The organism is Microbispora siamensis, assembly GCF_016863095.1.
Classification (GTDB): domain Bacteria; phylum Actinomycetota; class Actinomycetes; order Streptosporangiales; family Streptosporangiaceae; genus Microbispora; species Microbispora siamensis.
The window spans coordinates 1-55,026 of record NZ_BOOF01000052.1; the positions used below are offsets into that span (position 1 = coordinate 1).

The window sequence follows — 55,026 nt, forward strand, 5'->3', positions numbered from 1 at the left end:
ACACAGGAAGGGGCCTTCGTCGTCGCGGGAGGCAGCCTTCGCCTCGGTGGCCGCGTCAGCCGCCGATGCCGGAGTTCTCGGCGGCGGTGACGATCGTGGTCGCGTCCTCCGGGAGGAGATATCCGGCGTTCACCGACGCCTGCGCGGCCGCCCGCACCTTGCTCACGTAGTCGGCGTGCGTCGGGTAGAGCCGGCTGAGCACCGGCTCGGCCGTACGCGGCAGGGACGGATCGGACGGGTCGCCCACGTCGTGGCGGTCCCACGGGTCGGCGTCGCCGTTCCACGGGTCCCGGGCGCCGTAGAGGCCGCAGAAGATGCCGCTGCCACTGGTGTCCCGCTCCCCCGTGAGCGTGCGGGTCGGCACCGCCACGTCGGGGAGCCGGATGCCGCCCACGGCCAGGCCCGTGCCCGGGTCGCGCAACTCGGGGTGCAGCGCGGCCCCGCTCGGCGGCCGGGGTCCGCCCCTCGCCCAGGCGGCCAGGTGACGCAGCGCGGCGTTCATGGAGTAGTGGCCGGGCCCGTCGTTGAACGGCGCCGACCCGGCGGCGCAGTCCGCCTGGGGCGCTGCGGAGCCCGCCGACTTCTGCACCGTCGGGTCACCGAGGTCGTACGCCCACTGGTCACCGTGCGCCGTACCGGCCAGCTCCCAGTGCACCACCCGGTCGGTGTCCGGCTGCCGGGCCACGAACGCCGTCGGGACGTCGGTCTCGGTGAGCACGACGAACGTCGGCACCGGCAGGTCCGTACGGATCCTGCTCGGGTTCGGCATCGTCAACACGTCGAGCAGGTTGCCGCTGATCGGTGAGCCGACCGCGCCGTTGCTGTGGATCATGAAGCCGTCGTACACCTTCGACACGGGCTGGACGGCGTTGACGTACGTCGTCATGAAGCCGGCCGACTGCGACTCGCCGTCCGCGAGCAGCGTCGTGACGTGCAGGCCGCCGAGCGGGTCCGGCCCGTTCGGGGTGCGCAGCGCCTGCCCCGCCTGGGAGAAGATGTCGTACGCGTAGGCGTCGCCGGGGTGGACGAGGCTGCCGTACCGCGCCGGGTCCCAGCCCTTGAGCCCGCGGATCTCGCCGAGGCCGCCGTTGACGCCGACATCCTGCGCCGAGACGCCGACCCACGCGTAGCCCTTGCGCAGCAGTTCGTCGCGTTCGAACCAGTAGTCCGGGGACAGATCGATCTGGCCGCTGACGTTGAGCCACTCGACCACGACCGTGCCGTTGAACCTCGCCGGGTCGGCGGGCCTGCGGACCAGGAGCCGGGTCTTGTACGCGGCGCGGCCGGACGCCCGGACGTTCCACCGGCCGTCGGAGGTCCAGATGCCGGACTTGGCGTAGGAGGTGGCGGTGCCCTCGATGAAGTACTCGCTCTCCGTGAAGCCGAACGAGCCGAGGTCCTCCGCCGCGGCGAGGAACGGGAAGCCGTGGTCGCCGGCGGGCGGGACGCTGACGGTGGGGCTCGCTGCCGCGGCCTGGGCGGCCGGCGGGGCGCCGAGGAGGGCGGCGGCGAGCGCCGCCCCCAGCGCCACGGCGGTGATCCGCCGCCGGGGGGACCGGACGGGTACGCGCACGGGTTACCTCCGTGGGACGAATGTCGGGGAGGCACAGTGTCACCCGCTCCGCCCGGCCGGGTAATCGGCGGAATCACCTGTGTTCCTACTGGCCCCGAGGCGCGCCGGTCTGCGTCTGCACCTGTGGGCCACCCGCGCCAACGGGCAACCGGCGCGGTTCCTCGACGGCCGGCTACAAGAACATTTCGAAGCGGAGCGAACTCCCTGTCGGGTCGAATGAGAACTATCGTGACCAGCATGGAAAATCCCCCGCAGCGTCGGGACTCCCCGACGTCTCACCTGCGCGCCTCGGACAGCAACAGGGACCAGGTCGCGGCCATGCTCGGGGAAGCCCTGAGCACGGGTCAGCTGAGCCACGAGGAGTACTCCGAGCGCCTGGACAGCCTCTACCAGGCCAAGACCGTGGGAGAGCTCGAGGTCCTCACCCACGACCTCCAGGTCGAGCGGCACCGTCCGGCCGCGAGCGCGGCGTCCTACACGCCGAACGCGAGCCCGGTCTCCTACGCGTCGAGCGCGAGCCCCGAGCCCGACAACATCATCGCCATCTTCAGCGGCAGCGACCGCAAGGGCCGCTGGCGGGTACGGCGGCAGACCAAGGCGCTGGCCGTCTTCGGCGGCGTGCGGTTCGACCTGACCGAGGCCGAGTTCGAGGCGAAAGAGGTCGAGATCACGGTCAATGCGATCTTCGGCGGTGCCGAGATCATCCTGCCGGAGGGGGTCGAGGTGCGTTGCCAGGGGGTCGGCGTCTTCGGCGGCTTCGACGTGCACAACAGCCCGGACGTCGACCCGTCGGCGCCGGTGGTCGTGATCAAGGGCCTCGCACTGTTCGGTGGAGTGAGTGGCAGAATCCGGCGTCGCCGCGACCGCTGAGTGTCCTGGGGGACGCCGCGCAAGAAGCTCCATAAAACCGGTGGACGACGCTGATATCGTCCCAAAACGTGACAATCCTCGGCGTCGACCAGTTCGTCGCAGCCGGGTTCGCCCAGGTGGAGGCGGTCCAGCGCGAGGCCGGCGACGCCGCCAGCGAACTGCCGTGGCAGCGAAACCGGGTTGTCGCCGGACGATCCGTCGGGGTGGACGCAGCCGGCGGTGTGGGTAGCCGGCTGGTGAGGCGTCACGAGAACGGCCCCGCGTCGTGACCTACCGGCACGCGACCGTCCGGGGCGACTATGCCGATCTGGCTAGCGGCGCGGTGCTGCACTCGGCTCCGGGGTTCCCCGCCTTCCCGGTCCGTCTGGCCAGCGAGATGTTCCAGCGCGCGATGGAACTACGGGGCGGTGAACTCGCCACGGTGTGGGATCCGTGCTGCGGCAGCGGCTACCTGCTGACCGTGATCGGGCTGCTGCATCGGACCCGGATCTCGGCCGTGCTGGCCTCGGACATCGATCCGGCCGCCGTCGGGATCGCGGAACGGAATCTGGGCCTGCTGACGCGAACCGGGCTGGCTGCTCGTGCCGCCCATCTCACCGAGCAGGCCGAGCGCTGGGGCCGCGCGTCCTACACGGCTGCGGCCGAGGCCGCACACCGGATCGCAACCGGGCTGAGCAGCGACGGCGGTGACCTGCCGCACGCCGTGCATCAGGCTGACGTGTTCGACGCCGACCGGCTCCGCCAGGTCCTCGGCGGACGCCGGCCGGACGTGGTGGTCACGGACGTGCCGTATGGCGAGCAGACGTCCTGGCACGGGCCCAACGGCGCCGACGGGGCCGTAGGCATGCTCAACACCCTGGGTACGGTGCTCAGCGAAAACGCGGTGATCGCGGTGGCGGTCCGCGGGCGCAAGGCACCGCGCGCCGACCGCCTGCGCACATGCGCGACTTTCAAGATCGGAACCAGAACGGTCACCCTGCTGCGGCCTCAACCATGACGCCGGCCCGTAACCAGTCCGACAAGGCGGGGATCACGGCCGCCGCGACTTTCACGACTCCCGCACGACGGCGTCGCCGCGATTCACCAAGATCGTGATTGGCATATTCGCCCCGGTTTCCCGCGGCGCATGGCCACAATCGCGAAGTGACCGATTCCAAATCCGTATCAGGCCTACCGGTGGCGTTGACCGTATGCGCCTACGCGGCGGCCGTACTCACGCTTACATGGATGACCGAAGAGGGTTATCTCGGCGATGCCATGTACGGAGTGCTGACCATGGTCCTGATGGCCTTTCCGCTCTCCCTTGTCGGGACTTCTCTGTACGGGACGCTGAAAGACGCAATCGTCGGACAGAGGCACGATGACCCGACCTACGGCTGGAACTACAACTACGCCTGGGATTACGTCCTGATGGCCTGGCCGGGGATCGTCATGGCCATCGCCCTGATGCTCCTGCTGAGGCGGCGGCGTACCCGTTCGGCGGGCCAGGTCGTTGGCTGGGCGCTGACGGTGGTCGTCACCTTGACCGGCGTGCTGATCACCTTTGACGGGTGGGCGCCCCGTCGGCCGTACGGCTGGCCGTTCCTCGTGTACGGACTGGTCATGGTCATTGGATTGATCGCTGCGCACAGGTCCGCCCCGAATACGGCTACCAACAGGGCGTAACGCGGGTGCCTGAGCCTCGACGAGAAAGCGATGATCATGGGTGAGAAGGCCGCCGTCGGCGGAGATTCGTCGGTGGAGATCCCGTATGGCTCTGACCTCCACCACTTGCGTGAAACGTCCACGGCCGGATGCCAGCGCGCTCGGCGTCGACCCAAACCAGAGCGTTGACGTCGTGTTCCAAGAGCCACCCGAGCATTGCGACCGCGTCCATCCAGGCAGCGTACGGCTCCGGTGGTGCATCGTAAGGTCGGCGAGCGGGCGAGGTACCCCGAGTGCCCTGTTGCTACGGGGACTTCGAGGAAGCGAGTGGCGGTTGCGAGATCACCTAATGGGGTGCCCTTCGGGGGAGTGGATCGCGGCCGGTGCTCACGCCTCTACCTCGGATCGAGTACGCGCGTCATCCAGATCGTGTTGCCGCGTTCGGCGTCCTCGGTGATGCGGTCGCTTCGGTGGAAATCGAGCTTCTCAAGGACGCGGAACGAGGGTGCGTTCCACTCCCGCACGGTCGCCCAGAGTCGTCGACGTCCTGTTCGCGTCGCGGCTTCGATGACCGCACGGGCGGCTTCTGTCGCGTAACCATGGCCGTGAGCTCGTTGTGCCAGCTCGTACGCGATCTCAGGTTCGTCGAAAGACCCCTGGCCGACAGTCAATCCGCAGTACCCGATGAACTCACCGGTGTCTCGCAGCTCGATCGGCAGCAGCCCCAGCCCCGGATCCGCCATCAGCGGATTCTTGAGGAGCCAGCCGCGCATGTCCTCGAGCGTCGGGCGTCCCTCGGCGTCGATCCGCCGTACCGCTCGTGGATCCCGCTCAAGCCATAACCCGCGGTACTCCTCGGCATCCGACGGCACCCACCGCCGCAACCGCAGCCGCTCGGTCACCAGCTCCGCCGGTAGATCCTTATAGGTTCCCACCCGACCAACCTAACCCGGTGCTGACCAAGACCGGACGAGACTGCAAGAGGCGGACGTTGAGCTGCTCAACGGTTGGTGGCGGACGTTGCCGCCAAGGAGCTGCCGGCTCTCGAGGCACAGGTGTGGCGGGTCGGACGGTCAGGCCGTCTCGGGTTGGCAAGCCTGTTACAGGTCAGCCCCAAGTCAGCGAAACCATGCTGGCCCGATGGACCTGATCGACGCTGTTGAGGCGCTCACCACGACCGTGGCCCCGGGTCGCCGCATGCCGGGAAAGATCGGTATGGGCATCCTCCTGATCTGCTGGCTCGCGCTCGGCGTGCTGCCGTTCGTGACCGCGGTGCCGGATTTCCGGCTCGCGACCGGGAAGATCGGCACTTCTGGCACCCTCACCGTCGTCTCCTGCGTCTCCCTCGGCCAGGGACGGTATGACTGCAGGGGCAGGTTCGTCCCCGACGGCGGTGGAGACGCGGTCATGGTGGCCGCATCGCCCGACTCAGAAGTGGGGGACGTGACGCGGGCCCAGCTCACCCCTGATGGGGATCAGGCGCTACCGTCCGGCACGAAGGGCGTCCTGCGGGCCATGACGCTCCCTGCCACCGGCCTCGGCGCGCTGGCCTTCCTGCCCTACGTCGTGCTGTACGTCTTCAGAGCCAGGCGGGGGCGCAAGACCGCCGTAATCGCGGGATCGGCGGTCACCGCCCTGTCCCTGATACTGATCGTGATCGGCATGGTCGCCGCGTACTCCTGACCGGTTTGGCCGGGCGACGGGGTCCGAGCGAGGAGGTCCTTTTGAGAGGCCCGTCACGCCGCCCCGGTACGCCCTCTGAGCTGGCGTAACCCGCTTACCGATGCGCCTCTTGCTGTCATCCCGGGCAGCATGGGGCATGGTCCCGCGTTACCCGCTTCTCAGGCGTGGCTCACTCGTCCGTGACGGCGGCTTTCACAGCCGGCGTCTCGGTTCACGTCGTCGCGCCCGGCTCGGTCAAGATTATGCAGACAAGCACAAGGCCCCTGACAGCGAAACCGCTGTTCAGGGGCCTGTCGTACGAGAGCCGCCTTGGGGAATCGAACCCCAGACCTTCTGTTTACAAGGCACTTACCGACGCTCAAGACACAAGGGGAAACGGAGTTTCCGCAGTTCAGCGGTTGTCGCCTCTGTTCACCTGTGGCTCTGTGTTGCACGCGCTTGGCGCAGGTCTGTCGCAGATGCGTCGCAACGCGAACGGCCCTCGGCGGCCTCTTCGCCGAGGGCCATTGTGCTGGTAGGAATCAGCCGAATTCCCCGTCCTTCACACCGCCGAGGAACGCCTGCCACTCGCCTGCGGTGAAGAACAGCTTCGGCCCGTCCGGGTTCTTGGAGTCGCGCACTGCCGCTCCCCCGCCGGGGAGGTCGGCCACCTCGACGCAGTTGTCTCCGTTACCGCTGCGTGCGCTCTTCCGCCAGTTGAGCTCGATCGTCGATGCCACCATTCGCCTCGCCTACTCGTCGTTGAGTTGGTGCGCCATCTCCTCCAGATACGTCACAGAGTCCTCCACGGATGCGGCACTGGCGACTACCTGCTCGTACAGATGCGAGTAGCACTGCACCTCTTCAGGCTTCTCCAGGTACACAGCCGCGGTGGCGGTCTCAAGGAAGACGAGCGGCGCTTCATCCTCGCCAGGGAACCACATCAACATGAAGGCTCCGAGCATCGCGGCGTGCGCGCCGGCCGCGTCCGGGAGGACCTGGATCGTGATGTGCGGCTGGGCCGCCAGCTCCGCAAGACGCAGCAGCTGTGCGCGCATAACGGCCGGGCCTCCGACGTTCTTGCGGAGTGCCGCCTCGTCGATGACCGCCCGGAACGTGGGTGGGTCAGCTCTCTGGAGGATCTCCTGCCGTGCCATGCGCGCGTCGACTCGGCGCTTGACTGCGGCCTCCTCCAGAACGCACCCTCCGCGAAAGATGGCGGCGGCATAGTCGGGGGTTTGCAGGAGGCCGGGGATGAGGATCATCTCGTAGGTATGGATGAGGCTCGCGCCGGCTTCGAAGTCCGGTAGGGCGGTCCGGAACACGTCGGAGTACTCAGCCCACCAGCCGCGGTGGCGGGACTCGTTGGCGAGCTGGACCATGGCGGCGCGTTCCGCCGGCTCGGTCACGCCGTAGAGATCGAGAAGGTCGACGACGTCCCGAGGGTTGGGCCGCTTCCAGGCGCCGCGTTCCATCCGCGAGACCTTGGATGGGTCCCATCCGAGTTGTCGTGCGACCTTAGTGGCATCGAGTCGGATCTGTTCCCGATAGTGCCGGAGCTTCGCCGAGAGGGTTCGGCGGCGCACGGTGGGGCTGTATGTCACAGAGACGCTCCCCCTCGCCTAAGGCTTTCCGGACACACCCGGACGTATCTACTCATACGAATTTGCCAATATGAACTTAACTCTTGCTCTTTCGCTTGACGGACATGAGTATGACGGTCAGAGAGTGATTACGGGAGGCGTATGCGCGTCATGGGGTCATGGAGCGTTGTCGGCCCATTCCTCACGACGGCGTACGAAGGTGCCCTTCCCGGAGATCGGCCGGATCCTGTTCTCTTGCGTGAGCAGGGCGAGGACTTTTCGGACAGTGCCTTCTGCCACCCCGAACTCCTCGGCCAACCGCTTAATGCTCGGGATCGGGTAGCGCTCCTTGTAGGTGCCCGCGTCGATGCGCGCCCGGAGCTCCTCAATAGACCTGCTCCCAGATGGTTCGGTCCGGCTCGAACCACTGGTCTTCCCTGATCATGGGCCCGACCCGTAGTGGATCATGACCAAGCATGCTCTGGCGGGCCAGGGCATATCAGGGTGTCCCTCTATACCCCCGCAAATTCAGACTTCCGCCCGCGCTCAGCGGGCGGACGGAGACGGGCACGGCGGCGAGCATTCCCTGGGCATGGGGTACCGCCGTCGTGCCCCCTTCAGCACTGCCACCCAGGACCCTTACCTACGATTCCGGACGGCACGATGCTCCATCCACAAGTTCCCCAGCGCCTGAGGTCATCGCCGACACAGTGAGCCCTTTTCATCCTGAGTAACGGCCCTCCTCGATGAGCTGCAGGACGAAGATTGCCTGCACGAGCGCGGTCGCACGATGTGGGCAACAGCGCAGCTCGGTCAGCACCCTCCAGGACTTCAAAGTCGCGACGGCACGCTCACCGATGGCTCGGATACGGGCATGTGAGCGGTTCACGTCCCGCTGTCCGCGAGACAACCAGGGACGATGGCGATGCCGCTTGAACGGCGTGCGGATCGTTCCGCTCGCTCCTTGATAGCCCTTGTCCGCGAAGGTCTTGACTCCCACGCCAGTCATGGCATCGATCAGGCCGACCGTCCGAGCGGCGGTCAGGTCATGGACGGCGCCCGGCAGCGCAGGTGAAGCCCACACCAGACGGCCCACGGGATCGGCCAGCAGTTGCACGTTCATCCCATGTTGTTTGTGTTTGCCGCTGTAGTACGGTCGCTCGTCGGCGAGGCGGTCGATGGGAATGAGGGTGCCGTCCAGGATGGTGTAGGCCAGCCTGGATGCGCGCTCGACGGCGGCGTGCACGTCGTCGGCCAGCGCGGCCAGCAGGTCGACGCCTTCGCGGATGTAGCGCCAGGCCGTGGTGGTGCCGATAGCGAAGCCGCAGCCAGACGTGCGTAGGTGTCGCCGTTGCGTAGGTGCGCCAGGACCAGCAGCGCTTGCTGAGCCGGGTCCAACCGCCGCCACCGGGAGCGGCGTTCGGCACGCTGCCTGCGGATGAGTTCGGCCAGACGGGTCAGGGTGTGGTTGGACAGTGGAATCGAGGCACGGTAAGACAGCAACGAGGCTCCCGGTTGGGGCATCGGATCTTGGTCGACTGCTGTCTTACCGGGAGCCTCTTCTCACGCCAACCCGCTCCTGCACGAACCCGGGACGACCTACACGATCAGGTTGGAGAGACATCAACGCCGACCTACCCCAGCGTCTACCGCTATTGACCTGCGCCGTCCGGCCGGAAAGCTCAGCGATCCGCCGCGAGATCGCTCGCCAGGAGCGCTCCCTTCCATCGATCCGGAACGAAGAGATTTGAGCCGCGACGTCACCATCGGCCTAGAGTTCAAACACGACATCGATTTCATGGAAGTCCTCGATCGGCTCGCCCGGATGGGTTGGGGATTGCTCCGCGAAGAAGACGCCATCTGGTATATGACCGACTACGACTGGAAGATCCTGCCGCTGGACGGCCTGGCTGAGGCGAAGCGCGACATGCGCACCTCCTATGACGCTGGGGAGGCGGTAGGCATAACCACCAGGCTGCCCGACGGGGAGACCTTCGCAAACGTGCTGTTCCACGAGGAAAGGACGTCGGTCTCCCTGATCCCCCTGCTGGATTACCGCACCATCGCCCACATGCCGGAGTTCGTCGATCTCGGCTGGTATCTCGAGAGGTTCCTGGCGCCATGCAGAGATCTGCCCATCGTACGAACGGAAGCCAGCGACCAGCGGTGACGATGCCGGACGGGCCGGCCCAGGGAGAAGGCTGACCCGCGGACCTTCATCGACGGGATCAGGTGCGCGGCGCCTGATCAGCTCGGCCAGACGGGGCCACGGTGTGATGAGGCAGCGGACCGGAAGCGTCTTCTTATCCCGCCCGCCCCGCGCCTACGCCTACCGCTACCGACCTGCATCATCAGGTTGGAAAAGGCTCAGTCGAGCCGGCGAGCGAGTTGCTCCAGCTGCTGCGCCAGATGTACCCGGCGTGGCGCATTGTTCCGGTTAGGAACGGCTGCATGGCGACGAGGGTCCGACCGTTGTCGGACGAGGAGAGGGCTGCCGGGCTCGGGGCCTCGTTCTTCAGAGGCGACGCCCACGAGCTCGCGCAGGTACTGCACGCTCAGATGGACATCGCTCACCAGCGGGGATCAAGGTAAGCGGGATGAAGGGCGGGGCGGCAGCGATCGGCCGTCGGCAGGATGTCGGGCTGCCCCCCGTGCGCCGCTGATGCCACCGGGAGGCGGTCCCCGCCACCCCTCATCGCAGGCTAACGATCACGTCTCGACGAATGAACGACGTAACCCGACGGAGGGCGCCATCCGTCCACGAACACGCCCGACTTCAACCACCCCGGAGTCCCGACGATGGCGTACCAGCAAGGACCACCCGGCCAACCGCCCTACGGCCCACCGCCGGGCCAGCCCCCCTACCCGCCGCAGCCGCCCGGGCCGCCGGGCTACGGCTATCAGTACCAGCCGCCGCCCCCTCCCCCGCCGCCCCGGCGGAAGCAAAACCCCGTGCTGTGGGTCGGCCTCGGTGTCGGCTTCTTCGTCTTGGTCCTGATCGGAGCTGTGGTCAAACCGCCGACGACACCGCAGCGGACCGCACTCCACCCGGCGCCCTCGCTCACGATCCCGACCACCGCAGAGACCACACCGACCGAGCCGAGCGAGGAGCCCACCGAGGAGCGGACAGAGCAGCCGGTCGCCGACGAGCCGACCAAGGCGGCCACGCAGGCACCGGCCGAGCAGCCCACGGAGCAGCCGGCAGAGCGACCAACCGAGCAGGCCGCCAAGCAGGCCGCCAAACCGCCCGCAGCGGGGAAGGCGGTCCTCCCCGACGTCGTCGGGATGAACCTCCAGGCCGCGCAGGACACCATGCAAGCCGCCGGGTTCTACGTCCTCGACGACCAGGACGACACCGGGCAACACCGCCTACAGGTGTTCGACCGGAACTGGGTGGTGACAAGGCAGGAACCCGCAGCGGGCACGAAGGTGCCGACCGACACCTTGGTCGTGCTCTGGGCGAAGAAGTACGGCGAATGAGGCTGGCGCGCGCGTTGGTTGCCTCAAGGGCGGCCACAGCCCTGCTGATGGTTGCCGGAGGCGCGGCCTGCTCCGGCCCCAGCGAACCCGCGCAAGATGGGCGGACCCGCCTCACCATAACCCAGCCAGCCACCTCCCCCACGCCCGCGGCCGGTCACACGGTCGTGTTCGAGGCGGAAGGCGCCGGCGGCGTGGACAAGGCAAGCCACGCGACCTACGGCGCAGGGCCCAAGACCGGTCAAGACGTCGACGTGCCACTGCCCTACTCGAAGACCCTCCACGTGACGGGAGACCTCGGTTTGGTCACTCTGTTCGTGCAAAACCCCGGCGCCGACGGCAGCGTGACGTGCCAGGTCAAGGTGGACGGGAAGGTCGTGGGGGAAGCGGAGACGGACAATCCGTACGGGGTGTGCCGTGTCCAGGTGGACTCGCTCGGCGAGTAAACCTCGCCCCGGGACCGGGCGCCTTCATGGGTAGACCCGTGCCAGGGTTGGACCGCTCCGCTTCGGCGGGGCGGCCCCTCTGGGTCACACGGCCGCCCGGGCGTTCAGCGAGATTCGCCACTCCCCTGGACACGTGTAAGCCCTGCATCCAGCCTGAGGGGTGTCGAGTCACTCAGGAGGTGCAGGGCCTATGCACGAACCTAGCACGACAGCCACATTCGGCGAACGAGTGCGCAAGTACCGCGAAGCCGCCGGCATGAGCCGCCCCGTCTTCGGCGAGTTATGCGGCAAATCCGGCGCCTGGGCCAAGGCCATCGAGACCGGAGGTATCGGAATGCCCGGCCTGCGCATGCTCATCCGCATGGCCGAACTACTGGGCGTCGGCCTCGGCGACCTGACTGGCCTGCAGAAACTGTCCGAGACCACGTACACGAAGGTGCGCCACGACAAGGCCGCCGAGATCGCCCGCCTCCTGGCCACCTACCCCATCATCAACCGCGACCGTGAGCCGGTGCCCGCCGTCGAGCTGGCCGCGAACGTCGCCCAGGCCTGGCAGGTGTGGCACGGCTCCGCCCATCAGCGGGACGCCATCGCCGTGATCCTCCCCCGCCTGCTGGAGGACGCCAGGCGTGCGGCAAAGCTCCACGAGGGCCGAGACCGGCGGCTGTCCCTGACCGCGCTCGCGCAGGTCTACCACCTGGCCCAGCTCTACCTGTCCTTCCAGCCGATGCCCGAGATGATCTACCTGACCGGCGATCGGGCGATGCACGCCGCGCAGGACGCCGACTCGCCCCACGCCATCGCCGCCGCCTGGTACGTCAACCACGTCTACCGGGACGCCGGAGAGCAGGCCGAGGGCCGCATCGAGCTGGCGCACCAGGCGTCCGCCCTGCTGTCCCCCGAGCGCAGCGAGACCGACCGGGCGCTGTTCGGACTGCTACAGCTCGCCATGGCCCTGTCGTACGCGCGGACCGGCCGCCAGGGCGACGCCGAACGGCACTGGGACGAGGCGAGCCGGGCCGCCGACTCCCTCGCCGGGCACCACCCGTGGCTGCTGTTCGGCCGCGGGATGGTCGACGCGTATGCGGTGACGATCTACAACGACCTGACGCACTCCTACGAGGCCACCCGGCACGTCAACCGGCTGGACCTGCACCATGCCGTCCCGTCACTCACCCGGTCGAGTTTCCACGTCATCGAGGCGGCCCGCGCCTACCACCTGCGCAAAGAACCGATCGCCGCGATGTCCCTGCTGCGGCAGGCGTACGAGATCAGCCCCGACACCAGCCGATACAACCTGTTCACTAGGTCGGCGGTGCTGCAGATGATGACCGGCTCCACCCCGGCCGTGCGGGACGACGCCCGCGCGCTCGCGCGGAAGCTGCGGCTTCCGGAGGCAGCCTGAGCCGGGTCTGGGCCCGGCCGTAATTGGGGGAGGATTCCTCACCCCCGAGATGGGGGGAGGAATCCTCCCCCTCGTCTGTCCGGGCCGGGCGCAGCCTACGAACTGTGCGTAATGACTCGACTACTTCGATCCCGCGTCCTGACCTGACGGCGGCCGCCGTCGAACCGCCGGCCGCGCAGGGGGCGGGCCGGTGAGCGTCTTCTTCCATCTCGCCCTGGCTCTGCCCGGCGTGCGCCGCCTTGCGCTCGGCGCCGTCCCCCGGCAGCGCGTCCCCGAGGAGACCGCACATCACTGCTTCACCAAGACTGGTGAAGACGGCAAGCAGATGGTGCTCGTCATCTTCGCCAACGCCAACCGGGCGCTGGAGACCATCACGGTGGGCGGCGAGGTCACGTCGGAGACCACCACGCCGCTCGGTCGGCAGCAGCTCGCGGTCTGGTACGCCCAGCGGTACGCGCAGCTGCTCGGCGACGGCTGGCAGCCGAGCTTCGTGAGTCCCCCGGCACAGGTGCCGTCTCACCCATGAGCCCCGGCCTCGTGGCGTGGCCGGCGCGGCAGCGTCACGAGGCCGGTACCACCCATCCATCCCTCACAGTGGAGGTCATCATGACCATCACGCTCGACGCCCCGGTCACCCACCCGCGGGCGCTCCTCCCTGCCCGGCTGTTCGACCGGCTCACCCGGCGCATCGCTGCCGAGCACCCCGAGCACGCCGACCAGGCCGAGCAGATCGTGGACCAAGCGCTCGCGTTCCTCGCGGCGTGCGCGGCCCGGCCCGACGAGCCGCTGTCGCCGTCGCCGAAGGTGGACATCGGGTGGCACACCTTCATCCTCTACACCGTGCAGTACGCGCAGTTCTGCGACCGCCTCGCCGGGCACTTCATCCACCACGTGCCCGACGATGACCCGGCCGCCGTGCGCGTGTCCGGCCCGGCCACCATCCGGCGCACCGTGGCCGTGATTCGGGAGCTGGGCCTGCCCGTGCTCGAGGAGCTGTGGAAAGACGCCGCGGACTGCAGCGGCTCAGGAACCGGTAAGTGCAGCCAGTGCCACGAAGGCTGCACCGACAGCACCAGCAACTAACCGATCGGCGAGGAGAGCGGCGTACAGTGCGGAGCATGGACTGGGAGCAGCTTCCCGGCGAGGTAAGGACGACGATCGCCGACCGGTTCGGCCCGATCGAGCACGTGACCTGCATGCCGGGCGGCCTCACGGCCAGCGCCTCCGTACGGCTGCATACCCTCGGTGGGGACCTGTTCGTCAAGGCCCTCCCGGAGGGTGCGCCGTCCGCGCCGCTCTACCAACGGGAACAGCACGTTAACCCGGTACTGCCTTCGGCGGTGCCCTCCCCGCGCATGCTGTGGGGCGGGCACCGCGCCGGGTGGCTGGTGCTGGTGTTCCAGCACATCGAGACCACCCGCCCGGTCGATCTCTCACCGAGGTCGCCGGATGTGCCGGCGCTCATCGAGACAGTGCAGGTCCTCGGCGAAACGCTGACGCCGAATCCCGGCGCCCAGGTGCCGCCCGTGGCGGACAACGTCGCGTTCCTGCTGGGCCGGGCTGACCGGCTGCTCGCCGACCCACCGGCCGACCTGCCGCTCTTGGACGAGTACGCGGCGGCGCGCCGCGGCCTGCGCCTGGAGGCGTTGGCCGGGGACACGCTGCTCCACGCGGATCTGCACGAGGGGAACCTGCTCACCGCACCTGGCCGGATGCACGTCATCGACTGGGGCCTGGCCTGCCATGGCGCGGCGTGGGTCGAGATCGCCCTGCTGATCCCCCGTCTGATCCTCGCGGGGCACACCCCAGAGCAGGCCGAGGACCTCGCCGCCCGGATCCCCGTGTGGAACGCCGCCCCCTTCGAGGCGGTGACCGGTCTGGCGGCCGTGTGGAGCCTGTTCCGGGAGTTCGTTGCCCGGTATGGGCCCGAGCACATTCGGGCCTCGCGAGCTGCCGCCGCTGCGGCGGGACGAGCGTGGATGGCCTACCGGGGCTCCTACAGCCGGATCTCATAGTCCAGGACGGCGCGGTCGCCCGGGATCACGATCGGATCCACCAAGCGCCGTCCGCGCTACTCCGCCGTCCCCGTCCGCACGGGCACGCCGTACACCAGCTCGTACTTGTCGACTGGGATCACAAGGTCCGCCGTCTCGACCGGCCGCTCGCTGGCAGACGGCGGGCAACAGCACGTGCCCTATACCGCAGGCACCGCCCGGTCAATGCCCCCGGAACGGATCCGCTGGTTGAGTGACTTCCCACAGCGGTGGAAGGAGGTGCCACCGAATTGCAAGTCCGAACATGAAAGTCGCTCGGATGTGTACCTCTCAGGACTAATCTTCTGGAAGTGGAAGGGCCTCCTACCTGCCCAAGGTGACGCCCGGAGCCGGTAGGAGGCCCGACCACCCCTTTACGAGGTGCGGTGAGAGTCGACCACGATCCAGATGATCCAGAGGATCAGCCGGAGCGCTACGAGTGCCGTCCGAAGCTTCCGCTCAGGGCCGCGCTCGTTCTCACTGTGACAGCGACACAACATCGCTGACCTCCCTTCCCGCACGGAGCGTTCGTCCGGCGGATCCGGTCCGGACGACCTCGGCGGGGAGGGGAAGCGGCCGCGGCCGGCCAAGCCGGTCCTGGTCGACCTCGCCGGCGGATGGCCGGGCCTGCCGGTCCCGCCGTGGCCGATGGCCGAGCCCGGGGTGCCGTTCGTGATCCCGCGCGGCCGCGGTATCCGCGTGTACAGCCCGGAGGTGGTACACCTCGCCTCCTGGACCCCGGTGCTCGAGGACCTCACTCCACACGGCCTACGGCATGGCCATCAGGTGTGGATGGACGACCTCGACCTCAGCGAGGCCTTGAAGGTCGAGCGGATGGGCCACAAGATCCGGGACATCCGCGGCGTCTACAAGCACGTCTCGCCTCAGGCCCGGGAGGCACTCCGCGCCGGGCTGCAGGAGCTGTGGAAGGCGTCGCTTCGGGAGCGCGCGGCACTGTGCCCGCACTCACCGGTGCCGCTCCTGGACGCGATGCTTGAGCCGTACCGCCGGACGGCCCGCGAAGATTTTTGGCGCAAAAATGTCGCAAACAACGTCAGAGCCCTATCCGGATGACTCCGGAATAGGGCTCTGACCTGCGAGCCGCCTTGGGGAATCGAACCCCAGACCTTCTGTTTACAAGGTCCCCAAACGATCTCCATGGCCGTTCAGGGTCGTTCGCCGTACTGCTCGATGGCCAGCCCGTCGTTCGGACTCGTTCGACCCAGTTCATGATCGTCCGTTTGGGTGGCTCCCAAGGTGGCTCCCAAAACCTGATCGGCGCCCCTACCTCGACCGGCCCGTACTCGGAGGAGTTGGTCCGTCGGGAAGTACGCCGCGTCTCTGCGCGGTGAGTCTTTCGGCAACGCATCGGGGCACCGGCACGGCGACGGTGTCTCGATACTCAGCGAATCACTCAGTCAGATAAACAAGGACAGACACCCGGTCTCCGGTGGGCCGGGGCTGAGGAACGAAGCCTTGGACCGGCGATCGCCCCCAACCCCGTGTGGCGCTCAGCCGCAGCAGGGCGATCGTAAGGGGTGGTGGAGAGCAATAGGAACCCCTGGTTCGGCGCCGGGCAGCTTTCTTCAGCAGGACGGACGGTGCAGGTGATGAGAGCAATGCAGAGGTGTTATCAGAGAGACCGACACGTAAGGTAGATTTGTGGCAGAATCCACAAGTTGATCGCCGATCGCCGCACGCATGCCAAGGAGTCGACCGTGCAACCGTCTCAGGTTCCCGTCCGTCGTTCCTGGATAGTTTTCGCGGTGATTTCTCTATGTGCGCTAGGTGCGATAGCGGTTCTTGGAGTGATCTATTTCTTTTGTCAGCAGAGCAGCAGTGAGGGAGGGCGCCCGCAAGCGCATTGTGGACAAGTCGAAAGGACAGCGGTTGGTCTTATCGAGAAGGCCAAGAGCAGCGGGGGTGGCGTCGATTCTCTTGCCGCTGCCTACTACGTTGTGGCTGAAGAGTCCTGCTTTTCATCGGAAAATGTTGCCACCGCAAGAGCTGTCATTGATACGATTAAAGCGAACCTGAGCAAGAATGCTGACGCTTCTTCAGGTCTCGATCACCCGAGTGCCTTAGAGTGTGAATCGTTGGCTAGGGGATTGACACCGGACGGACTTGCGATGGTTGGCTGTCCGAGGAACTCGTAAGGGTTGGGGCGTGCGCTTCTGCTGATGAGTGCATAGGGAATCGTCGCGCGAGTGTGGCCGGCCAAGCCGCTGCCGTCCGGGACCGGCCCCCAGGCCGCATGCCCGGACGGCAGGCGAGCGCGGGCCGTGTAGCGGCGGCGCGTCGCGCCGCCGCCTTGATTACTATAAGAGCAATTCGGCAGGAAATAGCATAGCCCTCAACGGCATTCGGCATAGCTTCTCCTCACTCATCTTTTGGCTTCTGCAGCTGAGTAACTGCGGTATCGATAGCCTTCTGAAGAGCATCTAGCGAGACTCCCTCGCCGCTTGCCTTGACGATGACGGGATCTGAGTGCGGGAGCCTTATCTCGGCGCTGATCTCGCGATCCCGATCGCGTTGTAGCCAGAGCCGCAGAATGCGAGCAAGAGCGCCACTGATAGCCGCTACGGCGGGCAGTTCGACGACCAGTTGATCTATGGATCCTTTCTTACTCTCCGTGACATGTGACTCCATGGCGACCGATATGCCCCGAATGCCTTCAATGAGCTGAAGAAGTTCATATTGGGCGGTTTGGTGTGATATATGGCTTGCCCGTATGCCTCGCATGGACGTCTCTACTCTGATTTCTAACGATTCGGGCAAAGCTACCTCCTGCGACTCGGCTGAGCGTATCATTCTAGCCGAGATTCCAAGCATAGGGGAGATACTTGTATAAAGCGCTCCTAGTGTGCAACTCATCTTATCCGGCAGATACAGCTGCCTTGAAGCCGCTCGTGGGACCGCGCAAGGACGGTCCGCTCATGTGGAGCACTTTGGTCGATCGCCAGATAGGCCTTTTTGCTGAGGAGAATGCGAACTGCCTGTTCGAGGTCGACTCGCACGAGATGCTCAGAGAAGTCAATAAATTCTTCTCTGCGGCCAAATCAGATGATGTATTGCTGTTCTACTTCAGTGGACATGGAAAATTCGATACGGATTCCCTCTATCTTTGCTGCAGGGATACACAGACAGCTCTTCTCCACTCTACTGCTGCACCCAGTAAGCAGATCGCAACTATGGCTGCAAGATGCAAAGCGGGCGCAATAATCGTGATTCTAGATTGCTGCCATGCTGGGGCTTTTGATTACGTCAAGAAGGGAGAGGTAATCGATAATGCTCTTGCTCAATTCCGAGGTGAGGGTAGATATGTGCTGGCGGCGGTAGGCGCGATTGAGCTTGCGGACGACGCGGTAGAATTCGGCCGCCCTAGCGAATACACCGCTGCATTAGTAGAAGGCATTAGAGTCTTGAGTTCGGAGGGTGTTAATGACTTGATATATCTTGACCAGCTTGCGGACTATACCGAGGCCAGAGCGGGGCGCATCGATGCAAGACCTGTACGTAAGGTGGAAGGTAGCGGGAGGATTGCAATCAGTAGAGGTATGCTCACTGGTGCTGATGAAAAGATCAGTGCATCATCGCAGCCATGGAACAACGTTGCTACTGAGGACGATCACCGTTCGCGCGCTGCGACTAGAGCACTGTCTGCCATACCAATAGAGGGCCGCCAGAAAGGCGGGGAAGGCTGGGCCGACTTGCGAGCAAGCGCATGTCAGGCTCTTCTCTCGATAATCGCTATTCTCTCAGCTGTTTACAGTTATCACGAGTGGCCAAGGGGCTATGACTGTGACATTGATAACAATTTTTGCTTTCGTGAAGACCGCCCCCTAGCGCTGGCGGTATGCTTTCTCGCTGGAATTTCCCTGGTCGCCGCCCTCTGGGATTGGCTGCAAATCAAAAGGGCCGGTATTTCGCCCGATCTAAAGGGTGTTAGAGAAGTGCTTCACGCGCCAAGGCGTGGCTATACCAGAGTGGCTCGCATTGGGATCTCATTGGCCGCATGCGTTCTTTCCTCGTTGGGGATATTTGAATTAGGGCGCATCCTGAGTTTCACTGTCAATGGGGTCATTGGAGAAAACTACTCCCCAGCTTGGGCGTTGGCAATGGCTGCCATCATAGGCTGCGGATTGATAGATATCTTCATTCTGGGACGTCGCGGCGACTCCATGCTCGCTTCTGGGGTTGTCTTGATTGGCGCATCCTGCTTACTCCCGATTGGAGGGCGCTCGGCAATTTATGATGGATTTTGGGGTGTTTTTCAATTTTGTTTGGCGCTTGTTCTTTATGTGGCTTGGTGGTTTAATTGGAGGCCCATCTGGAAGGCACTCCTCCTGCTCACATGTCTTCCGATCCTCACCACGCTAGATCACATCTCAGTAGGCCCCTTCGTGGCGCTGATCGGCGTACTTATCGCCGGTTTGGGCGTATTTGCGAGGATGGACTCGGAAAGCGCGTCCTCCTGAAGGCAATGAACAGCATTGCGCGCGGTGCTACTGAGCTAAGGCAATCGTTACTGTAGCTGGCTGCGGTCCGCGGCCTTCTCGGCTCCGACGGCCAGTTCGACGAGGTCGGCGAGGATTTTGGGGGCTGCGGCGATAGTAGCTCGGGCCTTCATTGTGTGCGGTGTGCCGTCGATGTCGGTGACGATGGCTCCGGCTTCGCGGGCGATGAGTACGCCTGCGGCGGTGTCCCAGGGGTTGTTGGACAGCATGATGCAGGCGTCGGTTTTGCCTTCGGCGACCCATGCGAGATCGACTGCGGCTGAGCCGAACATGCGGACGCGCTGCACGCGGGTGGCGAGTTGGTAGTTGAGCGGGAGGCGGACGCGGTTCTTGTCCTCGGCGCCCTTGCCTACGGCGTAGTCGCCGACGGAGACGATGGCGGCCTCCAGGGCGTCGGTGGTGCTGGCGCTGATGGGGTGGCCGTTGGCGGTGGCTCCGGTCGTCTCGGCTGCGGCGTAGCGGGTGGCGAGGAAGGGGAGGTCGATCACGCCGAGGATGGAGCGGTCGTGGTCGATCAGGCCAAGCGAGGTGCCGCACAGGGGGATGCCGTGGGTGAAGTTGGCGGTGCCGTCGAGTGGGTCGAGTGCCCACATGAGGCCGTCGCCGGCATTGGTGATGCCTTCCTCCTCGCCGAGGAACCCGATCTCTGGGGTTTCTCGGGATAGGAAGTCGCGTACGGCGTGCTCGGCGGCGTAGTCCACTTCGGTGACCATGTCGCGGTCGCCTTTGGCGGTGACAAGGCCGGGGAGCTTGGTGGTGATGATTTGGCTGGCGATGGTGACGGCCTGCTCAGCTATGGGCAGTAGCGCGCGGGCGTCAAGGGTCATACGGGTTTGCTCCGCTCCCACATAGAGGTGAAGACCTGGTCGAAGACGGGAAACAGCCCGTCGGCGGCGGTGTTGTCGGTGATGACGAGCGTAGGTGAGTCGACTCCGCGGGCGGCCGGGAGGTAGGGCTGTACGACGCAGGTCGAGCCGTCCACGATCAGGATGTTGAAGCGGATCGTCTCGTCGTAGACGTGGATCTCCAGTCGTTCGGCGGCCTCGGGGTCGAGTCGGTCGCGGAGCCGGGTGAGCATGCTGATGTTGAGGGCCGTCAACGTCTGGAGGGTGCCGTCGGTGTAGTGCTCTTCGCGCTCGCGGGCCTTGATGGCCTCGCCCTTGGGGTCCAGGAACAGGCAGCGGATCCGGGTGCCGTTGTCCAGTAGGCGGGTGAGCTGGTGGTCGGGGTAGCTCTGGCAGATCACATTGAGCGATAGGCCGCAGGCGTTGATCTCCTTGGCGTCGTCGAACAGGGACGCGGGCGGGTAGGCGGCGCTGTAGGCGGACCGGCTGCTGAAGACGGCGGTCACGTCGGCGAAGCGGGCGTCCTCGCACGGGTCGGGCGCGGGGGTGGTGTTGTCTTGGGTGCTCCTCGGTGCCGGTACGGCCGCTGCCGCTGCGGTTTCGGCGGAGAACAACTGGTGCGCGGTCAGGCCGGGGAACATCGCCTCCAGGACCCGGCAGTGGTCGGCGTAGGGCAGGCCCTTGAGTTCGCCGGACAGCCAGCGGTGGAGCTGGGCGCGGCTGGGCCACCTGCCCGCGAGGGCGGGGTCCACCTTCTTGGCGGCCTTGTCGTACTCCCGGCAGAAGGTGCTGTAGGTCTGCCAGTGGCGCTGGCGTAGGAGCGACTTCAGCATGATCGGTTGCTCGGTCATCATCCGCGCCCTCGGGTTGGGGAGCCCTTGTAGGCCCAGGTTAACCAGGGATGCGGATCACGGGGAGACAAAGACGAGACGAAGCGAGACACGATGCGCCCAGGCGGGACATCCACGCGGTCGAGACGCGACAGGCCGCCGGGCAATTGTTGGATCATGGCTGGTCAGTGTGGGTTGTGCGGAGGGCGGGGCTGGAAATACGCCAGTCCCCGGCGCGGTGTCGTCGCGGCCGAAGAGGGGGCTGGCGAGACCGTGGCGGGTGAGCGGGTCACGGTCGAGTGCCTGGGCTGCCAGGGCTCCGGCACGGTGCCGGAGGAGTGAGGCCGATGGCTACCCGCTGGCTCGACCAGATCGCCTCTCCTTCGCTGCCGCCCGAGGTGCCGCTGACCGCTGAGCGGGCGGCCGGGCTGCTGTCCGCCGAGTTGTCCATCGGGCACGGCATCGCCACTGACGTTCATGCCGGGCACGGCGTGGCGTTCCTGTCGGTCTGGGTTGACCTGCTCGTGTGGACCAACGGCCGGTGGTTCCGCTGGTCGACAGGGCGGCGCTCGGCCAGCGGCCGACTCGTGTTCGCCTTCGCCCCGGCGCACGACATCGTGACCACCGCCCGGCGGGTGGCGCTGCTGCGGGAGGAGTTGCGCCGCACGCACGCCTACTCCCGGTTCATCGAGGACGGCGGCGCATGACCGCCCGGCATCTGAGTCCTCACCTGCCGCGCCCCCAGGCGGATGCCGAAGCACTCGTATGGTTCGCGCCCATGCCCACCAGTCGAGAGCTCGTTTTGGCCTGGACGTGTGACTGTTTGGCGATCTTCTTCGAGCTGATCCAGTCGGGCGGGGTCGCCTTCATCAGGAAGACGATCCAGGACGAGCGTGCGCCGGTGATCGTCGAGACGCACCGGTGGCCGCTGCGGGAAGCATGGCTCACCTGGGCGGCGATGCTGGCCGGTCAGGTGCGGGTGAACGGGCGCGGCGGCGTGGTCGAGTCCTCAGGGCAGTGAGGAAACTCCCGCGCCGTCGCGCCTTCTGCTTTCCACGGGGCAGACAGAATCAGGACGGATAGCTAAGCTGACGACAAGTCGAGTTGTAGGGAAGTCGTCATGTCGTCCGAAGAGTACGCTCCGCCGAAGTACGCGCAGATCGTCCAGGCCATCCGGCGACGCATCGCGGACGGCACTTATCCTCCGGGCTCGCTCCTGCCGTCGGAGACGCAACTTATCAACGAGTTTCACGTCAGCCGGCCCACGGTCGTCCGCGCTCTGCAGGTCCTCCAGTTGCGCGGCGTGATCGAGCGGGAGCATGGCAAGGGCTCGTTCGTGAAAGCCACGCCGCCGGCCGCGGCTGAGGAAGCCTCCCGGCCCGGCCGGGCTGTACTCGACCGTGCGGAAGCCGACGAGAATGGCTCCCCGGTTAGCGTCGGGGCGCATCCGGCCCCTGCAAGCGTCGCCAAGCTCCTCGGCGTCCCCGAGAAGTCGCCCGTTATGATGCGGCGCGTCCTGTTCCGCGATGCCGACCGGCCGGTTGACCTCGTCACCATCTGGTGCCCGGTGGAGCTGGCCGAAGGTACCGGCCTGGGCCAGTCCGAACCGCTCACCGCCGGCATCCGGCAGCATCTCCAGCACACCAAGGGCCTCAAGCTCGAACACGTCGCGGAACGGCTCAGCGCACGGCACCCCTCGGCGGAAGAAGCCAAACTCCTGGAGCTTCGTAAGACCGCGCCCGTCCTCGGCGTGCTGGCCAGCGTCTACAACGGCGGCGGCCGACCCGCCCTCATCGTGGACCTGGTCCTCCCCGGCGACCTTCACGAACTGGAAGACGCCTACTCCCTTTGACGCGCTGGCGCTCGCCTCATGTGAACCGAACGAGGATCAGAGACGCCCTGGGATGCTCCACGTAGGCGGCGCGTACCGTGTACCGACCTGGGGCGAGGTCGATGACGAGACGATTTTCTGGCGCGACGTCGTCATGCCCATAAACGGAATCGAAGAGAACCAGCGGCTCCTCGACGGTATACGTCACCTCCTCGTCTTCTGGTACTGATTCTGCGTCCATGACCTCCGTAGCCACGTCCACCAGTTCTTGCTCTGAGTTCGCCCCAACCCAGCGGATGAGGGCCTTTCGCTCGGCGAGGAACGTCGTGAGCCATGGCTCGGATATGACCAAGGCTTCGGCCGGACCAACCTGAATCGGCCCGATGTACGACTGCACGGAGCAGGCGCGGCCGTAGTCGCCTTCGTCCTCGGAAGAGTCCATCGGCGCCCCGTGCCAGTACGGGAGTGCTGACTGCGGCACGAGGATGTGCGGGCCACCCAAGGTGTCCACCCACGTGAGCCCACGAAATTCCGCCCGCTTCGGGTCATTTGCGGTCATGTCGCAGAGCGTACGCAGGCAACACGTCAAGATTCTCGGCAACTCGACTTGTCGAGTGCGGAGAAGGTGGGCACTCTCAAATCAGCTTGACAATACGAGTTGTCGAGAGGGAGAGAGAAGGGAGATGTCTCATGGCACTACAAGGACCCATCCCAGTGACCTTCGACATGGTCTTCCCGCACGGCTGCTACGTCGTCGGGGAGGTCGAGCAGGTCAAGGACTTTGACGCATCGACCAACGGCCGGTTCGTCCAGGCGCGGGACAAGCAGACGGGGGAACTCGTCTGGCAGGTCGCCGTGATGGACGCCGACCCGACCCTGAAGCCCGCGCAGAAGACGGTGGCCGTCAAGATCCTGGCCCCCGTTCAGCCGGTGCCGCCGGCCCCCATGGCGGGCCTGCCGTTCACGCCCGTGGAGTTCGACGGGGTCAGCGTCACGCCGTACGTCAACCAGGCGGGCCGGCTGGCCTACTCGATCCGCGTGCGGGAGATGCGCGCTCCCCGCTCCAGTGGCGGCCGGGCCGCTGCTCAGGCGAAGGACGCGGCATGACGGGGCGAAGGACGGTGCCGCCGGTCAGCACAATCAACCTCAAGACCGGGCCGGGCGCATCGGCGGCCAACCACCCCTACCCGCAGCGATCGCCCGTCCTCGGGCTGGTCTTCGGCGGCGTCCAGGTGCTCGTCACCACCTCCGCCGGAGACCGGATCACCGTCGATGACCTGGAGTTCGCCCGCTGCCTGGCACGCGAGGCCGCCTCGTTCGCCCGGTCGGTGGAGCGGATGTTCCACGGCCTCCCGGACGGTGAGGGGGTGGCGGTCCGATGACGCCGGATGCCTACACCTACCTCACCATCTCCATCACCTCCGACGAGCGGCCACGGGTGAACGTCGGGTTCTACACCCCCGGCCTTCGCGCCGACGTCCGGAAGCTGGAGTCGGGGCGGCCGTACCTGGTCCTGGAGTCCGACGAGGCGTACGTCTCGATCTCCACGACCGGAGCCGGACCGGCCACCGCGAACGACGTGGAGACCGCCCGGCGCGTCTTCGACGCCGCCGCCCGGTATCTGGCCGACTGCGAACGCATGCACGCCAACCAGTCGGCCGACTCCGACCAGCTCGCCCTCCCCGTCGTCGGCGAGACGGCGGCCTGACATGCAAGCGGGGCCGCAGGAAGCGGCAACTTCCGGCGGCCCCTCAACTCTCCCTGACTGCGAAATCACGAGAGGACACGAAGTCTAATGTTCCGAAAACTGCCTGGCGACGAGGCACGTAACCTCGTCTCCACCACCCCAGACACCGCCGTGGTCTTCCGCCCGGCCGTCATGCAAACCCCCGCCATCGTCACCATCGTGATCTGGCTGTCCCGCCTCGTCGCGGGCCTGGTCCGCCTCGTCGTGCGGCATCCCGTCGCGGTGGCCGTACCCGTCGGCCTCGGGGTCATCTGGACCCTGTACGGCTGGCGCCTGGCCCTGGTGATGGCCGCTTTCCTGCCCTCGGCGGGCCTGTCGTGGGTGCTGCTGGATCGGGCCTCGTTCCTGCGTCTGGTCGGCTGGCCGCTGCTGGCCTGGTGGCGGCTTGTCGCCGTGTACCGGCGGCACTGGCAACCCGTGATGGTCGTCTCCGGCCTCGGGCGGCACATCCGAGGACGCGACTACCTGCCCCGCCTGGTCCGAGTGGAGTGCGACGGCTGGGCCGACCGCGTCAGCGTGAAGATGCTCAACGGCCAGGCCGTCACCGACTGGGCCGACCGCATCGAGCACCTGGCCCACGGCTTCGGCGCACCCTCCTGCCGGGTGGCCGTCGCGCGGGCCGGGCGGCTCGTGCTCACCTTCCCCCGGCGCGACCCCCTCGCCGAACCCCTGCCCGCCGTCCCCATCCCTGAGGTCGCCTCGGTGGGGCCGGTCGAGATCGGCAGGTGCGAGGACGGCTCACCGCTGCGGCTCAAGGTTCACGGCACGCATGTCCTGATCGCGGGCGCGACTGGGGCCGGTAAGGGCTCCTATCTGTGGGGGACGATCCGCGGGCTTCTCCCGGCGATGCGGGCGGGCCTGGTGCAGGTCTGGGCGCTCGATCCCAAGCGGATGGAGCTGTCCTTCGGCCGGGCACTGTTCGGCTCCCGGTACGCGGCCGATCCGAAGGAGTGCGCCGACCTGCTCGACGAGGCGGTCTCGGTGATGCAGGAGCGGGCCGACCGGTTCGCCGGCCTTCAGCGCTCCCACACGCCTACGCCTGCTGACCCGTTCGTCCTGGTGCTCGTGGACGAGGTGGCGTTCCTGACCGCCTACCAACCGGATAAGCAACTCCGTCAGCGGATCACGGCGGCGCTCGCCACCTTGACCACGCAGGGGCGGGCGGTCGGCGTCGGCGTCATGGCCGCGCTTCAGGACCCGCGCAAGGAGGTCATGAACATCCGCAACCTGTTCCCCGACAAGATCGCACTCCGGCTGGACGAGTCGGAACAGGTGGACATGGTCCTCGGCGACGGCGCACGGGACCGGGGCGCACTGGCCGACCACATCTCACCGGTCCCCGAGCTGGGTGCGGGCGTCGGCTACGTCCGGCTGGAGACCTCACCCGACCCGGTCCGCGTGCGGGCCGCGTACGTCTCCGACGCCGACATCTCCGCGATGGTCGCCGAGTTCGCGGGGGTGGGCCGATGATGCGTCTGGCTCACATCCTCGACGGCCTGCGCTGCTCGGGCTGCGGCGCGCTCGATGTGCTGTGGCTCGACCCGGTGCGCGGCATCGTCGAGTGCCACGAATGCGGCCAGAAAGCCACCGTCATCGTTGACGGCCTCGACCTGGTCGACGCCCTCGACAGGTGCGGGGGTGACTGGTGACCGACCCGCACGACCGCTCCACACCCCGCGCCGTACGGATGGCACAGCCCCTCGCCCGTGAGGTCGTGGAAGAGATCGCCAAACAGTACGGCGTGTGCATCCGCCCGGTACCGCTTCGGCGGCAGGACATCCTCACCGGACAGGTTGAGGTCATCGACGTGCCCTGCGGGGCCACGCTGGAGAGCAAGTGCCCACCGTGCGCCAAGCGCAACCGGCAACTCCGTAGGGCGCAGTGCCGGGAGGGCTGGCACCTCGACCACGAACCCGTGAACCTGCCCGACAACGCGGACGAGTACCAGCGTCACCTCGTCGAGCTACGGGCCGACGCCCAAGCCTGGCGGGACGAGGTCGAAAAGGCCGGCGGCGACACCACCGACCTGGACGCCGCCATCGAGGACCTGGACGAGGAGATCAACCGTGCGGGCATGCGCGGCAACGTCCTCGGCCGCACCTCCGGCAAGCGCTCGCGGTCCACGAAGCGGCGGCAGGACGCCCCGGACCTGCCCAAGCGGCAGATGACCAAGACCACCCTCGGGCGGACCTTCACCGGCTCGGACGGCAAGACCTACCGGCCGTCCATGTTCGTCACCCTCACCCTGCCCTCCTATGGCCGCGTGCTGGAGGGCGCGCCCCTCTACCCGGACCGCTACGACTACGCGCGGGCGGCCCGCGACGCCCTGCACTTCTCCAAGCTCGTCGATCGCTTCGTGCAGAACCTCCGACGAGTGGCGGGCTATGACGTGCAGTACTTCGCCACCGTCGAACCGCAAAAGCGGCTCGCGCCGCATCTGCATATGGCGATCCGCGGCACGCTCCCGCGTGCGGAGCTGCGGCAGATCATCGCCGCCACGTATCACCAGGTGTGGTGGCCCTCGACCGATGACGTGCGATTCGAGGGTGACCACCTGCCCGTGTGGGAGGACGGGGCCGGCTACCTCGACCCGACCACCGGGGAAGCCCTGCCGACCTGGGAACAGGCCCTCGACAAGCTCGACCAGGACAACGAGGCCGAACCCCTGCACGTGCTCCGCTTCGGCGACCAGCTCGACATACAAAGCGTCCTCGCCGGAACCCCGGATGCCGACCAGCTCATCCAATACCTGTCCAAGTACCTGACCAAATCCCTCGGCGACGCCCTCGGCACGGACGATGCTCGCCGGAAGGCACATGCGGAACGACTGCTGGAGGCGCTGCGTTTCGAGCCGTGCGCGCCGACCTGCCCGAACTGGCTCCGCTACGGGATCCAGCCCAAGGGCGCCAAGCCCGGTATGGCTCCGGGCCGGTGCAAGGGCAAGGCCCACAAGCCCGATCACCTCGGCTACGCGGGCCGCCGCGTGCTCGTCTCGCGGAAGTGGTCGAACAAGACCCTCACGGAGCACAAGCAGGACCGGCGTACCTGGGTCCTGGAAGCCCTCGGCCTGCCTGACAAGCCGGTCGATCCCCACCGCTACATCTGGCGACCGGTCAAGCCCGGTGATCCCGAACTAGCTCCGATCGGCGTGCGCTTGCTCCGCTCGGTCCATGAACGCCAGCGCTGGCGCAACCACATGAACCAACTCCAGGCACTCGGAGACGGCCAAGATCTTTCGGCAATCAGAGAGGAGGCTGCATGACAGGTGATCTCTCTCCCCTACTCCTCCGGCCAGAGGAGGCGGCAAAGCTCCTCGGCGTCGGCCGGACCAAGGTCTACGCACTGATCCGATGCGGATCTCTCCGCTCTGTCCGCATCGATGGCCTTCGCAGGATTCCCGCGACGGCTCTCGCCGAGTTCGTCGCCAATCTCGAACAGGAGCAAGCGGCGTGACCAAGAAGCGCGGTCAGAACGAGGACTCGATCTATAAGGATGGCGACCGGTGGCGCGGGGCGATCTCGCTCGGCTACGGACCGGACGGCAAGCGCATCCGGAAGAAGGTGTCGGGCAAGACACGAGCCGAGGTCGCCGAGAAGATCCGCAAAATCCGCGAAGGTCTGGACAAGGGCCTCCCGGTGCCCGACGACAAAATCACTTTGGGGGCCTTCCTCGATCGCTGGTTGGCCACCTTGCCCGGACACATCGCGGACTCGACCTTGGACGACTACGAGGACACCGTCCGACTGCACCTCAAGCCCACTCTCGGACGGCACAAGCTCACCGGCCTCACGGTCGCCCAGGTGGACGCGCTGTGGCAGACCAAGCGGGAACGGGGCTACAAGGGCAACAGCATCCGCAACATGCGGGCCGTACTCCGGAAGGCGCTGAGCCAGGCAGAGCGCGAGGGTCTGATCGTGCGGAACGTCGCGGCGCTCTCGCTGCCTCCTCGTATTCGGCAGTCAGAGGGGCGGACGCTCACAATCGATCAGGCGCACACGCTCCTCGACGCGGTCGCCGAACATCACCTCGGCCTGGTGGTCCTTCTCTCGCTCGTCTTCGGACTGCGGCGCGGGGAAGCCCTGGGGTTGATGTGGGACGCGTTCGATCCCGAGGCGAAGAGACTCCGGATCACTCATGCCGTGAAGCGGCTCAAGAACCGGGACGCGAATGCCGAGACCAGGACGAAGATCGTGATCAGCGAGGTCAAGACTCCGAAGTCACGCCGGACACTGGCGCTGACCTCCGAACTGGTCGACGCGCTCAAGGCGCACCGAGCCAAGCACAACGCCGCGCGGCTGAAGGCCGGCGACGCATGGCGGGAACACGGCCTGATCTTCCCCACCTCGTCGGGCCGTCCGTCCGATCCGGACAACTTCTCTCACGTCTTCTCGCGACTGACCAAGAGCGCGGGCCTGGGCCACTGGCACCCGCACGAACTCCGCCACTCCGGTGCCTCGATCATGCTCGCCCAGGGGACCCCCTTGCACGTGGTCTCCGAAGTCCTCGGGCACGCCAGCGTCGCGATCACCAAAGACGTCTACGGGCATCTCATGGAGGGTGACCGGCGGGCGGCGACGGAGGCCATTTCCGGCGCTCTGCTGGGGCAACGGAAGCGGGTGGCTCCCAGGGTGGCTCCCAACGACACCGAAGCGACCGGATGAGCCGCGAAAGCACAAGGCCCCTGACAGCGAAACTGCTGTTCAGGGGCCTGTCGTACGAGAGCCGCCTTGGGGAATCGAACCCCAGACCTTCTGTTTACAAGGGAAGGGCAGAAGCCTCGTAGGTGACGAGCGAAGCTGCTCGGGCGGCAGATCCAGACCGGTGGGATGAGACTGCGTGAGGTGCCGTTGCTGTACGCGTTGCTGTACAGCAACCACGTCCGATGGCCGGCCCTCGTGTTCCGATGCCAAGTGGACCCGGACCGCAGGGCCGCCAGGCCCGAGGACCGGAAGCCGCGCGGCAGCCCATCCAACAGCCACTTCAGAGATCGGTGCCTTGGCGCGTGGGTCGTGAGCTGCGGCAGGCCCCGCAGGACACCGTAGCTGTTTGATCACATCGCACATATCCCAAAAGAAGACAGCCAAGATCATAGGGGGATCTACTACATTCAGGGTGGTGCGATGACTGTCGGTCCTGCCCTGGAGAGGACAGACGGCAACCGCGCCATCGATCATGTGGGGTGAGTGAAGTGGCGTACCCGGTTCAAATCCGCAACCTCAAGCGGCAACTCAAGCTGCGGTTCCGGCCCCTGATTGACATGTCGGATTGGGCAGGGAGACCTGACGAGGAACAGTGCTTCCTGAGCCGGGCGGTGGCTGCGCTGGCGGTGAAACTGGAGACGGCGGCCTCGGACGAGGATGCCGCCCGAGCAGTCATCGATGGCACCACGGACCGTGGGATTGATGCCGTTGCAGTTGAGCAGCGCGGAGATCGTCAACACATCACGCTTGTACAGGCCAAGTGGAATGACAAAGGGGAAGCGGGCTTCGGCGAAGCAGACGTCTCCGCTGTCATGCGCGGCCTCGACTACCTGCTCGATTTGGACTTCTCCCGATTCGGCAGCAAGATTGATCGACATGCAGCGGAAATTGATGCTGCACTCAATAGCCCTTCTCCTAAAGTGACCCTAGTGCTGGCACTGGTCACCGGAAGTGATCTGCACCCCAACACCAGGGCCCTGCTAGAAGAAGAAGTAGACAAGCACAATCTTGATGACGATCTGGTCGACTACAAGATCCTGAACCTGCGCGATTTGAACCGAGAGATTCTAGGAGACCACGCCGAACGTAAGGTCAATCTGGATGTTCAACTTGACGGTGCAGGTAAAATAACTGAGCCATTTCTCGCCTATTACGGCACCATATCAGCCGGAGAAGTTGCGGATTGGTACGGGAAGTATGGGCGACACCTCACTGCTCGCAACATTCGAGATGCCCTTGATCTTAGTGATGTTAATGAAAAAATCAGGACTACTTTAATCAGAGAGCCTGAGTACTTCTGGTACCTGAGTAACGGCATCACTCTCATTTGTGATCGGATACGCAAGCACGGTAGGGGCTCCCCCGTTGCAGGACGGCTGGCAGGATTCCGACTTGAGGGCGCAAGTGTAATCAATGGCGCACAGACTGTGAGCGCCATCTATCGGGCAGTGCAGCAGAAGCCAGGAAAGGCGGCAGCCGGCCGGCTCCTAATTCGAATCATCTCACTGGAGGATTCTCCCGAAGATTTCGGAGACCGGATCACTGTCGCAGCGAATACCCAGAATCCAACCGAAGAGCGAGACTTCCGATCTCGTCGGCCCGAACAGGCTGATCTGCGTCATGAGTTTGCCCTATCGTTAGGGCTAAACTACGTGATCAAGCGTGGCGAGTCTGACCCGCCAGAAGCCGAAGGCTGCACGATGACCGAGGCTGCCCTCGCGCTGGCTGCTGTGAAATCTACAGAATTCACAGCAATTGCAAAGGGCAATGCCTCGGCGCTCTGGAAGAACCAATACTACCGCTCGCTGTTCACTGAGAAGCTTACCGCTCACCGGGTATGGCGATGCGTTCAACTCCTACGACGCGTACGCAAAGCTCTCGCCGAGGAACAGGAGCACCTTGCTGGTCGTGCTGCAAGTGTTGCGGCCTATGGCGATCTCCTTCTCACTCATGTCCTCTTTCGGACCATGGACACAAGCGATATTGACGCTGATGACGCAGATGCATCCGCCGCCTGGGAGGTGAGACTCGCTGAGGTTCGAGAGCGCGTCAGGAAGGCCCTGGGATGGCTGGTGATAGTTATCGACGGCGCCTACGGGGTGAATAGCCACATAAGTACGACTGTGCGTAGCCCCGATCGCGTTGAACTTGTCGCGAATGCGCTGTATGAGCGCGTCCTCAGCGGCGACGAACCCCCTAGCGGTTCTCTACCACTGCTGCATCAGGAGACAGGCATTTCTGCAACCTCTGCGCCACGTGCAGTGTGGAGGATCGTCGATGCCGGCCTGATACCGGATGGAGAAAGCTTGGAATTCCGCCCGGTTACTGCTCCTGAGCGTCGGCAATTGCCTAGATGGCTAGAAGAAGATTCAAACAGGGCTAGGGCCACGTGGCAAAACAACAAGAACAAGCCTCTTATTTGGCATGCGGACGGCGAGGCGTACGCGCCTTCTACGCTAGTGCGCAAGATGCGTCGAGAGGCGATGGGAAACGACCAGCAGATCCAGGGCACCTTGTATTGGCATGTTCCCGGCAAAGGCTCCCTGGTTGACATCGCCCAGGAGATCCGGGACAGCCCAGAGATTCAAGACAGCTAAACTACGAAGAAGTGGCGACGCTCGATTGCTTGGCCTAAGCCGTGCTCGGTACGGAGAAGCGGCACCCGCTTGCGCAAGATCGCCCCCCAAGCCCTCCCTGACTGATCAGATCTTTGGGGTCGCAATGGCGATCTCTGCTTCAATCATCTCGATTGCTCGGCTCTCTGCCTCGCTAGCCTTTGCAAAATCCTTCCAGCACTCGGTTGCGGCATCGCCCAGCGTATTGTCCATCGGAGGAAGGATTACTTCGCCGAGGTCCGACGGGCTCACCGCGTCCACAACAGAACCAGCAGAACACGCTTTGACTTGGATCTGCACCTGAGGGACAGCGAAGGCGAGATATAGCCAACCAGGATTGACGCCAGGATTAGGCTGCACCCGCATTACATGGTTGTTGGCCAACCACCCAGCCCTGTCTGAAGCAATAAAAGCTGGTTGAGCAATCCGCTCCTCTGCGCGGCCCTCCGCGCCAAACGCAATCATGCCCTCAGTCAACTCATAAGCAGAGTAGTCAAAGGACCGCGCGGCAATATACTTGAGATTGATCGGAAGCGACTGCAGTAATTGGCGGCCTGAGACGATCGGCCGTCCGTGGTCGGCATCGACGTAATATCGCCTGTAGCGGCCAGGGATGAATGACTCCGCAACGTCCCTGACGCGAACCCCACCAGCGTCTTTGAGAGCAGCGCGGATGTCGGCTACAGCGGGGTCATGAAACGCAGCGTCTAGACGCCCGTTGAGTCCTGCAGCATTGTGTGTCCACCCCGCAGCGCGCCGTTCTCTAACCGGAGGCTTTGGCAGAGTGGCTGCAAAGTCCCGTGTGACCTGGTCGAGCCGGATCCTGGCACGCTCTCGAAGCTCCGTGGCGTTTCGCATGAGATTAGATACTTCACGCTGCACCGGTCGTATGAACGGAACGGAAATCGCAGCCACTTGCTCCACGGTGATGTGATCGATAACCGATCCGCTCAGGTCGCCTCGGAGCAGATGCTGGCCGGTAGAGGTCCGCAGGAACGCGAGTGTGTAAAACCGGTCGACGTGGTCGTCGATCGACAGACGAATCATGTCGTGCGAGAGAGCAAATTTGGCGAGGTGATCATCAGCGATGGTCAGCGGCCCGAGGTTCCGGCCAGAGCAGCTCTGAAGCAGATCGCCTGCCTTGATCAGGTAATCATCAAGGTTTTCTGTGCGAGCGCGAGAGAGTCTGTCTGCCTCAAACGGAAGGTAATCAAACACGTCGTATGGTCGAAGGTAGGAGATGAACTCTTCGCCGGCAGCAGCGTAGGTGCGCTTGAACCGTCCCGGCGCCCGAACACTGGCATAATCGCCCAGCATCCTTAACTCGACATCGGCAAGGCCCGCGAGAGCGCCTCGGATCATCATGGCTGGTGCCGTGTGGTACTTGGCATCCAGCCGGCCGCTTGCGAGCAGCTCCCCGGCTTTCGTTGAAGTGACGATCATCGTTGCTCACTCAGCCAATGCAGGTATGCGATTGCGACCTCGGGCAACTCGTCATCAATCTGGCGCTCGGTCACTGTGACGTCGCGCAGAATCTCAGCACCAGTCGTCTGGTCGATCTCGACGACTGTCTCTGTACGGCTGACCAGCGCGTCTTCGCCGTCGGCCGTGCGACGGTAGATCACATTCCCTCGCTTGTCATGGCCGACCTTCTCCGCGACGGCCATGAACAGCGGGTAGTCGAGACCAGTAGTCTCCGCTTGGGCGACCTGGTCTGCGCTGAGTCTGCGCATCAGGACCATGGACGTCTGCGTGTCGTTCTTGGGCTGGAACAGGTCTCGGTGCATGTCCACTACCGCGAGGATCTGCGCGCGCCGAAGGAGCCAGTGGCGGACGTAGGCCAAGCCCGGGTTGTTGAGAATGCCATTCGGGATGACCATCGCCATACGTCCAGTGCCCGGCTTAAGCAGTTGGAGGGCTCGCTCGATGAACAGGATCTCTGGCGGCTGCGACTTCTGGAGCACGGGGTTGCCGTGGCGGTCCCGCCTGATCACCCAGTCGCCGTTCTCATCCTGGTCCCAGACAGCAGCGAGATCATACTGTGACAGAGTATCCGGGTCGTCGACGGGCAGCTTGGTGCCAAATGGCGGGTTGGACACGATCACGTCGATAGATCCCAGTGGAATGGCCTTGCGAAGTTCCGAGCGCCATGCGTGCGGGTTCTCCAGAGTGTTCGCCTGCCACAGTCCGCCAGAGCCGTCATTATTCATGACCATGTTCATCTTCGCGGCACGCACCAGTGCCGGGTTCAGGTCGATTCCAAAGATGCACTGCGACAGGAAATCCTGACGACGGCGGAATAATTCCTCTCGCTCGGCATCGGTCCCGTTAGAAGGGTCCTTCCATTCTGCGCGTTCAGTCCGCTCAATGTGGTTTAGGGCGTGATTCATCGCAGTGATAAGGAAGCCACCAGTACCACATGAAGGGTCGAGAATTCTTTCGTTAGGTTGCGGGTCAATCATCGTTACAGCCATGCGGCAGGCGTTCCGAGGAGTGAAGAACTCACCGCGATCTCCACGAAGATTCGAGCCCACAATTTCCTCGTACGCGACGCCCTTGACGTCGACCGGCGAGGCAAGGAGCGAGTACCCCTGCAGTTCGGTCACCACATAGGCGACAACGGACGGACTAAGGTCGATCTCAAGATCCCGAGCATCAAAGATTGTCGGGTATTTTTTGACGACCTTGTCCGTGAATAGCTTCTGGATGCGTCTCTTCGCCGCCGTCGCGACGGTCGCATTCTCCCGCTCGCTGGGGGTTGCATAAAAGCTAAGAGTACGGGATCGCTCGTCTTCAATCTTTGTAAAGATCAGCTTGAGTAACTCCCAGAAGGCATCCGTCTTCTGCTTACCCTCGTGAGCTGCGATATAGTTGTGACAGCGCCGGAAAGCGAATAGAAGATTATCGGCGGTTGCAACCTTTAGGTCACGCCGCTTAGGTCGCTGAGCGTCCTCCTCAGTCTGCCCAAATGCGGGGATATCAATGATTTCGTCGAAGACCCAGCCGCCCTTACCGTCGGGACGCTTGGCGTAACAAAATCGATCGTCGCCGTTCGTCCACATCCCGTACTTGACGTTAAGACAGGAGGCCATATACGACTGAAGCTGCCCGACACCTTCCGTCTTATGCGTCGGCTTGACGTCGGCTTTCTTTGTCTCAACCAGCAGGAAGGCGTTGGCTTGGGTGTGCTCTGAGCCAGGCTCGAAGACCACAATATCCACGCGCTTCCGCGCAGAGCCCATCTTAATTGCGAACTCGGGTTCACAGTCCTTCGCCGGGTACTTGTACTGCCTGACGAGAGCCTTCTCGATGTTCTGTCGGACGTATTCCTCGGGCGTGTCCCTGACCAACTTGCCGGTGAGGAAGTCCGTCACCTGCCCCTCCGGGACGGACCCGACAGGGACGACCGTAGGGCTGGTTGGGAGGGAAGGAGCAGACATGCAGTGTCCTTGGAGGCGAGGGTAATGTGTCCGTCCCGGCAGCCTAGGGGATTCTGTAGCTTCGCTACGCCAGGTCGGCACCATCGATCGCACGAGCTTGTCCTCCCTATACGGCAATGCGCGCGTGGGCGGCGCGGCCGCGACCGGCCGGAGAGCCGCAGCGCGGCCGACGATCGCCCGGCGCGCGGCGGGCCGCCGGAGGCGGACCGCCCTTGATAGCGAGAAGAAAAGTTGCTTTCGGCCGTGCAGATGGCTCATCAGCGGAGCGGTTCGGCTGCGGCCCAGACCCGCTCCAGGCTTCTGAGGTAGATGGCTGTGCTGTCTCCGTCCTTGGTGGCCGTGAGGTACAGCACGGGAGCTTGGGCCGCTGCGGTGCCGTAGGCGTGGACGTTTACGAGAAGTTCGCTGTCGGCCCGGTAGATGGAGTTGTAGAGCGTCGTGCGGTGGAGTCGGATCTCCACGCCGTCGATCTCGTGGAGCGGTCGGTACAGCATGAGGGCGTTGCGTATTCGGGCTGCCATGACGTCGGCTCCGATGCCTTCTTCGGCTCCTCGTGCGGCTACCTCGGGGCTCTGGGGGTCGCCGAGAAGGATGCGGATCTTCACGCCTACCTTGGCTCTGCTAGCGAGCAGGCGGATCATGCCGGTGTCTTCGGCGAGGAACAGGCTGCTGTAGGTCAGGATGTCGATCTCGTGACTTGCGCCTTGGAAGAGCCGCCGCCAGATGTTCTGCGGTACGGCCCAGCGGTGGGGATAGACGGCTTTCACTTCGTGGGAAATGGTTCGCCGCGGTTGGGCGACGTCGGGCCACAGGTCGCCTTCGTCGAGTTGGAGCATGTCGGCGAGTGCCCAGCGGTGGCGGGGGTAGGGGATGCGGCCTTTGAGCCAGCGGTCGACCGTCTTGGGGTCCACTTCGAGGGCGGCGGCGACGTCGATGGTTTCGAGTCTGGCCCGGGCAAGGGCGTGGCGCAGGGTGTCGCTCATGGGGGTGTACCTCCTGGGGCGGCGGCTCTGCCTGCGACGTTAACACGAGACGTCCCTAGACGTCCCTTAGTCGCGGTGTAGAGGTTCCCCCGCCTCGACGGAAGCTCGTTCGGTATGGGCGTGATGAACGCGCCCACCGCCAAGCCGAAAGGAGCGTGTCAGGGCATGGAGCAACTGCGGCCGATCCAGAAGCGGCAGCGCGAGTATCAGGAACAGCTCTTGACTGAGCTGCGGGATGAGCTGGAGGAGCGCGGGATCACGGCGGTCCTGATCGTGGATGAGAAGAACCGGCCCGCCTTGGACGCGACCGACAGTCGGCTACGGCCCCGCCGGGTCTATGTCCACCTGGCGTTCCTGTGGTTCTACTGGGGCGACCAGCACGACGAACGGGTCTCATGCCTGAAGCTGGGGCCGGCGGCCGACCGAATCGAAAAGGCGGCGCGCGAGGGCTGGCGCGACGGCGAACAGGGAGAGCTCGGTATCGACCTGACAAAGATTCTCGATGCACACCGCTCCTGAACGGCGCAAGGCGTGGCTGACCGGGCAACGAGTCTCTGGCAAGCTGGCCGAGCGGCTGCGCGAGCGGATCGCGACGGGTGTCTATCCGGCGGGGCGAGCGCTGCCCTCGGAGATCGCTCTGACGGCGGAGTTTCGCGTTGCCCGCAACACAGTGCGTCGCGCGTTGCGGGCCTTGGAGGCAGAGGGCTTGATCGTGACTGTCCCCTCGAAAGGGCGGCTTGTGCAAGGCGGTGACGCTCCCGTCGATGCCTCCTACCGGTATCAGCTCATCGCGCGGCAGTTGCGTGGGCGGATCGAGCGGGGCGACCTCGGCCCCGGGGACCTGCTGCCCAGCGAAGCGGAACTCCGGTGGCTCTACGAGGCATCGCGCAACACGGTACGGCAGGCGTTCGCGGAGCTGGAGCGCGAAGGGCTGATCGTGTCCCGGCAGGGCAAGGGCCGGTTCGTCCGCTCCGAGGAGTAGGACGTCCTAGGACGTCTAGGTTGGTGCCCTAGGTCGCATAGAGGCGGGTGCGCCTATCGTCTATCTCGTGGAGCAAGCTGCCTGGGCGCGTGATCTGGCCGAAGAACTCCTAGCCGAGCCGCTGCCCCGGCGCTGGGCACATACCCAGGGGGTGGCGGCTCGGGCCGTGTCGCTGGCCCCGATCCTCGGCGACGAGGCCGACACGCTGACCGCCGCCGCCTACCTTCACGACATCGGCTACTCCCCGGAGCTGGTCGACACCGGATTTCACCCCCTCGACGGCGCCCGCTACCTACGCGATGTGGCGGGCGCCGACGAGCGACTATGCCGTCTGGTCGCCCATCACTCCTGCGCGGTCAACGAGGCCACCGAACGCGACCTATACGACGCCTTGACCAAGGAGTTCGCCCCGGAGCGGCGAGAGCTGGCCGACGCGCTGACCTACTGCGACATGACCACCGGTCCCGACGGCCGGCACCTCGACGTACACGAGCGGCTCGCCGAGATCCATTCCCGTTACGGTCCCGATCACCTCGTCAGCCGCTCGATCACCACTTCGACACCCTGCATCCTTGCCGCGGTTCGGGCGGTGGAGGCGGCGCTAACCGACGTGAGGCAGGGCGGTGCTGGTGAGGTAGTGACCGATCCGCAGGGCCATTGAGCGGTCCATCGGCAGCGTCGCCACCTCGGCGCGTGGCACCCATCGGACCTCGGTTGACTCGCTGCTCGGGGTCGGTTCGCCGCTGATGGCGCGGGCGGTGAGGACGATGGAGAACTCCTGCCGGGCCTCGCCGTTCGAGGTGTAGAGAATCACGTGGCGGGGGTCGGTGTAGGTGCCGACGAGGCCGGTGATCTCACAGACGATGCCGGTCTCTTCGAGGGTCTCGCGTACGGCGGCCTGGGGAAGGGATTCGCCGAGGTCGATGGCACCACCGGGGACGGCCCAGTTACCGTTGTCACTGCGGCGGATCATCAGGATGTCCCCGGCGTCGTTGGTGACGACGACGTTGACGGACGGGACGAGGCTGTTCGGCTTTGGAGCGTCAGGGTCGTCGTAGTAGTCGATGCGGCGGGCCACGATCACGACTCTACCGGCGTGGCCTGCTCCCACACCCGTTCGAAACTGTCGACATAGGTGGTGACCATGTCCCCGCCTAACACCTTGCGCAGGTGCAGAACGGGGGCGTTGCCGGCGGGCACGCCGTACACGTGAGTGTTGACGAGAAGCTGATCGTCGCCGCGGTAGATGGAGTTGTACAGCACCGTCCGATGAAGACGGATCTCCACCCCTTCCAGGCCGCGGATGGGCCGGTAGAGCACGAGGACATTGCGGATCTTGGCGGCCATGCCGTCGTCAATGCCTTCGTCCGCGCCGCGCTGGGCGACTTCGAGGCTGTTGGGGTCGCCGAGCAGGATGCGTACCCTCACTCCGGCGGCGGCCTTCTCGCCGAGCATGCGGACGATTCCGGCATCGTCGGCGAGGAACAGGCCGCTGTAGACGAGGACTCCGATTTCCTGCGTGGCGGACGCGAACAGACGTCCCCAGGCGTCCCGGGGGACGGCCCAGCGGTGCGGATAGACGGTGATGATCTCGCTCTCGGACGCTGAGGCCACCTGTTCCCGGGTCAGGGCCTCGGGCCACAGGTAACTCTCGTCCATCCCAAGGTGAGCGGCGACGGCATACCGGTGTTTTCGGTACGGTGCGCGGCCTTTGGTGATCCAGCGTTCGACGGTCTTGGGGTCCACCTGGATCGCGGTCGCCAGCTCGCTGATGCTCACCCCGCGTTCCAGAAGGGCCGCGCGTAGTCGCTCGTTGGCCATCTCACCTGCCGCGTCAGGACGTCCAGGGACGTGGCAATCGTAGACGGGACGTCTTGAACATGTCCCGTCGTGTAGTGATCTCGTCCTGCCCTTCCGTCGCACTCTCGGTGTCACAACGCACCACTACCTGCGACGAAAGGAGAACGACCAATGACAGACACCACGATCACCCCTCCGGAGGAGGTGCCCGGCTGCGAGTGCGGGGCGCTGCTGGAGGAGGGGCAGACCCGCTGCTCCAAGTGCATCGCTCGTGACCGGTGGGCACGCCGTCAGGTCGCCGGCCGCAGAGCCGCTCGGCGTCGCACCATCACCCGCCGTCCCCCGCGCGGCCCGCTCGGCGCCACAGCCCTGGGGGTGATCTGGTCGTGAGCGCACTGCCTCTGATCATTGCCCTGACCTTGGCCGCGGTCGTGGCCGTCGGCTACGTGACGGTCCTGGTCGGCATCCGGCGGGAGGACAAGGCCATGCGCGGTGGGGTCGCCTCCGGGGATGCGTCCGCGCGGCTCGCTCGACACGTCACCGGCTTAACGGTCCGGGACGGTGGTCCTAACTCTCGGATCGCTGAGACAAGGTCTCTTCGACCCGTGCCAGGCGTTCCGACAAGTCCTGTACGGCGGTGCGTAGCGCGATGACCTCGCTCGCCAAGTCGCCCGCCGGCCCCGGGTCGGTGCCCGGGACGTCTTCGCGGACGAACACGCCCTTGCCCTGCTGGCCGATGACCAGGCCCTCGGTCCGCAAGATCCCGACCGCGAGTTTCACGACGCTGAGCGAGGCGTCATACCGGGCGGCGAGCTGGGTGGTCGACGGCAACGGGGAGCCGGGCGGCAGGGATCCGCCGCGGATCTGCTCGCGCAGATCATCGGCGATCTGGAGGTAACCAGGCCGTCCCGTCTTCTTGACCATGCCTCTCCTGACGTAGGGCCACAAGTATCACACCACGCCACGGTGACCAAGCCAACCGAGAAGACATTGACAACCAGGCCAACCTAGTTAACTATGTTAGCCACGAGACTAAGGAGGTCCACAAGATGCGCACCATTCCGATCCCGGTCGACGTGACCAAGCTCCAGTTCGTCTGCGTCCGCGCACCCCGCCCGCGTGTCCTCAACCAGGACACCGGCGAGATCAAGACCGACAAGAACGGCAACACCGTCTACGAGATCGTCCTGTCGGTGGAGGACGAGTTCGGCCGGATCGAACTCGTCAAGGTCGGCACCTCCGGCGAGCCCCAAGTGAGCGCCGGGCAGGACGTCACCCCGGTCGGCCTGGTCGGCTACGTCTGGGAGATGTCCCGGGGCGGCGAGGCCCGCTGGGGCATCAGCTACCGGGCCGCCTCGATCGTCCCGGCGGGGGTGACCGCCCGTGCGTGATGCCCTGCTGATGCTGCTCGCGGGCCTGGCCGCTTCGGCGGTCGGCCTGTGGGCCTGGCACCGCTACCACTTCCGCTCCTTCTGGTTGATCGTCGGCTTCCCCCTCGTCGCGGTCACCGTCCGGGCGACCTGGCGGAAGGTGGCCCTCGGCTGCGGGCTGACCAAGAAGCGGCAACGCTGGTGGTTCACCGCGGTCCCCGGCGCGATCGCCTCGACCGGGCTCGTGAAGGTACGGCGGCGCTTCCAGCGGGTCGCGGTCGACACCAAACCGTTCATGTGGCTACCACTGCCGACTCGGCACGGTTGGCGCGTCACCGTCCACACCCTCGAAGGGCAGATTCCCGCCGACTACGCTCAAGCCGCCGAACGGCTCGCGCACTCCTGGGGTGTGCATGCTGTACGGGTCTCCTCCCCTCGGCCCGGCCGAGTCGTCCTGGCCGCCACGGTGCGGGACCCGCTCGTCCGGCTCGACCACATCCCGGCCTCGGGTGAGCTCCTCACCGTGCACGTGGGGCGGCTGGAGACCGGCGGGCTGTGGACGATCGACTTCCGTACGGTGCCGCACTGGATCAACGCGGGGGCCACCCAATCCGGTAAGTCCAACCTCGCCAACGCCCTGTTCGTCGGACTCGCTCCGCAACCGGTCGCCCTGGTCGGCATCGACCTCAAAGGCGGAGTCGAGTTCACCCCGTACGCGCCCCGGCTGTCGGCCCTGGCAACCACGCGGACCGAGAGCGTGACCCTGCTGGATGACCTGATGGCCGTGATGGCCGACCGGATGGGGCTATGCCGTACGGCCGGCGCCCGCAACATCTGGCAACTCCCGCCCGGCGTGCGGCCACTCCCGGTCGTGGTGCTGGTCGACGAGCTGGCCGAGCTGTACCTGATGGCCGACAAGTCCGAGAAAGACGAGATCGCCCACACCTCGACCGCACTGTTGCGCATCGCCCAGCTCGGGCGGGCGTTCGGCATCTACCTCTTCCTGTCCGGCCAACGGATCGGCTCCGACCTCGGCCCCGGCGTCACCGCCCTGCGCGCCCAGTGCTCCGGGCGGATCTGCCACCGGGTCAACGACCCGGAGACCGCCACCATGACCCTCGGCGACCTCGACCCGGCCGCCCTGGTCTCCGCCCGCGCGATCCCCGCCGAGACCCCCGGTGTCGCGATCGTCGCCCATCAAGACGGCCAGTGGTACCGCGCCCGCTCCTTCCACGTCTCCGAGCAGACCGCAGAACACACCGCCCGGCACTGGTCCCGGCTCACACCCGCGTGGGCCGAGATCGCCCAGCCCGGCCGCGCCACCGGCTTTGATGAGGCCGCCCTGTCCGACCTGCTGTCCGCCTGACCGAGAAAGGGGGTAACGATGCGACGCCTTGCCTCATGGCTGCTCGACACCGGGCCGGTTCTCGTCCTGGCCGCCATCGCGGGTGCCGGATCGTTCACCCACATCCGCGACACCGCCACCGACCACGGACAGACCGGCTGGATGTCGTGGGCCGTGGCCGTCTGCGTCGACCTCACCTGTGTCATGGCCGCCCGTGAACGGCAGCGTGACAAGAAGACCGGACGCCAACGGACCGGCCTCGTGTCCTGGCCGACGCTCGTTCTGGCCGGCGGGATCGTGTTGTCCCTGGCCGCCAATCTGCATCAAGCCGAACCGACCATGTGGGGCTGGCTGACGGCCGCCACCCCTGCCGGGGCGTTCCTCATTGCCGTCTCGATGCTCGAACGCCGCGCCGCGGCCCCGCGTCCCGCTCAGTCCGCGCCCGTCCTGACCGTCGATGCCGTCCCGTCCTCGTCGTCCCCCGCTCCGGCGCTCGTCCCCGCCGTTCAGGACGGGCAGGACGGTGAGCCGGGACCGTCCCCGGCGCTGGTCGACTACGCCCGCCGCGTCGCTGACGAACACCAGGCCAAGCACGGCAAGCCGATCACTCGCGACGTGCTGCGCGCCCGCCTGGGCGTGTCCAACCAGCTCGCCTCCGACCTGTTGCGCGCCCTGCGCAGCGCATCCGAACCCATCGCATGAAAGGAGATCACCACATGACCAACGACGATCATCGGGCCGCCCTCATCGCCGGGCTCCGCGCCTTGGCCGACTTCCTGGAGGCCAACCCGGCCGTCCCCGTCCCGTACTCGGTCAACGTGCTGTACTTCCCGCACCGCGCCACGGATGCCGAGATGTGCGCCGAGGTCGACCGCATCGCCGAACTGCTCGGCGCTCCGATCAGCCAGGAGTTCGGCCACTACGGCGCTTCGGTCCGCTTCGGACCGGTGGAGTACAAGGCCGTGGCCATCCTGGCGGCCCGTCGCGCCGAGTACGAGGCGCACATGAGCTACGAGGGCTGCATCCACCCCGACCCCGTCCCCGACCAGAACGCGGCGCAGGCCGCCTGACGACGAAAGGAGGTGACGCCTCATGCCCGACAGCGAGCAGGCTCTGCCCGCGACTCCCGCGCCGATCATGCCGCGGCGGTGGCAGTGCTGCCACTGCGGTGGAGGCGGCGTGGACTCCTACGGCGAGACCTGTCGCCACTGTGACGGGCTCGGCTTCTGCTGATCCGTCAGCGCCCCCGGCCTGGCCGTACATCCGCCAAGACGCCTGCCAGGTCGGGGGCCATCCCTCCACCCATACGAGTGAAAGGAGGTCTCCATCTTGCCCGTAACATCCGCCAACGCGCACGCCATCCGCGGCGCCATCGCCCGACTCAACAACCCTGACTGCTCCCGCTTCGCCTCCCAGATCCGCCGTACGGGCGGCTGCCGGCAGCCGATCCACCTGCGCGGCAAGGTCGAACACTGGGACAGGGCCACCGGGACCCTGCTGCACCGCTACAGCACCCACCTCGAACCGAACGGCGTCCTCCGGGTCCCATGCAAGACCCGCCGCGCCTCCCGCTGCCCGGCCTGCGCGGAGACCTACCGGGCCGACACCTACCACCTCATCCGCGCCGGCCTCGTCGGCGGCAAAGGCGTCCCCGCATCGGTGACCGCGCACCCGTGCCTGTTCGTCACCCTCACCGCGCCGTCGTTCGGCCCGGTCCACACCCGCAGGCAGCACAACGGGAGCGTCCTGCCCTGCCACCCCCGCCGCGACGCCGAGACCTGTCCGCACGGGCGCGTCCTGTCCTGCACCGCCCGGCACGGGACCGACAATGACTGCCTCGGCGAGCCGCTGTGCCCCGACTGCTACGACTACACCGGCTCGGTGCTGTTCAACGCGGTCGCGCCGCTGCTGTGGAAGCGCTTCGCCGACGCCCTGCGCCGGCACCTGGCCAAGCTCGGCGGCCTGACCCTGCGCGACATGCGTGACCAACTCGTCGTCTCCTTCGCCAAGGTCGCCGAATATCAGCGGCGCGGCGTCGTCCACCTCCACGCCGTCATCCGGCTCGACGGTCCGGCCGGACCCATCTCCCCGCCCCCGGCCTGGGCCACGCTCGACCTCCTCGGCCAAGCCGTACGGCACGCCGCCTCCGTGGTCATCGCCAAGATCCCCACGTTCGAGGGCGAGCCCGCTGGTGTCCTGCGCTGGGGCCAGCAACTCGACGTCCGCCCGATCACTCTCGACGGTGAGTTGACCGACCAGGCCGTTGCGGGCTACGTCGCCAAGTATGCGACCAAGGCCGCCGAATGCGTCGGTACCATCGACCGGCGCATCGTCCCCGGCGAGGACCTGGCCGCTCTGCCTGTTCGGGACCACGCGCGGCGGCTCATTGCCGAATGCCTCCGTCTGGGTGCCTTCGAGGAGCTGGCCGACCTACGGCTGACCCAGTGGGCGCACATGCTCGGCTTCCGCGGCCACTTCTCCACCCGATCCCGCCGCTACTCCACCACCCTCCGCGAGATCCGGGCGGAGAGAGAACGCTTCGTTCACACCGAAGAGATCACTCACGGGCGCCTGCCCCTCCTCGACGAGGACACCGTCCTCGTGATCAGCGAATGGGAGTACGCCGGAAAGGGCTATTCCCCGGGTGACGCCCTCGTCGCCGCACTGGACTGTGCGCAGCTCCACGGCTCCGGAGGTCCTCGTGACCTCTGAACTGCTGACCGTGCCTGAGGCGATGGCCGTGCTCAAGGTCAGCCGGTGGACGCTCTACTGCCTCCTCCGCTCGGGCGAGTTGCCGTCGGTGGTCGTGAACGTCCGCTGTCGGCGCATTCCGGCCGCCGCGCTCGACGCCTACGTGTCCCGTCTCTGCGAGGAGGCGGCCTGATGGGCAAGCGCGCAAACGGCGAGGGCTCCGTCTTCCCGTACAAGGACGGGTGGGCGGGCTATGTCTGGGTCACCACGCCGGAGGGCAAGCGAACCCGTAAGTGGGCGTACGGCAAGACCCGTGAGGAGACCCACGAGAAGTGGCTCAAGCTCCACGAGCTGGCGAGCAAGGGGCCGGTGCCGACGAAGCACCCCACCGTGGCCGCGTACCTGGCCCAGTGGCTCGCCGAAGTCGTGAAGCCCAACCGTGAGCCGACGACCTACGTCGCGTATGAGCCGCTCGTACGGCTTTACATCATCCCCGGCCTCGGGAAGAAGCGGCTCGACAAGCTCACCGTCCGCGACGTACAGACGTGGCTTAACAGCCTGACGACGCTCTGCACCTGCTGTGATCAGAAGAAAGATCACAAACGGCCGGAGTCCAAGCGGCGGTGCTGTTCCAAGGGGCAGTGCTGCGAGAGCTACCCGTCTCGAAGCACGATCACCGGCATCCGCAGCGTTCTACGTGCCGCGCTGGGCAATGCCGTACGCGAAGAACTGATCTCGAAGAATGTCGCAGCGCTGGCCACACTCCCGACGAAGGCGAAGACCAAGAGCAAGCGTAGGAAGCGTCACGCGATCTGGAGCGTCGATGAGGCACGGCGGTTCCTGGAATACGTGAGGGGCAAGGACGATCCGCTCTACGCCGCGTACGTGCTCATCCTTGGCCTCGGCCTGCGACGTGGCGAGGTGCTGGGGCTGGTCTGGGACAGCGTCGATTTCGAGAGCTCCGAGCTGTGGATCAATCACCAGCTCACTCGGGTCAGCGGTCAGCTGCTGCACCGTGACACCACGAAGACGGAGGACTCCGAGAACTCCCTTCCTCTCATCGGTCTCTGCGTCTCCGCCCTGAAGCACCGGCAACGAGTACAGGAGGATGCGCGGAAAGAGGCCGGCGCGAAGTGGAAGGACTCGGACCTCGTCTTCACCACGAAATTTGGCACGCCGATCGAACCGCGGAACTTCAACCGCTCGTTCGACCTCCACTGCGCCGGGGCTGAGGTCCCTAGGATCCGCGTTCACGACACCCGGCACACCTGCGCCTCGCTCCTGGCCGCACTCGACGTTCACCCTCGCGTCGCGATGCGCATCCTGCGCCACTCGCAGATCTCGCTGACCATGAACGTCTACACACAGATCCCGTCGCCGGCTACCCGCAAGGCCCTCGACCGCCTGAGTCAGAGCCTTGATGGAGAGGCCCAATCAAATATAACGCTTTGACAACAAACAGCGTTCACTCTTTGACCTACACGGTTAGAGGATCTTAGAAATTACCCCTCAATAATTTAGCGCATCTACTGATGGATTCCTCCGTCAGGCACATGAGCTGGAACGTTACGGCACTAAGTACCCGTACATTTCCGCAGGTCACAGCCACAAACGCACGTTTTTGTCTTTCAGTGATGTCACTGGGCAATCGCGTAGTCTTCCGGTAACGCCCCACCCGGGCTAAGACACGGGGTCCCTACGAAAGATCCATGTCGAAGCTCGGGCGGGGCTTTCGGACCACCTACGTGAAGGAAGCCCACAGTGCCGACAGTACCTCCCCCACCACATGCCGTGGTAGCCGCTTTCATCCTGGCAGGCCTTGCGATCGGTCTAGCTCTAATCGGCTTCCGGGCGACCGACATCAGCCAGATCATGAGTCAGGTCACGGCGCTGGTAGCGCTGTACGTCGTCAAGCAAGGCCCGACCACCTCTACCCTCGCCTGAGGCAGAGCACGTTGCTGTACGGCACTGCTGTACGGACGTCAGAGGCCCCTTCCCGATCATGGGAAGGGGCCTCTGAGCTGGAGCCGCCTTGGGGAATCGAACCCCAGACCTTCTGTTTACAAGACAGATGCTCTGCCGATTGAGCTAAGGCGGCCTGCTACCCAGACGAGTTTAGTGGGCCGAGGGCCGTACCGTCACGGTGAAATCACCGGCGACGGTGGCGGGCGACCTCGTAGAGGGCGATCCCGGCGGCCACGCCGGCGTTCAGCGACTCGGCCGCGGCGTTCATGGGAATGCGGGCGATCTGGTCGCACGCCTCCCTGACCAGGCGGGACAGGCCCTTGCCCTCCGAGCCGACGACCACGACGAGCGGTTCCGTCGCGAGTTCGACGTCGGCGATGTCCACTGTGGCGGTGCCGTCGAGGCCGACCACGAACAGGCCCTCCTCCCGGTACGCCTGGAGGGTCTGGGTGAGGTTCGACGCGCGGGCGACGGGGAGGGTCGCGAGGGTGCCGGCCGAGGTCTTCCAGGCGCCGGCGGTGACGCCCGCCGAACGGCGGGACGGAACGAGCAGCCCGTGCGCGCCGAAGGCGGTCGCCGAGCGCGCGATGGCGCCGAGGTTGCGCGGGTCGGTCACGCCGTCCAAGGCGACGATCAACGGTACTTCGGCGGCGTCCCTGGCCCGCTCCACGAGCTGCTCGGGGTGCGCGTAGTCGTACGGCGGGACCTGCAGGCCGAGGCCCTGGTGAACCGTGCTCTCGGTCAGCCGGTCGAGCTTGTCCCGGCTGACCTCCAGCAGGGCGATGCCGCGGTCAGCCGCGATCTTGATGGCCTCGCGGACGCGATCGTCGTTGTCGACCCGCTGCGCCACGTACAGCGCGTTCGCGGGGACCCCCGCGCGCAGCGCCTCGACAACGGGGTTCCGGCCGCCGATGACCTCCGGGGCGTCCTCCCGGCGTGTACGGCTCGGCGCACGCGAGGAGGAACCCCCGCCGCCCCGGGCCTCGCGCTCGATCCGCTCGGCTCGGGCCTTGTCCTTGTACCAGTGCCGCATGTGCGCGGGCGGCGTCGCTCCCTTGCCTTCCAGGGAGCGCCTGACCTTGCCACCCGAGCCCTTCGCCGGCCCCTGCTTCTTCGACGGCTTCCCTGAAGCCCTTCCCGCCATGGTCTCTAGCGTAGGGCCACGCCTACTGTGCCAGCTCCCATCGCGGGCCCTGCGGGGTGTCCTCCACCACGATCCCGGCCGCCGCGAGCTGGTCGCGGATCGCGTCGGCCGCCGCGTAGTCCTTGCGGGCACGCGCGGCCTGCCGCTGCTCCAGCGCCACGGTCACGAGCGCGTCCACGACCTCACGGAGCCCCGAGTCGCCGGTCGTACGCCACTGCTCCGACCTGGGGTCGAGACCGAGCACGTCGAGCATGTTCTGCGTCTCGGCGAGCAGCCGGGCGACCTGCTCCTTGTTGCCCTGGGCCAGCGCGACGTTGCCCTCGCGGACGACCTCGTGGATCACGGCGAGCGCCTGCGAGACGTTCAGGTCGTCGTCCATGGCGTCCACGAACGCCTGGGGCAGCGGCGCGGCGGCGTCCACGTCGTGGATCACCTCGGCCGCCCGCGTGACGAACCCCTCGATCCGGCGGTATCCGGCCGCCGCCTCCTGGAGCGCCTCGTCGGAGTAGTCGATCGCCGAGCGGTAGTGCGCCGCGACCAGGTAGTAGCGCAGCTCGACCGCGCGCACCTTGCGCAGCATCTCCGGGATCAGCAGCGAGTTGCCGAGCGACTTGCTCATCTTCTCGCCGCCCAGCGTCAGCAGCCCGTTGTGCAGCCAGTAGCGCGCGAAACCGTCGCCCGCCGCCTGCGACTGGGCGATCTCGTTCTCGTGGTGCGGGAAGATCAGGTCGACTCCGCCGCCGTGGATGTCGAAGGTGCCGCCGAGATACTTGGTCGCCATGGCGGAGCACTCCAGGTGCCAGCCGGGACGGCCCCGGCCCCACGGCGTCGGCCAGGTGGGCTCACCGGGCTTGGCGCCCTTCCACAGCGCGAAGTCACGCGGATCGTGCTTGAGCGAGTCGGTGTCGGTGTCCGCGGCCGCCCGCATGTTCTCCAGCTTCTGGTTGGAGAGCGAGCCGTACCGGTCGGCGTAGGAGACCACGTCGAAGTAGACGTCGCCGCCCGCCGCGTACGCGTGCCCCTTGTCGATCAGCCGCCGCATCAGCTCGATCATCTCCGGCACGTGGCCCATCGCGCGGGGCTCGACGGTCGGCGGCAGGCAGCCGAGCTGGTCGTATGCCCAGGTGAAGGCGCGCTGGTTGCGCTCGGACACGACGAACCAGGGAACGCCCTCCTGGGCGGCGACCCTGATGATCTTGTCGTCCAGATCGGTGACGTTGCGGCAGAAGGTCACGTCGTAGCCCTGCCGTATCAGCCACCGGCGGAGCACGTCGAAGTTCACGCCGGACCTGATGTGCCCGATGTGCGGCGGAGCCTGAACGGTCGCACCACACAGATATATCGAGACCCGGCCGGGCTCGACCGGTACGAATTCACGGACCGTACGCGTGCTGGTGTCGTAGAGGTGCAGGCTCACGAAGGCAAGGCTAACGCCTGACGGCGCAGCACAGGGCTACTTGGGCGCCCGTGAACGGCTTGGTGTGGTCGATCATGGAAACTTCTGACACATAAGTCCCGATATGACCCTAAACAAAACGCGTAACGATCTGTACGGCGGTCCGCGCGACCTTCGCCTGACTCCTGCTGGACCGGGCCGGACACGCAGCGTCGCCGGGCCGGGACCGCGCCGGAGGTTCCCGGCGGAGTCCCCCGTTCCGACACGAAACGGGTGATCACGGGGTTGCGATCGATCGTCACTCCGATTCTGTAGGCTCGAAACGCCATGGACGTGACTCCCCCCGGCGCGGCAGGCACGGCCTCCCGCCCGTCCCGAAACACCCCCTCCGGAATCCCGTTGGTGCTGCGCCGCCTGGCCATCGGCCTCGCGGGCGCCGCCCTCGCGGTGCTCGCGGGGGTCGCCTGCGCGCTGTCCTTCGACGACCTGCGGGCTCTGGCCGTCTCCGGGCGTGCCGAGCCACGGCTCGCCTACCTGTATCCCGCGGCGTTCGACGTCCTGCTGGTCGTCGCCCTGGTCAGCGTGCCGTTGCTGCGGGGTGCGCGGTTCCTGGTCCGGTTACAGGCGGGCTTCGTCCTGCTCCTGCTCCTGGCGGCGGCCGCCGCAGCGAACGCCGCGACCGCCGTCGGCGTCTCCTTCGACCCCGACGCCTCCGCTCTCGTCGTCGCGCTGTTGCCCTGGGTGATGCTCGCCATCGGGCTGTGGCTGCTGCTGCTCCTGCTGAAGCACGTGCGCACCAATCGGGCCGATCTGGACGGCGACGACGACTCCGACGACGACCTGGTGCCCTTCGACGGCGTGCGCGAGCCCCGGGCCGCCGTCACCGCCCCCTATCCGGTGGCCGTGCAGGAACGCCCCGCGCCCGTGCACGCCGTCACCGAGGAGCACGGCGCGCCGCCTCTGCAGCCGGTTCCCGAGGCCGTGGCGCCTCCCGGCTACGTCCCCCCGCTGCCGGTCAGCCCGGTCTCCGAGACCGTCGCGCCACCCGAGTTCGCCCCGCCGCTGCCCGTCATCCCTCCGCAGGCCGAGGACGAGGCCGGACCGCGCGTCGTCACGCCCGACACCGACGAGGACGGCGTACGGCTGCCGCCCGAGGCGATCCCCGAATCCGTCCCCGAGGCCGAGTCGGAGACGACGCCGGCTCAGGAGCCGGACGAGCCCGAGCCCGAACCCGAGCCCGAGGTCCTGCCGGTCGTGCCTCCGACGGCGGCGCCCCGCACCCCGCCCGTCACCGCAGAGCCACCCGTCACAGAGTCACCCGTCACAGAGTCACCCGTCACAGAGTCACCCGTCGAGACGGTCGCGGGCGAGCACGCCCGCGACGCGGAGCACGTCGCCGCCGAGACGCCCGCACAGCCCGCCGTAGACCCAGAGGCGCCTTCTCCCGCCCAAACGGGTGACCGTCCGGCGCAGCAGCCGCGCCGGAACCGGCCCGTGCGCTGGGGCGACCTCGTACGGCCGCACACCGGCGACGTCCTCGTCCACCCCCGCCCCAAACCGGAGGAGCCCGCCGACGCCGAGCCTGAGCGGCCCGAGGACGAGTCGGGCGTCGACACCCAGCCGCTCCGCCAGATCAGGGACGTGCCGGATCCCGCCCACGCGCAGGACTGCGCCGACCCGGCCGAGCAGGACGGAAGGCACGAGCCGTACGCCACCGAAGGCGGCCACCAGGACGCGCCGGAAGCCGGCCACGCCGAGGAGGGCGCCGGCAACGCCGAGGAGAGCACGGTGCCGATGGCGCCTCCGTCCGGCCGGATGCGCAGCACACCCCGCCCGCCCGCCTGACAACCCGCGCGACCGCCCGTGAGGCCGCCGAGCCCGCGGCCCCACGGCCGTTCCCCGCAACCTCGTCAGTCCGCGCGCCCCACGGCCGTCCCCCGACACGGTTCGGGCCTCCCGAGACGCGCTCGATGCGCCGGGGCCGTACAGCGCGCAGGCCCGCCCGGCTGGGGAGCCGGACGGGCCTGCGCGCTATGGGGTGAGGGCGGGGGCCGCCCTACCGAGCGAGTGCCTTACACCCGCGACCCTCGCTTGATGCCGGCGACGATGCCGACACCCACGACGGCCAGTACAACCTGCATGACGAGTTCGATCCAGTCGATGCCCGGCGTCGTGTCGACACCCATGACCTGGGCGATCGCGGTACCGATGAGCGCCGCGACGATGCCGACGACGATCGTCAGCAGCCAGCCGATCGGCTGCCGGCCGGGCAGGAACAGGCGGCCCAGAGCGCCGATGACCGCACCGATGACGATGGCGCCGAGAATGGACTCGATTGTCATATCGACCTCCCGATGAGGGTGACCCTTTCATCCTCGGACTGTCGGATACCCCACGGAAGAGAAATATGCGCCCCATGAAAGAAAAAAGAGGGCGGCGGCTCGATTCCGCGCCTTGGTTCGAGCCGCCGCCCACGTGTTAGTGAGACGCTCCGAGTCTCATTCCGGTTGGCATGTCCGATTGGAACGGAACATTCACGCCGCCGGGAGGATCAGGGCGGTCGCGATGGCCGCGACGCCCTCGCCGCGACCGGTGAGCCCGAGGCCGTCGGTCGTGGTCGCGCTGACGCTCACCGGCGCCCCAGCGGCGGCCCCGAGGGCCTTCTCCGCCTCCGCGCGGCGAGGCGCGACCTTCGGCCGGTTCCCGATGATCTGTACGGCCAGGTTGCCGATCTCGAATCCGGCCGCCCGCACCTGGCGGGCCGCCTCCTCCAGGAGGGTCACGCCCGCGGCGCCCGCCCAGCGGGGATCGGAGGTGCCGAAGAGCGCGCCCACGTCTCCGAGCCCGGCTGCCGACAGCAGCGCGTCACAGCAGGCGTGCGCCGCCGCGTCGCCGTCGGAGTGACCGGCCAGCCCGGTCTCCCCAGGCCAGAACAGTCCGGCGAGGTGGAGCTCCCTGCCGGATGCGAAAGGGTGGACGTCGACTCCGACGCCCACCCTTGGCGATGTGATGTTCAGGAGTTGAGCACCTCGTCGAGCAGGGCCTCCGCCTTGTCCTCGTTGGTCTTCTCGGCCAGCGCGAGTTCGCTGACGAGGATCTGGCGTGCCTTGGCGAGCATGCGCTTCTCACCGGCGGACAGGCCGCGCTCCTTGTCGCGCCGCCACAGGTCGCGCACCACCTCGGCCACCTTGTTGACGTCCCCCGACGCCAGCTTCTCAAGGTTCGCCTTGTAGCGGCGGGACCAGTTGGTGGGCTCCTCCGTGTGCGGCATGCGCAGCACGTCGAACACCCGCTCGAGTCCTTCTTGGCCGACGACGTCGCGCACACCGACGAGCTCGGCATTTTCCGCTGGTACCTGTACGGTCAGGTCGCCCTTGTCGACCTTCAGCACCAGGTAGGTCTTTTCCTCACCCTTGATGGTTCGGGTCGTGATGGCCTCGATCCGAGCAGCCCCATGGTGGGGGTAGACGACAGTGTCGCCGACCTGGAAAGTCATGTGACGAGTACCCCTTCCGCTGTACTCCAGGGTACCACGCGGTTACCGCCTCCCGGAACAGTGAAAGGAACATAACTGCAGGTCAAAGCCTCGTTTTGGGGCTTGACAAGCCACTCACTCTGTGAATCGGCATATGGGACATAGCAGGTGACCTGCACTGCTGCGGCACACGGACCGGGAGCCGACGCCGGACCGGTGACCGGCGCAGATAAGGTGATTGCTGCCCATACACGTGCGCACCAAGGAGACCTCGAACCGTGACCAGCAGCAGCCGTCGCAGGGCGATCGCCATTGCCGCGCTCCTCGCCGCCGCCATCCCTGCACTGGCCGCGTGTGGCGCCGGTTTCGACGCCAACACCAATGTGCCGTACGCCCCGAACGAGGCGGGCGTCCTCTACGACGGCGACGGCCCCGGCAAGGCCTACGGCAAGAACGGCGTCATGATCCCGCAGGCGTTCATCCTCGGACCGGACTCCGGCCAGCAGCTCGCCGTCGGCGGGTCGGCGCCGCTCTACCTGACTCTCCTGAACAGCACGGGGACCCCGGACCAGCTCACCGGCGCCGTGCCCGAGGAGCAGAAGGCCACCCAGGTCAAGGTGCAGAGCCCCATCGACCTCCAGCCGGGCGCGCTCGCCAAGACCACGGGGGTGACGGTCGAGGGCCTGAAGACGGCGCTGCGCGGCGGGGAGAGCATCAAGCTCACGCTCCAGTTCAAGAACGCCGGCGACATCGCGCTCACCGTGCCGGTCATCGCCCGCAGCCGCGAGTTCGCGACGCTGCCGCCCGCGCCGACGGCCACGCCCGCGGCCTCGCCGCTCGCCACCGGGAGCCCGGCGCCGTCGGACACCGCGACCCCGGAGACCACCGGGGCCGCCGCCTCCGAGTCGCCCGCCGCGAACGCCCAGTAGCGGGCCGCGTAGACATGCAGGAGCCCCTGTCCGGCCGGACAGGGGCTCCTTTCATGCGTACGGGCCGCGCGAGCCGTACGAGGCCGTACGGACTCAGTCGTCGGCGGGGTCGAACTTGTAACCGAGGCCGCGCACGGTGAGGATGCAGCGGGGATTGGACGGGTCGGCCTCGACCTTGGCCCGCAGCCGCTTCACGTGCACGTCGAGCGTCTTGGTGTCGCCCACGTAGTCGGCGCCCCAGACCCGGTCGATGAGCTGGCCGCGGGTCAGCACGCGCCCGGCGTTGCGCAGCAGCACCTCGAGCAGCTCGAACTCCTTCAGCGGGAGCTGCACCTGCTGGCCGCGTACGGCCACGATGTGCCGGTCGACGTCCATGCGGACCGGTCCCCCGGTCAGGACGGCCGACTCCACCTCCTCGACGTCGCCCTGCCTGCGCAGCACCGCGCGGATGCGCGCCACCAGCTCGCGGGACGAGAACGGCTTGGTCACGTAGTCGTCGGCGCCCAGCTCGAGGCCGACGACCTTGTCGATCTCGCTGTCCTTGGCGGTCAGCATGATCACCGGCACCTTGGACCGCTGCCTGAGCGAGCGGCACACCTCGGTTCCGGGCAGGCCCGGGAGCATCAGGTCGAGCAGAACGAGGTCGGCGCCGTTGCGGTCGAACGCGTCCAGTGCCTCGGGGCCGGTGGCCGCCACCGCGACCTCGTACCCCTCTTTCCTGAGCATGTACGACAAGGCGTCCGAGAACGACTCCTCGTCCTCGACGACGAGTACCCGAGTCACTTAGCGGCCTCCTGGGGGATGGTCGTGCTTGGTACGGGGACCGCCTGACCGCCGAACGCGGGAAGGCGAAGAGTGAAGGTCGAACCGGAGCCCTCTTTGCTCCACACCGCGACCTCGCCGCCGTGGGCGACGGCCACGTGTTTGACTATCGCGAGGCCGAGCCCGGTGCCGCCGGTGGCCCGGGACCTGGCGGCGTCGACCCGGAAGAACCGCTCGAAGATGCGCTCCTGGGCGCTTTCCGGGATGCCGATGCCCTGGTCGCTCACGCTCACCTCGACGGCGTTCCCGGCCGGCCTGGCGCTGATCACGACGCGGGTGTGCTCGGGGCTGTAGGCGACGGCGTTGTCGATGAGGTTGCGCAACGCGGTGACGAGAAGCTCCTCGTCGCCCCAGACCTTGAGACCCTCGGTGCCGCCCGCGACGAGCGTGATGTCCTTCGCCGAGGCCTTCGTGTTGCACCGGTCGATGGCCTCGTGGACGGTCTCGTCCACGGGCACCTGCGCGGGCGCCGGGATGGGCTCGCCACCCTGGATCCGCGACAGCGTGATCAGGTCCTGCACCAGGTAGGTCAGGCGGGCGGCCTCGTGCTGCATCCGGCCCGCGAACCGCTTCACGGCCTCGGGGTCGTCGGCCGCGTCCTGCACGGTCTCGGCGAGCAGGCTCAGCGCGCCGACCGGCGTCTTGAGCTCGTGGCTGACGTTCGCGACGAAGTCCCTGCGCACCGCCTCGACCCGCTGCCGCTCGGTCTGGTCCTCGGCGAGCACGAGCACCTGTCCGTGGGAGCCGAGCGGAGCCACCCGCACCGCGAACGACGTGGACTCCTGCCCGAACTTGCGCCCGGCGGTCTCTATCTCGCTCTCGCGGATCTCGCCGTCCCTGCGGACCTTCCTGGCCAGCGCGAGCAGTTCGGCCGCCATGAGGGACTCCCCGCGTACGAGGCCGAAG

Annotated in this window: 63 protein-coding genes, 1 tRNA gene and 1 pseudogene (1 of these 65 only partly in view); 41 read left to right on the forward strand and 24 right to left on the reverse strand. The window is 66.5% G+C overall.

Translation table 11 applies throughout. The features are described from left to right. Positions 1–55: 55 nt before the first annotated feature. Positions 56–1,573: an alpha/beta hydrolase domain-containing protein gene (locus tag Msi02_RS35265; protein ID WP_204052167.1), complete on the reverse strand. Its 1,518-nt coding sequence runs from the start codon at positions 1,571–1,573 to the stop codon at positions 56–58. Between the two features lie 237 nt (positions 1,574–1,810). On the opposite strand from Msi02_RS35265, the gene Msi02_RS35270 reads away from it, so the two are divergent. The 4 genes from Msi02_RS35270 to Msi02_RS35285 all read left to right on the forward strand — a co-directional run bounded on the left by Msi02_RS35270 (position 1,811) and on the right by Msi02_RS35285 (position 4,108). Then, the gene (locus Msi02_RS35270) at positions 1,811–2,443 is read left to right on the forward strand and encodes a DUF1707 SHOCT-like domain-containing protein (protein ID WP_079316201.1); all 633 of its coding nucleotides are present in this window, start codon (positions 1,811–1,813) and stop codon (positions 2,441–2,443) included. 68 nt (positions 2,444–2,511) lie between these two features. Further along, positions 2,512–2,712, forward strand: a complete 201-nt coding sequence (locus tag Msi02_RS35275) for a hypothetical protein (protein ID WP_204052169.1) — start codon at positions 2,512–2,514, stop codon at positions 2,710–2,712. Continuing rightward, complete coding sequence (locus Msi02_RS35280) at positions 2,709–3,440, forward strand: rRNA methyltransferase (protein ID WP_204052170.1); 732 nt, start codon at positions 2,709–2,711, stop codon at positions 3,438–3,440. Before Msi02_RS35275 ends, Msi02_RS35280 begins: the two co-directional genes overlap by 4 nt. A 146-nt stretch (positions 3,441–3,586) precedes the next feature. Further along, positions 3,587–4,108 carry a hypothetical protein gene (locus Msi02_RS35285; RefSeq protein WP_204052171.1) on the forward strand — a complete coding sequence of 174 codons (522 nt, stop codon included), beginning with the start codon at positions 3,587–3,589 and terminating at the stop codon, positions 4,106–4,108. Between the two features lie 374 nt (positions 4,109–4,482). On the opposite strand, the gene Msi02_RS35290 is transcribed toward Msi02_RS35285, so the two are convergent. Further along, complete coding sequence (locus Msi02_RS35290; protein ID WP_204052172.1) at positions 4,483–5,022, reverse strand: GNAT family N-acetyltransferase; 540 nt, start codon at positions 5,020–5,022, stop codon at positions 4,483–4,485. Positions 5,023–5,227: 205 nt separating this feature from the next. Here Msi02_RS35290 and Msi02_RS35295 point away from each other — a divergent pair, with 205 nt between their 5' ends. Beyond that, positions 5,228–5,770 carry a hypothetical protein gene (locus tag Msi02_RS35295; protein ID WP_204052173.1) on the forward strand — a complete coding sequence of 181 codons (543 nt, stop codon included), beginning with the start codon at positions 5,228–5,230 and terminating at the stop codon, positions 5,768–5,770. 521 nt (positions 5,771–6,291) lie between these two features. On the opposite strand, the gene Msi02_RS35300 is transcribed toward Msi02_RS35295, so the two are convergent. The 4 genes and pseudogenes from Msi02_RS35300 to Msi02_RS35315 form a co-directional block, all read right to left on the reverse strand. Further along, complete coding sequence (locus Msi02_RS35300; RefSeq protein WP_204052174.1) at positions 6,292–6,492, reverse strand: DUF397 domain-containing protein; 201 nt, start codon at positions 6,490–6,492, stop codon at positions 6,292–6,294. Positions 6,493–6,501: 9 nt separating this feature from the next. Next, entirely contained in the window at positions 6,502–7,353 is an 852-nt protein-coding gene (locus Msi02_RS35305) for a helix-turn-helix domain-containing protein (protein WP_204052175.1), read from the reverse strand. A gap of 156 nt (positions 7,354–7,509) precedes the next feature. Then, complete coding sequence (locus Msi02_RS44655) at positions 7,510–7,722, reverse strand: GntR family transcriptional regulator (protein WP_204052228.1); 213 nt, start codon at positions 7,720–7,722, stop codon at positions 7,510–7,512. A 331-nt stretch (positions 7,723–8,053) separates the two neighbouring features. Next, positions 8,054–8,835: pseudogene (locus Msi02_RS35315) on the reverse strand (transposase family protein). 244 nt (positions 8,836–9,079) lie between these two features. Here Msi02_RS35315 and Msi02_RS35320 point away from each other — a divergent pair. From Msi02_RS35320 to Msi02_RS35355, 8 genes are all read left to right on the forward strand, one after another. Beyond that, positions 9,080–9,502, forward strand: coding sequence for a hypothetical protein (locus tag Msi02_RS35320; protein ID WP_204052176.1), 423 nt, complete (start codon positions 9,080–9,082; stop codon positions 9,500–9,502). 782 nt (positions 9,503–10,284) lie between these two features. Further along, positions 10,285–10,812, forward strand: coding sequence for a PASTA domain-containing protein (locus Msi02_RS35325; protein ID WP_204052177.1), 528 nt, complete (start codon positions 10,285–10,287; stop codon positions 10,810–10,812). 191 nt (positions 10,813–11,003) lie between these two features. After that, entirely contained in the window at positions 11,004–11,255 is a 252-nt protein-coding gene (locus Msi02_RS35330) for a hypothetical protein (RefSeq protein ID WP_204052178.1), read from the forward strand. Positions 11,256–11,445: 190 nt separating this feature from the next. Next, positions 11,446–12,660 (forward strand): helix-turn-helix domain-containing protein, encoded by a 1,215-nt coding sequence (locus tag Msi02_RS35335; protein WP_275414205.1) that lies wholly within the window; start codon positions 11,446–11,448, stop codon positions 12,658–12,660. 190 nt (positions 12,661–12,850) lie between these two features. Beyond that, positions 12,851–13,186 carry a hypothetical protein gene (locus tag Msi02_RS35340; RefSeq protein ID WP_204052180.1) on the forward strand — a complete coding sequence of 112 codons (336 nt, stop codon included), beginning with the start codon at positions 12,851–12,853 and terminating at the stop codon, positions 13,184–13,186. An 80-nt stretch (positions 13,187–13,266) separates the two neighbouring features. Continuing rightward, positions 13,267–13,743, forward strand: a complete 477-nt coding sequence (locus tag Msi02_RS35345; protein WP_204052181.1) for a glycine-rich domain-containing protein — start codon at positions 13,267–13,269, stop codon at positions 13,741–13,743. Positions 13,744–13,778: 35 nt separating this feature from the next. Beyond that, the gene (locus Msi02_RS35350) at positions 13,779–14,675 is read left to right on the forward strand and encodes a phosphotransferase family protein (RefSeq protein ID WP_204052182.1); all 897 of its coding nucleotides are present in this window, start codon (positions 13,779–13,781) and stop codon (positions 14,673–14,675) included. Between the two features lie 810 nt (positions 14,676–15,485). After that, the gene (locus Msi02_RS35355) at positions 15,486–15,767 is read left to right on the forward strand and encodes a hypothetical protein (protein WP_204052183.1); all 282 of its coding nucleotides are present in this window, start codon (positions 15,486–15,488) and stop codon (positions 15,765–15,767) included. A 1,305-nt stretch (positions 15,768–17,072) separates the two neighbouring features. Here Msi02_RS35355 and Msi02_RS35360 read toward each other — a convergent pair. Beyond that, entirely contained in the window at positions 17,073–17,471 is a 399-nt protein-coding gene (locus Msi02_RS35360) for a hypothetical protein (RefSeq protein WP_204052184.1), read from the reverse strand. Between the two features lie 83 nt (positions 17,472–17,554). Between Msi02_RS35360 and Msi02_RS35365 the strand changes: the two genes are divergently transcribed. Continuing rightward, complete coding sequence (locus Msi02_RS35365) at positions 17,555–19,171, forward strand: caspase family protein (protein WP_275414206.1); 1,617 nt, start codon at positions 17,555–17,557, stop codon at positions 19,169–19,171. A 47-nt stretch (positions 19,172–19,218) separates the two neighbouring features. Here Msi02_RS35365 and Msi02_RS35370 read toward each other — a convergent pair whose 3' ends face one another. Together Msi02_RS35370 and Msi02_RS35375 are read right to left on the reverse strand one after the other, a co-directional pair. Continuing rightward, positions 19,219–20,037 (reverse strand): inositol monophosphatase family protein, encoded by an 819-nt coding sequence (locus Msi02_RS35370; RefSeq protein ID WP_204052186.1) that lies wholly within the window; start codon positions 20,035–20,037, stop codon positions 19,219–19,221. Continuing rightward, positions 20,034–20,906 carry a DUF5919 domain-containing protein gene (locus Msi02_RS35375; protein WP_204052187.1) on the reverse strand — a complete coding sequence of 291 codons (873 nt, stop codon included), beginning with the start codon at positions 20,904–20,906 and terminating at the stop codon, positions 20,034–20,036. Before Msi02_RS35375 ends, Msi02_RS35370 begins: the two co-directional genes overlap by 4 nt. Positions 20,907–21,062: 156 nt before the next feature. On the opposite strand from Msi02_RS35375, the gene Msi02_RS35380 reads away from it, so the two are divergent. The 4 genes from Msi02_RS35380 (at position 21,063) to Msi02_RS35395 (ending at position 22,737) form a co-directional block, all read left to right on the forward strand. Then, the gene (locus Msi02_RS35380; protein ID WP_204052188.1) at positions 21,063–21,227 is read left to right on the forward strand and encodes a hypothetical protein; all 165 of its coding nucleotides are present in this window, start codon (positions 21,063–21,065) and stop codon (positions 21,225–21,227) included. Between the two features lie 5 nt (positions 21,228–21,232). Beyond that, a complete protein-coding gene (locus tag Msi02_RS35385) occupies positions 21,233–21,592 on the forward strand; it encodes a hypothetical protein (protein ID WP_204052189.1) in 360 nt (119 codons plus the stop codon). A 116-nt stretch (positions 21,593–21,708) separates the two neighbouring features. Beyond that, on the forward strand, positions 21,709–21,906 hold the full coding sequence (locus Msi02_RS35390) for a hypothetical protein (RefSeq protein ID WP_204052190.1): 198 nt from the start codon (positions 21,709–21,711) through the stop codon (positions 21,904–21,906). Between the two features lie 99 nt (positions 21,907–22,005). Further along, complete coding sequence (locus Msi02_RS35395; protein WP_204052191.1) at positions 22,006–22,737, forward strand: GntR family transcriptional regulator; 732 nt, start codon at positions 22,006–22,008, stop codon at positions 22,735–22,737. A 16-nt stretch (positions 22,738–22,753) separates the two neighbouring features. Here Msi02_RS35395 and Msi02_RS35400 read toward each other — a convergent pair whose 3' ends face one another. Next, entirely contained in the window at positions 22,754–23,275 is a 522-nt protein-coding gene (locus Msi02_RS35400; protein WP_204052192.1) for an Imm21 family immunity protein, read from the reverse strand. A gap of 131 nt (positions 23,276–23,406) precedes the next feature. Between Msi02_RS35400 and Msi02_RS35405 the strand changes: the two genes are divergently transcribed. The 9 genes from Msi02_RS35405 to Msi02_RS35445 all read left to right on the forward strand — a co-directional run bounded on the left by Msi02_RS35405 (position 23,407) and on the right by Msi02_RS35445 (position 31,760). After that, positions 23,407–23,823 carry a plasmid replication, integration and excision activator gene (locus Msi02_RS35405; protein WP_204052193.1) on the forward strand — a complete coding sequence of 139 codons (417 nt, stop codon included), beginning with the start codon at positions 23,407–23,409 and terminating at the stop codon, positions 23,821–23,823. After that, positions 23,820–24,098 carry a hypothetical protein gene (locus Msi02_RS35410; RefSeq protein ID WP_204052194.1) on the forward strand — a complete coding sequence of 93 codons (279 nt, stop codon included), beginning with the start codon at positions 23,820–23,822 and terminating at the stop codon, positions 24,096–24,098. The genes Msi02_RS35405 and Msi02_RS35410 overlap by 4 nt, the downstream gene beginning before the upstream one ends. Continuing rightward, entirely contained in the window at positions 24,095–24,424 is a 330-nt protein-coding gene (locus Msi02_RS35415) for a hypothetical protein (RefSeq protein ID WP_204052195.1), read from the forward strand. Before Msi02_RS35410 ends, Msi02_RS35415 begins: the two co-directional genes overlap by 4 nt. A gap of 87 nt (positions 24,425–24,511) precedes the next feature. Continuing rightward, a complete protein-coding gene (locus Msi02_RS35420) occupies positions 24,512–25,933 on the forward strand; it encodes an FtsK/SpoIIIE domain-containing protein (RefSeq protein ID WP_204052196.1) in 1,422 nt (473 codons plus the stop codon). Continuing rightward, positions 25,930–26,112 carry a hypothetical protein gene (locus Msi02_RS35425; RefSeq protein ID WP_204052197.1) on the forward strand — a complete coding sequence of 61 codons (183 nt, stop codon included), beginning with the start codon at positions 25,930–25,932 and terminating at the stop codon, positions 26,110–26,112. The genes Msi02_RS35420 and Msi02_RS35425 overlap by 4 nt, the downstream gene beginning before the upstream one ends. A 38-nt stretch (positions 26,113–26,150) precedes the next feature. Continuing rightward, a complete protein-coding gene (locus Msi02_RS35430; protein WP_239109042.1) occupies positions 26,151–27,725 on the forward strand; it encodes a replication initiator in 1,575 nt (524 codons plus the stop codon). Continuing rightward, the gene (locus tag Msi02_RS35435; protein WP_139580423.1) at positions 27,722–27,916 is read left to right on the forward strand and encodes an excisionase family DNA-binding protein; all 195 of its coding nucleotides are present in this window, start codon (positions 27,722–27,724) and stop codon (positions 27,914–27,916) included. Before Msi02_RS35430 ends, Msi02_RS35435 begins: the two co-directional genes overlap by 4 nt. Then, positions 27,913–29,124, forward strand: a complete 1,212-nt coding sequence (locus Msi02_RS35440; RefSeq protein WP_204052199.1) for a tyrosine-type recombinase/integrase — start codon at positions 27,913–27,915, stop codon at positions 29,122–29,124. Before Msi02_RS35435 ends, Msi02_RS35440 begins: the two co-directional genes overlap by 4 nt. A 527-nt stretch (positions 29,125–29,651) precedes the next feature. Then, positions 29,652–31,760, forward strand: a complete 2,109-nt coding sequence (locus tag Msi02_RS35445) for an AIPR family protein (RefSeq protein ID WP_204052200.1) — start codon at positions 29,652–29,654, stop codon at positions 31,758–31,760. Positions 31,761–31,865: 105 nt separating this feature from the next. On the opposite strand, the gene Msi02_RS35450 is transcribed toward Msi02_RS35445, so the two are convergent. The 3 genes from Msi02_RS35450 to Msi02_RS35460 all read right to left on the reverse strand — a co-directional run bounded on the left by Msi02_RS35450 (position 31,866) and on the right by Msi02_RS35460 (position 36,201). After that, positions 31,866–33,221, reverse strand: a complete 1,356-nt coding sequence (locus Msi02_RS35450; RefSeq protein WP_204052201.1) for a restriction endonuclease subunit S domain-containing protein — start codon at positions 33,219–33,221, stop codon at positions 31,866–31,868. Continuing rightward, complete coding sequence (locus Msi02_RS35455; protein WP_204052202.1) at positions 33,218–35,152, reverse strand: type I restriction-modification system subunit M; 1,935 nt, start codon at positions 35,150–35,152, stop codon at positions 33,218–33,220. The genes Msi02_RS35450 and Msi02_RS35455 overlap by 4 nt, the downstream gene beginning before the upstream one ends. Positions 35,153–35,475: 323 nt before the next feature. Beyond that, on the reverse strand, positions 35,476–36,201 hold the full coding sequence (locus Msi02_RS35460; protein WP_204052203.1) for a phospholipase D-like domain-containing protein: 726 nt from the start codon (positions 36,199–36,201) through the stop codon (positions 35,476–35,478). Between the two features lie 165 nt (positions 36,202–36,366). Here Msi02_RS35460 and Msi02_RS35465 point away from each other — a divergent pair, with 165 nt between their 5' ends. The 3 genes from Msi02_RS35465 (at position 36,367) to Msi02_RS35475 (ending at position 37,844) form a co-directional block, all read left to right on the forward strand. Then, the gene (locus Msi02_RS35465; RefSeq protein ID WP_204052204.1) at positions 36,367–36,720 is read left to right on the forward strand and encodes a hypothetical protein; all 354 of its coding nucleotides are present in this window, start codon (positions 36,367–36,369) and stop codon (positions 36,718–36,720) included. Then, complete coding sequence (locus Msi02_RS35470) at positions 36,704–37,183, forward strand: GntR family transcriptional regulator (protein ID WP_204052205.1); 480 nt, start codon at positions 36,704–36,706, stop codon at positions 37,181–37,183. Before Msi02_RS35465 ends, Msi02_RS35470 begins: the two co-directional genes overlap by 17 nt. A 67-nt stretch (positions 37,184–37,250) precedes the next feature. Continuing rightward, a complete protein-coding gene (locus Msi02_RS35475; protein WP_239109031.1) occupies positions 37,251–37,844 on the forward strand; it encodes an HD domain-containing protein in 594 nt (197 codons plus the stop codon). Here Msi02_RS35475 and Msi02_RS35480 read toward each other — a convergent pair. Beyond that, positions 37,785–38,261, reverse strand: coding sequence for an NUDIX hydrolase (locus Msi02_RS35480; RefSeq protein WP_204052206.1), 477 nt, complete (start codon positions 38,259–38,261; stop codon positions 37,785–37,787). The genes Msi02_RS35475 and Msi02_RS35480 overlap by 60 nt on opposite strands. Positions 38,262–38,263: 2 nt before the next feature. Next, positions 38,264–39,004 (reverse strand): XRE family transcriptional regulator, encoded by a 741-nt coding sequence (locus Msi02_RS35485; protein ID WP_204052207.1) that lies wholly within the window; start codon positions 39,002–39,004, stop codon positions 38,264–38,266. 150 nt (positions 39,005–39,154) lie between these two features. On the opposite strand from Msi02_RS35485, the gene Msi02_RS35490 reads away from it, so the two are divergent. Beyond that, positions 39,155–39,373 carry a hypothetical protein gene (locus tag Msi02_RS35490; protein ID WP_204052208.1) on the forward strand — a complete coding sequence of 73 codons (219 nt, stop codon included), beginning with the start codon at positions 39,155–39,157 and terminating at the stop codon, positions 39,371–39,373. A gap of 177 nt (positions 39,374–39,550) precedes the next feature. On the opposite strand, the gene Msi02_RS35495 is transcribed toward Msi02_RS35490, so the two are convergent. Further along, positions 39,551–39,907 (reverse strand): GntR family transcriptional regulator, encoded by a 357-nt coding sequence (locus Msi02_RS35495; RefSeq protein ID WP_204052209.1) that lies wholly within the window; start codon positions 39,905–39,907, stop codon positions 39,551–39,553. A gap of 125 nt (positions 39,908–40,032) precedes the next feature. On the opposite strand from Msi02_RS35495, the gene Msi02_RS35500 reads away from it, so the two are divergent. The 8 genes from Msi02_RS35500 to Msi02_RS35535 all read left to right on the forward strand — a co-directional run bounded on the left by Msi02_RS35500 (position 40,033) and on the right by Msi02_RS35535 (position 45,841). Next, complete coding sequence (locus Msi02_RS35500) at positions 40,033–40,374, forward strand: SCO3933 family regulatory protein (RefSeq protein ID WP_204052210.1); 342 nt, start codon at positions 40,033–40,035, stop codon at positions 40,372–40,374. After that, a complete protein-coding gene (locus Msi02_RS35505) occupies positions 40,367–41,719 on the forward strand; it encodes an FtsK/SpoIIIE domain-containing protein (protein WP_239109032.1) in 1,353 nt (450 codons plus the stop codon). The genes Msi02_RS35500 and Msi02_RS35505 overlap by 8 nt, the downstream gene beginning before the upstream one ends. An 18-nt stretch (positions 41,720–41,737) precedes the next feature. Continuing rightward, positions 41,738–42,400 carry a DUF2637 domain-containing protein gene (locus Msi02_RS35510; protein WP_204052211.1) on the forward strand — a complete coding sequence of 221 codons (663 nt, stop codon included), beginning with the start codon at positions 41,738–41,740 and terminating at the stop codon, positions 42,398–42,400. 14 nt (positions 42,401–42,414) lie between these two features. After that, a complete protein-coding gene (locus Msi02_RS35515; RefSeq protein WP_204052212.1) occupies positions 42,415–42,768 on the forward strand; it encodes a hypothetical protein in 354 nt (117 codons plus the stop codon). Positions 42,769–42,790: 22 nt separating this feature from the next. Next, positions 42,791–42,931: a hypothetical protein gene (locus tag Msi02_RS35520; RefSeq protein ID WP_204052213.1), complete on the forward strand. Its 141-nt coding sequence runs from the start codon at positions 42,791–42,793 to the stop codon at positions 42,929–42,931. Between the two features lie 96 nt (positions 42,932–43,027). Continuing rightward, positions 43,028–44,410 carry a replication initiator gene (locus tag Msi02_RS35525; protein WP_204052214.1) on the forward strand — a complete coding sequence of 461 codons (1,383 nt, stop codon included), beginning with the start codon at positions 43,028–43,030 and terminating at the stop codon, positions 44,408–44,410. Then, entirely contained in the window at positions 44,400–44,582 is a 183-nt protein-coding gene (locus Msi02_RS35530; protein WP_204052215.1) for a helix-turn-helix domain-containing protein, read from the forward strand. The genes Msi02_RS35525 and Msi02_RS35530 overlap by 11 nt, the downstream gene beginning before the upstream one ends. Then, positions 44,582–45,841: a site-specific integrase gene (locus Msi02_RS35535; protein WP_204052216.1), complete on the forward strand. Its 1,260-nt coding sequence runs from the start codon at positions 44,582–44,584 to the stop codon at positions 45,839–45,841. The genes Msi02_RS35530 and Msi02_RS35535 overlap by 1 nt, the downstream gene beginning before the upstream one ends. Before the next feature lie 570 nt (positions 45,842–46,411). Here Msi02_RS35535 and Msi02_RS35540 read toward each other — a convergent pair. The 3 genes from Msi02_RS35540 to cysS form a co-directional block, all read right to left on the reverse strand. Continuing rightward, a tRNA-Thr gene (locus Msi02_RS35540) sits at positions 46,412–46,487 on the reverse strand. Positions 46,488–46,538: 51 nt separating this feature from the next. Further along, entirely contained in the window at positions 46,539–47,498 is a 960-nt protein-coding gene (gene rlmB / locus Msi02_RS35545) for a 23S rRNA (guanosine(2251)-2'-O)-methyltransferase RlmB (RefSeq protein ID WP_079316176.1), read from the reverse strand. Positions 47,499–47,520: 22 nt separating this feature from the next. Then, positions 47,521–48,915, reverse strand: coding sequence for a cysteine--tRNA ligase (gene cysS, locus Msi02_RS35550; RefSeq protein WP_204052217.1), 1,395 nt, complete (start codon positions 48,913–48,915; stop codon positions 47,521–47,523). Positions 48,916–49,221: 306 nt separating this feature from the next. Between cysS and Msi02_RS35555 the strand changes: the two genes are divergently transcribed. Then, a complete protein-coding gene (locus tag Msi02_RS35555; RefSeq protein WP_204052218.1) occupies positions 49,222–50,739 on the forward strand; it encodes a DUF2637 domain-containing protein in 1,518 nt (505 codons plus the stop codon). A 227-nt stretch (positions 50,740–50,966) separates the two neighbouring features. On the opposite strand, the gene Msi02_RS35560 is transcribed toward Msi02_RS35555, so the two are convergent. The 3 genes from Msi02_RS35560 to Msi02_RS35570 all read right to left on the reverse strand — a co-directional run bounded on the left by Msi02_RS35560 (position 50,967) and on the right by Msi02_RS35570 (position 52,390). Next, on the reverse strand, positions 50,967–51,236 hold the full coding sequence (locus Msi02_RS35560; RefSeq protein ID WP_079316179.1) for a GlsB/YeaQ/YmgE family stress response membrane protein: 270 nt from the start codon (positions 51,234–51,236) through the stop codon (positions 50,967–50,969). Positions 51,237–51,428: 192 nt separating this feature from the next. Then, positions 51,429–51,890 (reverse strand): 2-C-methyl-D-erythritol 2,4-cyclodiphosphate synthase, encoded by a 462-nt coding sequence (gene ispF / locus Msi02_RS35565; RefSeq protein WP_079316180.1) that lies wholly within the window; start codon positions 51,888–51,890, stop codon positions 51,429–51,431. Between the two features lie 17 nt (positions 51,891–51,907). Next, positions 51,908–52,390, reverse strand: coding sequence for a CarD family transcriptional regulator (locus Msi02_RS35570; protein ID WP_030510364.1), 483 nt, complete (start codon positions 52,388–52,390; stop codon positions 51,908–51,910). 257 nt (positions 52,391–52,647) lie between these two features. On the opposite strand from Msi02_RS35570, the gene Msi02_RS35575 reads away from it, so the two are divergent. Beyond that, positions 52,648–53,298 carry a copper chaperone PCu(A)C gene (locus Msi02_RS35575; protein ID WP_239109033.1) on the forward strand — a complete coding sequence of 217 codons (651 nt, stop codon included), beginning with the start codon at positions 52,648–52,650 and terminating at the stop codon, positions 53,296–53,298. Between the two features lie 93 nt (positions 53,299–53,391). On the opposite strand, the gene Msi02_RS35580 is transcribed toward Msi02_RS35575, so the two are convergent. Further along, complete coding sequence (locus Msi02_RS35580) at positions 53,392–54,081, reverse strand: response regulator (RefSeq protein ID WP_079316182.1); 690 nt, start codon at positions 54,079–54,081, stop codon at positions 53,392–53,394. Further along, positions 54,078–55,026: the 3' portion of a sensor histidine kinase gene (locus tag Msi02_RS35585; protein WP_079316183.1), read on the reverse strand. It continues 242 nt past the right edge of the window; only the last 949 of its 1,191 coding nucleotides appear in the window; its start codon lies off the right edge, out of view; it ends in the stop codon at positions 54,078–54,080. The genes Msi02_RS35580 and Msi02_RS35585 overlap by 4 nt, the downstream gene beginning before the upstream one ends.

What these genes read in the sequence shown, in the direction of transcription:
- Msi02_RS35270 (WP_079316201.1), top strand. Translation starts at nt 1,811, where the DNA reads ATGGAAAATCCCCCGCAGCGTCGGGACTCCCCGACGTCTCACCTGCGC.
- Msi02_RS35295 (WP_204052173.1), top strand. Translation starts at nt 5,228, where the DNA reads ATGGACCTGATCGACGCTGTTGAGGCGCTCACCACGACCGTGGCCCCG.
- Msi02_RS35300 (WP_204052174.1), bottom strand. Translation starts at nt 6,492, where the DNA reads ATGGTGGCATCGACGATCGAGCTCAACTGGCGGAAGAGCGCACGCAGC.
- Msi02_RS35335 (WP_275414205.1), top strand. Translation starts at nt 11,446, where the DNA reads ATGCACGAACCTAGCACGACAGCCACATTCGGCGAACGAGTGCGCAAG.
- Msi02_RS35345 (WP_204052181.1), top strand. Translation starts at nt 13,267, where the DNA reads ATGACCATCACGCTCGACGCCCCGGTCACCCACCCGCGGGCGCTCCTC.
- Msi02_RS35350 (WP_204052182.1), top strand. Translation starts at nt 13,779, where the DNA reads ATGGACTGGGAGCAGCTTCCCGGCGAGGTAAGGACGACGATCGCCGAC.
- Msi02_RS35355 (WP_204052183.1), top strand. Translation starts at nt 15,486, where the DNA reads ATGGACGACCTCGACCTCAGCGAGGCCTTGAAGGTCGAGCGGATGGGC.
- Msi02_RS35370 (WP_204052186.1), bottom strand. Translation starts at nt 20,037, where the DNA reads ATGACCCTTGACGCCCGCGCGCTACTGCCCATAGCTGAGCAGGCCGTC.
- Msi02_RS35375 (WP_204052187.1), bottom strand. Translation starts at nt 20,906, where the DNA reads ATGACCGAGCAACCGATCATGCTGAAGTCGCTCCTACGCCAGCGCCAC.
- Msi02_RS35380 (WP_204052188.1), top strand. Translation starts at nt 21,063, where the DNA reads ATGGCTGGTCAGTGTGGGTTGTGCGGAGGGCGGGGCTGGAAATACGCC.
- Msi02_RS35385 (WP_204052189.1), top strand. Translation starts at nt 21,233, where the DNA reads ATGGCTACCCGCTGGCTCGACCAGATCGCCTCTCCTTCGCTGCCGCCC.
- Msi02_RS35395 (WP_204052191.1), top strand. Translation starts at nt 22,006, where the DNA reads ATGTCGTCCGAAGAGTACGCTCCGCCGAAGTACGCGCAGATCGTCCAG.
- Msi02_RS35400 (WP_204052192.1), bottom strand. Translation starts at nt 23,275, where the DNA reads ATGACCGCAAATGACCCGAAGCGGGCGGAATTTCGTGGGCTCACGTGG.
- Msi02_RS35405 (WP_204052193.1), top strand. Translation starts at nt 23,407, where the DNA reads ATGGCACTACAAGGACCCATCCCAGTGACCTTCGACATGGTCTTCCCG.
- Msi02_RS35410 (WP_204052194.1), top strand. Translation starts at nt 23,820, where the DNA reads ATGACGGGGCGAAGGACGGTGCCGCCGGTCAGCACAATCAACCTCAAG.
- Msi02_RS35415 (WP_204052195.1), top strand. Translation starts at nt 24,095, where the DNA reads ATGACGCCGGATGCCTACACCTACCTCACCATCTCCATCACCTCCGAC.
- Msi02_RS35420 (WP_204052196.1), top strand. Translation starts at nt 24,512, where the DNA reads ATGTTCCGAAAACTGCCTGGCGACGAGGCACGTAACCTCGTCTCCACC.
- Msi02_RS35425 (WP_204052197.1), top strand. Translation starts at nt 25,930, where the DNA reads ATGATGCGTCTGGCTCACATCCTCGACGGCCTGCGCTGCTCGGGCTGC.
- Msi02_RS35430 (WP_239109042.1), top strand. Translation starts at nt 26,151, where the DNA reads ATGGCACAGCCCCTCGCCCGTGAGGTCGTGGAAGAGATCGCCAAACAG.
- Msi02_RS35435 (WP_139580423.1), top strand. Translation starts at nt 27,722, where the DNA reads ATGACAGGTGATCTCTCTCCCCTACTCCTCCGGCCAGAGGAGGCGGCA.
- Msi02_RS35450 (WP_204052201.1), bottom strand. Translation starts at nt 33,221, where the DNA reads ATGATCGTCACTTCAACGAAAGCCGGGGAGCTGCTCGCAAGCGGCCGG.
- Msi02_RS35460 (WP_204052203.1), bottom strand. Translation starts at nt 36,201, where the DNA reads ATGAGCGACACCCTGCGCCACGCCCTTGCCCGGGCCAGACTCGAAACC.
- Msi02_RS35465 (WP_204052204.1), top strand. Translation starts at nt 36,367, where the DNA reads ATGGAGCAACTGCGGCCGATCCAGAAGCGGCAGCGCGAGTATCAGGAA.
- Msi02_RS35470 (WP_204052205.1), top strand. Translation starts at nt 36,704, where the DNA reads ATGCACACCGCTCCTGAACGGCGCAAGGCGTGGCTGACCGGGCAACGA.
- Msi02_RS35485 (WP_204052207.1), bottom strand. Translation starts at nt 39,004, where the DNA reads ATGGCCAACGAGCGACTACGCGCGGCCCTTCTGGAACGCGGGGTGAGC.
- Msi02_RS35490 (WP_204052208.1), top strand. Translation starts at nt 39,155, where the DNA reads ATGACAGACACCACGATCACCCCTCCGGAGGAGGTGCCCGGCTGCGAG.
- Msi02_RS35495 (WP_204052209.1), bottom strand. Translation starts at nt 39,907, where the DNA reads ATGGTCAAGAAGACGGGACGGCCTGGTTACCTCCAGATCGCCGATGAT.
- Msi02_RS35500 (WP_204052210.1), top strand. Translation starts at nt 40,033, where the DNA reads ATGCGCACCATTCCGATCCCGGTCGACGTGACCAAGCTCCAGTTCGTC.
- Msi02_RS35510 (WP_204052211.1), top strand. Translation starts at nt 41,738, where the DNA reads ATGCGACGCCTTGCCTCATGGCTGCTCGACACCGGGCCGGTTCTCGTC.
- Msi02_RS35515 (WP_204052212.1), top strand. Translation starts at nt 42,415, where the DNA reads ATGACCAACGACGATCATCGGGCCGCCCTCATCGCCGGGCTCCGCGCC.
- Msi02_RS35520 (WP_204052213.1), top strand. Translation starts at nt 42,791, where the DNA reads ATGCCCGACAGCGAGCAGGCTCTGCCCGCGACTCCCGCGCCGATCATG.
- Msi02_RS35535 (WP_204052216.1), top strand. Translation starts at nt 44,582, where the DNA reads ATGGGCAAGCGCGCAAACGGCGAGGGCTCCGTCTTCCCGTACAAGGAC.
- rlmB (WP_079316176.1), bottom strand. Translation starts at nt 47,498, where the DNA reads ATGGCGGGAAGGGCTTCAGGGAAGCCGTCGAAGAAGCAGGGGCCGGCG.
- Msi02_RS35555 (WP_204052218.1), top strand. Translation starts at nt 49,222, where the DNA reads ATGGACGTGACTCCCCCCGGCGCGGCAGGCACGGCCTCCCGCCCGTCC.
- Msi02_RS35560 (WP_079316179.1), bottom strand. Translation starts at nt 51,236, where the DNA reads ATGACAATCGAGTCCATTCTCGGCGCCATCGTCATCGGTGCGGTCATC.
- Msi02_RS35570 (WP_030510364.1), bottom strand. Translation starts at nt 52,390, where the DNA reads ATGACTTTCCAGGTCGGCGACACTGTCGTCTACCCCCACCATGGGGCT.